The sequence below is a fragment of the Sphingopyxis sp. genome (assembly GCF_035998905.1).
In the GTDB taxonomy this organism is placed as follows: Bacteria; Pseudomonadota; Alphaproteobacteria; order Sphingomonadales; family Sphingomonadaceae; genus Sphingopyxis.
The window spans coordinates 1-55,186 of the sequence record NZ_DASYHG010000024.1 but is presented as its reverse complement, the minus strand read 5'-3'; the positions used below and the strand labels follow the sequence as shown (position 1 = coordinate 55,186).

General features: G+C 65.2%; 55 protein-coding genes and 2 tRNA genes (1 of these 57 cut by a window edge). 31 read left to right on the top strand and 26 right to left on the bottom strand.

The window, feature by feature from the left end:
* The 3 genes from VGN62_RS12775 to VGN62_RS12765 all read right to left on the bottom strand — a co-directional run.
* Positions 1-63: the 5' portion of an MFS transporter gene (locus VGN62_RS12775; protein ID WP_327455013.1), read on the bottom strand. Its footprint begins 1,206 nt before the window's first position; only the first 63 of its 1,269 coding nucleotides appear in the window; it begins with the start codon at positions 61-63; its stop codon lies off the left edge, out of view.
* Positions 64-146: 83 nt separating this feature from the next.
* Positions 147-713 carry a septal ring lytic transglycosylase RlpA family protein gene (locus tag VGN62_RS12770; protein WP_327454410.1) on the bottom strand — a complete coding sequence of 189 codons (567 nt, stop codon included), beginning with the start codon at positions 711-713 and terminating at the stop codon, positions 147-149.
* A 72-nt stretch (positions 714-785) separates the two neighbouring features.
* Positions 786-1,268 (bottom strand): hypothetical protein, encoded by a 483-nt coding sequence (locus VGN62_RS12765; RefSeq protein WP_327454408.1) that lies wholly within the window; start codon positions 1,266-1,268, stop codon positions 786-788.
* Positions 1,269-1,361: 93 nt separating this feature from the next.
* On the opposite strand from VGN62_RS12765, the gene VGN62_RS12760 reads away from it, so the two are divergent.
* The 4 genes from VGN62_RS12760 (at position 1,362) to VGN62_RS12745 (ending at position 6,675) form a co-directional block, all read left to right on the top strand.
* Entirely contained in the window at positions 1,362-2,243 is an 882-nt protein-coding gene (locus VGN62_RS12760) for a Rossmann-like and DUF2520 domain-containing protein (protein ID WP_327454406.1), read from the top strand.
* A 16-nt stretch (positions 2,244-2,259) separates the two neighbouring features.
* Entirely contained in the window at positions 2,260-4,566 is a 2,307-nt protein-coding gene (locus tag VGN62_RS12755; RefSeq protein ID WP_327455011.1) for an ATP-dependent helicase, read from the top strand.
* 73 nt (positions 4,567-4,639) lie between these two features.
* Positions 4,640-5,572, top strand: coding sequence for a DUF4349 domain-containing protein (locus VGN62_RS12750; RefSeq protein WP_327454404.1), 933 nt, complete (start codon positions 4,640-4,642; stop codon positions 5,570-5,572).
* Positions 5,573-5,625: 53 nt separating this feature from the next.
* Positions 5,626-6,675 (top strand): aspartyl/asparaginyl beta-hydroxylase domain-containing protein, encoded by a 1,050-nt coding sequence (locus VGN62_RS12745; RefSeq protein ID WP_327454402.1) that lies wholly within the window; start codon positions 5,626-5,628, stop codon positions 6,673-6,675.
* Positions 6,676-6,791: 116 nt separating this feature from the next.
* Here VGN62_RS12745 and VGN62_RS12740 read toward each other — a convergent pair.
* Positions 6,792-6,867: transfer RNA gene (locus VGN62_RS12740), tRNA-Ala, on the bottom strand.
* A gap of 99 nt (positions 6,868-6,966) precedes the next feature.
* Here VGN62_RS12740 and VGN62_RS12735 point away from each other — a divergent pair.
* A complete protein-coding gene (locus tag VGN62_RS12735) occupies positions 6,967-7,983 on the top strand; it encodes an NADP-dependent oxidoreductase (RefSeq protein WP_327454400.1) in 1,017 nt (338 codons plus the stop codon).
* A 21-nt stretch (positions 7,984-8,004) separates the two neighbouring features.
* Here the strand turns inward: VGN62_RS12735 and VGN62_RS12730 are convergent, their stop codons facing one another.
* Together VGN62_RS12730 and VGN62_RS12725 are read right to left on the bottom strand one after the other, a co-directional pair.
* Positions 8,005-9,396, bottom strand: a complete 1,392-nt coding sequence (locus tag VGN62_RS12730) for a DEAD/DEAH box helicase (RefSeq protein WP_327454398.1) — start codon at positions 9,394-9,396, stop codon at positions 8,005-8,007.
* A 126-nt stretch (positions 9,397-9,522) separates the two neighbouring features.
* Positions 9,523-10,044 carry a hypothetical protein gene (locus VGN62_RS12725; RefSeq protein WP_327454396.1) on the bottom strand — a complete coding sequence of 174 codons (522 nt, stop codon included), beginning with the start codon at positions 10,042-10,044 and terminating at the stop codon, positions 9,523-9,525.
* Positions 10,045-10,232: 188 nt separating this feature from the next.
* On the opposite strand from VGN62_RS12725, the gene VGN62_RS12720 reads away from it, so the two are divergent.
* Both VGN62_RS12720 and VGN62_RS12715 read left to right on the top strand, forming a co-directional pair.
* On the top strand, positions 10,233-11,657 hold the full coding sequence (locus tag VGN62_RS12720; RefSeq protein WP_327454394.1) for an FAD-binding oxidoreductase: 1,425 nt from the start codon (positions 10,233-10,235) through the stop codon (positions 11,655-11,657).
* Positions 11,658-11,764: 107 nt separating this feature from the next.
* Complete coding sequence (locus VGN62_RS12715; protein ID WP_327454392.1) at positions 11,765-12,544, top strand: SapC family protein; 780 nt, start codon at positions 11,765-11,767, stop codon at positions 12,542-12,544.
* A 96-nt stretch (positions 12,545-12,640) separates the two neighbouring features.
* Here VGN62_RS12715 and VGN62_RS12710 read toward each other — a convergent pair whose 3' ends face one another.
* Positions 12,641-12,907 (bottom strand): DUF1674 domain-containing protein, encoded by a 267-nt coding sequence (locus VGN62_RS12710; protein ID WP_327454390.1) that lies wholly within the window; start codon positions 12,905-12,907, stop codon positions 12,641-12,643.
* On the opposite strand from VGN62_RS12710, the gene VGN62_RS12705 reads away from it, so the two are divergent.
* Entirely contained in the window at positions 12,906-14,207 is a 1,302-nt protein-coding gene (locus VGN62_RS12705) for an RsmB/NOP family class I SAM-dependent RNA methyltransferase (RefSeq protein ID WP_327454388.1), read from the top strand. The two genes, VGN62_RS12710 and VGN62_RS12705, sit on opposite strands and share 2 nt — an antisense overlap.
* On the opposite strand, the gene VGN62_RS12700 is transcribed toward VGN62_RS12705, so the two are convergent.
* Positions 14,204-15,925 (bottom strand): DUF885 domain-containing protein, encoded by a 1,722-nt coding sequence (locus VGN62_RS12700; protein WP_327454386.1) that lies wholly within the window; start codon positions 15,923-15,925, stop codon positions 14,204-14,206. The two genes, VGN62_RS12705 and VGN62_RS12700, sit on opposite strands and share 4 nt — an antisense overlap.
* Positions 15,926-16,053: 128 nt before the next feature.
* Between VGN62_RS12700 and VGN62_RS12695 the strand changes: the two genes are divergently transcribed.
* The 4 genes from VGN62_RS12695 (at position 16,054) to VGN62_RS12680 (ending at position 20,240) form a co-directional block, all read left to right on the top strand.
* The gene (locus tag VGN62_RS12695) at positions 16,054-17,367 is read left to right on the top strand and encodes an MFS transporter (RefSeq protein ID WP_327454384.1); all 1,314 of its coding nucleotides are present in this window, start codon (positions 16,054-16,056) and stop codon (positions 17,365-17,367) included.
* 126 nt (positions 17,368-17,493) lie between these two features.
* Positions 17,494-18,162 (top strand): alpha/beta hydrolase, encoded by a 669-nt coding sequence (locus VGN62_RS12690; RefSeq protein ID WP_327454382.1) that lies wholly within the window; start codon positions 17,494-17,496, stop codon positions 18,160-18,162.
* Complete coding sequence (gene cysK / locus VGN62_RS12685) at positions 18,159-19,079, top strand: cysteine synthase A (RefSeq protein ID WP_327454380.1); 921 nt, start codon at positions 18,159-18,161, stop codon at positions 19,077-19,079. Before VGN62_RS12690 ends, cysK begins: the two co-directional genes overlap by 4 nt.
* Before the next feature lie 9 nt (positions 19,080-19,088).
* Positions 19,089-20,240 carry a cell wall hydrolase gene (locus tag VGN62_RS12680; protein WP_327454378.1) on the top strand — a complete coding sequence of 384 codons (1,152 nt, stop codon included), beginning with the start codon at positions 19,089-19,091 and terminating at the stop codon, positions 20,238-20,240.
* Between the two features lie 40 nt (positions 20,241-20,280).
* Here the strand turns inward: VGN62_RS12680 and VGN62_RS12675 are convergent, their stop codons facing one another.
* From VGN62_RS12675 to VGN62_RS12650, 6 genes are all read right to left on the bottom strand, one after another.
* Positions 20,281-21,420, bottom strand: a complete 1,140-nt coding sequence (locus VGN62_RS12675) for a zinc-binding dehydrogenase (protein WP_327454376.1) — start codon at positions 21,418-21,420, stop codon at positions 20,281-20,283.
* A 102-nt stretch (positions 21,421-21,522) separates the two neighbouring features.
* Positions 21,523-21,918: a hypothetical protein gene (locus VGN62_RS12670; protein ID WP_327454374.1), complete on the bottom strand. Its 396-nt coding sequence runs from the start codon at positions 21,916-21,918 to the stop codon at positions 21,523-21,525.
* A 69-nt stretch (positions 21,919-21,987) separates the two neighbouring features.
* Complete coding sequence (locus VGN62_RS12665; RefSeq protein WP_327454372.1) at positions 21,988-22,734, bottom strand: 3'(2'),5'-bisphosphate nucleotidase CysQ; 747 nt, start codon at positions 22,732-22,734, stop codon at positions 21,988-21,990.
* 8 nt (positions 22,735-22,742) lie between these two features.
* Positions 22,743-24,656 (bottom strand): sulfate adenylyltransferase subunit CysN, encoded by a 1,914-nt coding sequence (gene cysN, locus VGN62_RS12660; RefSeq protein ID WP_327454370.1) that lies wholly within the window; start codon positions 24,654-24,656, stop codon positions 22,743-22,745.
* On the bottom strand, positions 24,656-25,561 hold the full coding sequence (gene cysD, locus VGN62_RS12655; protein ID WP_327454368.1) for a sulfate adenylyltransferase subunit CysD: 906 nt from the start codon (positions 25,559-25,561) through the stop codon (positions 24,656-24,658). Before cysD ends, cysN begins: the two co-directional genes overlap by 1 nt.
* An 82-nt stretch (positions 25,562-25,643) precedes the next feature.
* Positions 25,644-26,546, bottom strand: coding sequence for a LysR family transcriptional regulator (locus VGN62_RS12650; RefSeq protein ID WP_327454366.1), 903 nt, complete (start codon positions 26,544-26,546; stop codon positions 25,644-25,646).
* Positions 26,547-26,647: 101 nt separating this feature from the next.
* On the opposite strand from VGN62_RS12650, the gene VGN62_RS12645 reads away from it, so the two are divergent.
* The 5 genes from VGN62_RS12645 to VGN62_RS12625 are packed head-to-tail and all read left to right on the top strand — an operon-like array spanning position 26,648 to position 29,256.
* Positions 26,648-27,817 carry an isovaleryl-CoA dehydrogenase gene (locus tag VGN62_RS12645; RefSeq protein WP_327454364.1) on the top strand — a complete coding sequence of 390 codons (1,170 nt, stop codon included), beginning with the start codon at positions 26,648-26,650 and terminating at the stop codon, positions 27,815-27,817.
* Entirely contained in the window at positions 27,814-28,164 is a 351-nt protein-coding gene (locus VGN62_RS12640) for a hypothetical protein (protein ID WP_327454362.1), read from the top strand. Before VGN62_RS12645 ends, VGN62_RS12640 begins: the two co-directional genes overlap by 4 nt.
* Positions 28,161-28,586, top strand: coding sequence for a VOC family protein (locus VGN62_RS12635; protein ID WP_327454360.1), 426 nt, complete (start codon positions 28,161-28,163; stop codon positions 28,584-28,586). Before VGN62_RS12640 ends, VGN62_RS12635 begins: the two co-directional genes overlap by 4 nt.
* Positions 28,583-28,975 carry a VOC family protein gene (locus VGN62_RS12630; protein WP_327454358.1) on the top strand — a complete coding sequence of 131 codons (393 nt, stop codon included), beginning with the start codon at positions 28,583-28,585 and terminating at the stop codon, positions 28,973-28,975. The genes VGN62_RS12635 and VGN62_RS12630 overlap by 4 nt, the downstream gene beginning before the upstream one ends.
* Positions 28,972-29,256, top strand: coding sequence for a hypothetical protein (locus tag VGN62_RS12625; protein WP_327454356.1), 285 nt, complete (start codon positions 28,972-28,974; stop codon positions 29,254-29,256). Before VGN62_RS12630 ends, VGN62_RS12625 begins: the two co-directional genes overlap by 4 nt.
* A gap of 20 nt (positions 29,257-29,276) precedes the next feature.
* On the opposite strand, the gene VGN62_RS12620 is transcribed toward VGN62_RS12625, so the two are convergent.
* Complete coding sequence (locus VGN62_RS12620) at positions 29,277-31,358, bottom strand: M13 family metallopeptidase (protein WP_327454354.1); 2,082 nt, start codon at positions 31,356-31,358, stop codon at positions 29,277-29,279.
* Between the two features lie 146 nt (positions 31,359-31,504).
* Here VGN62_RS12620 and VGN62_RS12615 point away from each other — a divergent pair, with 146 nt between their 5' ends.
* The 6 genes from VGN62_RS12615 to VGN62_RS12590 are packed head-to-tail and all read left to right on the top strand — an operon-like array spanning position 31,505 to position 36,893.
* Complete coding sequence (locus VGN62_RS12615) at positions 31,505-33,103, top strand: carboxyl transferase domain-containing protein (RefSeq protein ID WP_327454352.1); 1,599 nt, start codon at positions 31,505-31,507, stop codon at positions 33,101-33,103.
* Positions 33,104-33,105: 2 nt separating this feature from the next.
* A complete protein-coding gene (locus VGN62_RS12610) occupies positions 33,106-33,450 on the top strand; it encodes a DUF3088 domain-containing protein (protein WP_327454350.1) in 345 nt (114 codons plus the stop codon).
* Complete coding sequence (locus VGN62_RS12605; RefSeq protein ID WP_327454348.1) at positions 33,447-33,752, top strand: hypothetical protein; 306 nt, start codon at positions 33,447-33,449, stop codon at positions 33,750-33,752. Before VGN62_RS12610 ends, VGN62_RS12605 begins: the two co-directional genes overlap by 4 nt.
* Positions 33,749-35,590, top strand: a complete 1,842-nt coding sequence (locus VGN62_RS12600) for an acetyl/propionyl/methylcrotonyl-CoA carboxylase subunit alpha (RefSeq protein WP_327454346.1) — start codon at positions 33,749-33,751, stop codon at positions 35,588-35,590. The genes VGN62_RS12605 and VGN62_RS12600 overlap by 4 nt, the downstream gene beginning before the upstream one ends.
* The gene (locus VGN62_RS12595; RefSeq protein WP_327454344.1) at positions 35,590-36,042 is read left to right on the top strand and encodes a MaoC family dehydratase; all 453 of its coding nucleotides are present in this window, start codon (positions 35,590-35,592) and stop codon (positions 36,040-36,042) included. The genes VGN62_RS12600 and VGN62_RS12595 overlap by 1 nt, the downstream gene beginning before the upstream one ends.
* On the top strand, positions 36,042-36,893 hold the full coding sequence (locus tag VGN62_RS12590; RefSeq protein ID WP_327454342.1) for a CoA ester lyase: 852 nt from the start codon (positions 36,042-36,044) through the stop codon (positions 36,891-36,893). The genes VGN62_RS12595 and VGN62_RS12590 overlap by 1 nt, the downstream gene beginning before the upstream one ends.
* Positions 36,894-36,896: 3 nt before the next feature.
* Here VGN62_RS12590 and VGN62_RS12585 read toward each other — a convergent pair whose 3' ends face one another.
* From VGN62_RS12585 to hisI, 5 genes are all read right to left on the bottom strand, one after another.
* Positions 36,897-38,396, bottom strand: coding sequence for a phospholipase D-like domain-containing protein (locus VGN62_RS12585; protein ID WP_327454340.1), 1,500 nt, complete (start codon positions 38,394-38,396; stop codon positions 36,897-36,899).
* Positions 38,397-38,441: 45 nt separating this feature from the next.
* Entirely contained in the window at positions 38,442-40,244 is a 1,803-nt protein-coding gene (locus VGN62_RS12580) for an acyl-CoA dehydrogenase C-terminal domain-containing protein (protein WP_327454338.1), read from the bottom strand.
* 51 nt (positions 40,245-40,295) lie between these two features.
* Positions 40,296-40,727, bottom strand: coding sequence for a MerR family transcriptional regulator (locus VGN62_RS12575; RefSeq protein WP_037515136.1), 432 nt, complete (start codon positions 40,725-40,727; stop codon positions 40,296-40,298).
* 66 nt (positions 40,728-40,793) lie between these two features.
* Positions 40,794-41,333: a hypothetical protein gene (locus VGN62_RS12570; RefSeq protein WP_327454336.1), complete on the bottom strand. Its 540-nt coding sequence runs from the start codon at positions 41,331-41,333 to the stop codon at positions 40,794-40,796.
* Positions 41,320-41,700 (bottom strand): phosphoribosyl-AMP cyclohydrolase, encoded by a 381-nt coding sequence (gene hisI / locus VGN62_RS12565; RefSeq protein ID WP_327454334.1) that lies wholly within the window; start codon positions 41,698-41,700, stop codon positions 41,320-41,322. Before hisI ends, VGN62_RS12570 begins: the two co-directional genes overlap by 14 nt.
* A gap of 143 nt (positions 41,701-41,843) precedes the next feature.
* Between hisI and purF the strand changes: the two genes are divergently transcribed.
* From purF to VGN62_RS12550, 3 genes are read left to right on the top strand one after another with little or no spacing between them, the layout of a single operon-like run.
* Complete coding sequence (purF, locus tag VGN62_RS12560; RefSeq protein WP_037515132.1) at positions 41,844-43,301, top strand: amidophosphoribosyltransferase; 1,458 nt, start codon at positions 41,844-41,846, stop codon at positions 43,299-43,301.
* A gap of 4 nt (positions 43,302-43,305) precedes the next feature.
* Positions 43,306-44,040: an SDR family NAD(P)-dependent oxidoreductase gene (locus tag VGN62_RS12555; RefSeq protein ID WP_327454331.1), complete on the top strand. Its 735-nt coding sequence runs from the start codon at positions 43,306-43,308 to the stop codon at positions 44,038-44,040.
* Positions 44,041-44,100: 60 nt separating this feature from the next.
* Positions 44,101-44,487 carry a hypothetical protein gene (locus tag VGN62_RS12550; RefSeq protein ID WP_327454329.1) on the top strand — a complete coding sequence of 129 codons (387 nt, stop codon included), beginning with the start codon at positions 44,101-44,103 and terminating at the stop codon, positions 44,485-44,487.
* 39 nt (positions 44,488-44,526) lie between these two features.
* On the opposite strand, the gene VGN62_RS12545 is transcribed toward VGN62_RS12550, so the two are convergent.
* The 5 genes from VGN62_RS12545 to VGN62_RS12525 form a co-directional block, all read right to left on the bottom strand.
* Positions 44,527-45,702 carry a serine hydrolase domain-containing protein gene (locus tag VGN62_RS12545; protein ID WP_327454327.1) on the bottom strand — a complete coding sequence of 392 codons (1,176 nt, stop codon included), beginning with the start codon at positions 45,700-45,702 and terminating at the stop codon, positions 44,527-44,529.
* Positions 45,703-45,721: 19 nt separating this feature from the next.
* On the bottom strand, positions 45,722-47,002 hold the full coding sequence (locus VGN62_RS12540) for a cyclopropane-fatty-acyl-phospholipid synthase family protein (protein ID WP_327454325.1): 1,281 nt from the start codon (positions 47,000-47,002) through the stop codon (positions 45,722-45,724).
* A gap of 76 nt (positions 47,003-47,078) precedes the next feature.
* Positions 47,079-48,032, bottom strand: coding sequence for a metal-dependent hydrolase (locus tag VGN62_RS12535; protein WP_327454323.1), 954 nt, complete (start codon positions 48,030-48,032; stop codon positions 47,079-47,081).
* A 12-nt stretch (positions 48,033-48,044) separates the two neighbouring features.
* The gene (locus VGN62_RS12530; protein ID WP_327454321.1) at positions 48,045-49,082 is read right to left on the bottom strand and encodes a 2-oxoacid:ferredoxin oxidoreductase subunit beta; all 1,038 of its coding nucleotides are present in this window, start codon (positions 49,080-49,082) and stop codon (positions 48,045-48,047) included.
* Complete coding sequence (locus tag VGN62_RS12525) at positions 49,079-50,941, bottom strand: 2-oxoacid:acceptor oxidoreductase subunit alpha (RefSeq protein WP_327454319.1); 1,863 nt, start codon at positions 50,939-50,941, stop codon at positions 49,079-49,081. Before VGN62_RS12525 ends, VGN62_RS12530 begins: the two co-directional genes overlap by 4 nt.
* A gap of 185 nt (positions 50,942-51,126) precedes the next feature.
* On the opposite strand from VGN62_RS12525, the gene VGN62_RS12520 reads away from it, so the two are divergent.
* Positions 51,127-52,074 carry an alpha/beta hydrolase gene (locus tag VGN62_RS12520; RefSeq protein ID WP_327454317.1) on the top strand — a complete coding sequence of 316 codons (948 nt, stop codon included), beginning with the start codon at positions 51,127-51,129 and terminating at the stop codon, positions 52,072-52,074.
* On the top strand, positions 52,071-52,547 hold the full coding sequence (locus VGN62_RS12515) for an RNA pyrophosphohydrolase (RefSeq protein WP_327454315.1): 477 nt from the start codon (positions 52,071-52,073) through the stop codon (positions 52,545-52,547). Before VGN62_RS12520 ends, VGN62_RS12515 begins: the two co-directional genes overlap by 4 nt.
* On the opposite strand, the gene VGN62_RS12510 is transcribed toward VGN62_RS12515, so the two are convergent.
* Complete coding sequence (locus tag VGN62_RS12510; protein WP_327454313.1) at positions 52,508-53,197, bottom strand: uracil-DNA glycosylase; 690 nt, start codon at positions 53,195-53,197, stop codon at positions 52,508-52,510. The genes VGN62_RS12515 and VGN62_RS12510 overlap by 40 nt on opposite strands.
* Before the next feature lie 23 nt (positions 53,198-53,220).
* Here VGN62_RS12510 and folK point away from each other — a divergent pair, with 23 nt between their 5' ends.
* The 3 genes from folK (at position 53,221) to VGN62_RS12495 (ending at position 55,185) form a co-directional block, all read left to right on the top strand.
* A complete protein-coding gene (gene folK, locus VGN62_RS12505; RefSeq protein ID WP_327454311.1) occupies positions 53,221-53,742 on the top strand; it encodes a 2-amino-4-hydroxy-6-hydroxymethyldihydropteridine diphosphokinase in 522 nt (173 codons plus the stop codon).
* A gap of 42 nt (positions 53,743-53,784) precedes the next feature.
* A tRNA-Lys gene (locus VGN62_RS12500) sits at positions 53,785-53,860 on the top strand.
* Positions 53,861-54,276: 416 nt separating this feature from the next.
* The gene (locus VGN62_RS12495) at positions 54,277-55,185 is read left to right on the top strand and encodes a site-specific integrase (RefSeq protein WP_327454309.1); all 909 of its coding nucleotides are present in this window, start codon (positions 54,277-54,279) and stop codon (positions 55,183-55,185) included.
* Position 55,186: the final 1 nt, after the last annotated feature.

Here is a 55,186-nt window from a genome sequence, read left to right as displayed (position 1 = left end):
TTCGACCGCGGTGCCGACGAGGCTTGCGGTCAGGATGCGCCGATGCTGCCGATAGGGTGCCAGATCCACGGGCGATGCCCCTCCCTGTTTATAACGGCGCCGCTTTGGACGCTCTACCGCGCCCTATCAAGCGGAATGCGCGCAGCTTAGCGCCCCTGCGCCGGCAGCTGCGCGCGCAGCCGCTGCAATTCGCGTTCGGGGACCAGTTCAAGCGAGGCTGCGGGCTTGCCCTTGCGAAGCCGCTCGCGGTCCTTTTCCGAGGGTTCGACGCGGCGCACGCGCACCGCGGCATGGCCCTGTGCCTTCATGCCCAGCTCTTCCGCCGCGCCGCGCGACAGGTCGATGACGCGCCCGCGCGCGAACGGCCCGCGGTCGTTGACGCGGACGATGATCCGCCGCCCGGTGTCGAGCGCGGTCACCTCGACATAGGTCGGGAGCGGCAATGTCGTGTGCGCGGCGGTGATCCAGCCGGGACGGAACTGCTCGCCGTTCGCGGTGCGGTTCCCCGACTCGCTGCCGTACCAGCTCGCATAGCCGATCGCCTCATAGGCGGGCGCCGCCGCGGGCACATAGGTCGTGCCGCGAACCGTATAGGCGGGACCGATACGGACCGGCGTATCGGCGACGGGGCGATATTTGGCGCCGGCGCAGGCGGAGAGCGCGAGGAGCGCGAACGCCGTGCCTGCCAGTCGAGTGATCCGGGAATTCAGCATGGCTCGACCGTAGATGGAGGGAATGGCGAGATAAAGTCTGGATGACGGTTATGCGGCGGGCAGCGGCCCCGCCTACCGAATGAGGTGAAGGGCGATTTTGGCGTCCAAAAGCGAAGTTGCGATCGTTGCGCCTGTAACGTCTGCTTTCTCGTTTAGTGCGTTATCCACCGCATTGAGATCGGCGCTGCTAAAAGCAATCAGTTTGTAAACCTCGTGATCCATCACGCCTCTGCTGCGGTGATCACGAGCGACTTTCAGGCCTTGAACATATTCGGGTTGCCGCATCAGTTTCGCATTCAAAAAAGCTCCATCGGGCCCGCTCACGGTTACGTTAGGATCGAAATCGACTATCCCCAATTCTTCCAAGATCGGTCGGCTGAAGGCTATCGGCAGAAATGCCAGCAACCTTCGTGCTTGCCCCTCATCAAATCCGTTCCGCCTCAAGGCAGCTACCTGTCCGTCTTCACCGGTATCCCAAGTCGCAGCAATGACCTCGGCTGCGAGCACAATTTGCGCTTCCGGGATGGGTCTCGTTTTTCGCCAAGGTAGTTTCATCGGGCGAATCTACCCGGCAGTCCAAAGGTCTGCAACCAGTCGGAAAGCCGACGCTCCGTTGGCAAATCATCGCCTCCGCGCTACGCCGCGCCCATGACCGGTCTTCGTCTCCATCAATCCGGCGTCGTCGGCGCGGGCCGCGTTGCGCAGGCGCTTGCGCTGGCCCTCGCGCCGCATTCGACCCTGCCCCCGATAATGTGGGGTCGCTCCCCTGAACGAACCGCTGCCGCGGCGACACGGATCGGCGCCATCGCGGCGCCCGCGATCGGACAGCTCATGACTCAATGCGACGTCATCGCGATCGCCGTCTCCGACGATGCTCTCGCCGGCGTCGTCAGCGAGATGGCCGCTATATCGTCCGCAAGCCGCGGCAGCTTGATCTTCCACGTCAGCGGACGCAGCGGCGCGGCGATCCTCGATCCGCTGCGCAGCGCCGGTGCGCTGACCGCGGCGATCCACCCCGCGATGACCTTTACCGGCGACCCCGCGGGCGAGGTGCAGCGCATGGCAGGCGCGCGCTTTGCGATCACCGGTTCGACCGCCGATGCGACCGAAAGCGCGAAACAGTTCGTCGCGCTCCTCGGCGGCATCGCCGTCGAAATCGCGGAGGACCGGCGGGCGCTTTATCACGCGGCGCTCTGTCACGCGTCGAACCATCTGGTGACGCTGATCGCCGGGGCGTCGCACGCGCTGGAGGATGCCGGGGTTGACGATCCGGCGGCGCTGCTCGCTCCGCTCGTCCGCGCGGCGCTCGAAAACAGCCTTGCGTTCGGCTTTGCGGGATTGTCGGGGCCGCTGCTGCGCGGCGATGCGCGCACGGTCGGCGACCACCTCGCCACGCTGACGGCGCACAGCCCGGCCCTCCTGCCCGCCTATCGCGCGATGGCGCTTGCCACGCTCGACGAGTTGAAACGCGCCGGAAACTTGCCTTCGGATCGCCTCACCGCACTGGACAGCCTGCTCGCTGTTCCCTAATCGTTCGCGCGTGAACATGCCCCCCGTCTCGACGCCCGACCTGACCCGCCCCGACCCTTCGGACCCGCCCTATCTGCAAGGACTGAACGGCCCCCAGCGGCAGGCGGTGCTGACGACCGAAGGCCCGGTGCTGATGCTCGCGGGCGCGGGCACGGGCAAAACCGCAGCGCTGACGGCGCGGCTCGCGCACATCATCGCGACGCGGCGCGCCTGGCCGTCCGAAATCCTCGCGGTCACTTTCACCAACAAGGCGGCGCGCGAGATGCGCGAGCGTATCGGGCGGATGATCGGCGACGCGGTCGAAGGGATGCCCTGGCTCGGCACCTTTCACAGCATCGCGGCGAAGATGCTGCGGCGACACGCCGAACTGGTGGGCCTCCAGAGCAATTTCACCATCCTCGACACCGACGACCAGCTTCGCGTCCTGAAACAGCTCATCCAGGCCGAAGGGCTCGACGAGAAGCGCTGGCCCGCGCGCCAACTCGCGGGGCTGATCGACAAGTGGAAGAACCGCGGGCTGACCCCCGCCGATCTCGATGCCGCCGACAAGGAATCCTACGCCGACGGCAAGGGGCAGCATTTCTACGCGCTCTATCAGGCGCGGCTGAAGACATTGAACGCCTGCGACTTCGGCGACCTGCTGCTCCACATGCTCGTGATCCTGAAAACGCACCGCGACGTGCTCGAACAATATCAGGCGCGCTTCAAATATGTCCTCGTCGACGAATATCAGGACACCAACGCCAGCCAGTATCTGTGGCTGCGGCTGCTCGCACAGGCGCGCAAGAATATCTGCTGCGTCGGAGACGATGACCAGTCGATCTATTCGTGGCGCGGCGCCGAAGTCGCGAACATCCTGCGCTTCGAAAAGGACTTCCCCGGCGCGACGGTGATCCGCCTCGAACAGAATTACCGTTCGACGCCGCAGATCCTCGCCGCCGCCTCGGCCTTGATCGCGCAGAACAGCGACCGCCTCGGCAAGACGCTATGGACCGAGCTTGACCCCGGCGACAAGCTGCGGGTCGTCGGTGTATGGGACGGGCCGGAGGAAGCGCGGCGCATCGGCGAAGAGCTGGAGACGCTCCAGCGCCGCAAGGTCAGCCTCGACCGCGCCGCGATCCTTGTCCGCGCGCAATTCCAGACGCGCGAGTTCGAAGACCGCTTCATCGCGATCGGCATGCCGTACCGCATCGTCGGCGGTTTCCGTTTCTACGAGCGCGCCGAAATCCGCGATGCCCTCGCCTACCTCCGTCTCGTCCAGTCGGCGGCCGACGATCTCGCGTTCGAGCGGATCGTCAACGTCCCTAAGCGAGGACTCGGCGACAAGGCGCTCCAGCGCATCCACCAATATGCGCGTGCCGAGCAATTACCGCTGCTCAATGCCGCATCGCGGATCACCGAGACCGACGAGCTGACCCCGCAGGCGCGCCGCCAGCTCGCCAATTTCGTCGCGCAGATGCGCGGCTGGCAGGCGAAGGCGAACGAGCTGTCGCACCCCGAACTGACCCAGCTGATCCTCGACGAGTCGGGCTATACCGCGATGCTCCAAGCCGATCGCAGCGCCGAGGCCGCGGGGCGGCTCGAAAACCTGTCCGAACTGGTCCGCGCGATGGAGGAATATGAATCGCTCGAAGCCTTCCTCGAGCATGTCAGCCTCGTCATGGACCGCGACAATGACGACCAGACCGAGACGGTCACGATCATGACGATCCACGCCGCGAAAGGCCTCGAGTTCGACCATGTCTTCCTCGCGGGATGGGAGGACGGCGTCTTCCCGTCGCAGCGATCGATGGACGAAGGCGGTATCGCGAGCCTCGAGGAGGAACGCCGCCTCGCCTATGTCGCGATCACCCGCGCCCGGCAGCGCGCGAGCATCTATCACGCGGCGAACCGCCGCATCTATGGCCAGTGGATGAGCAGCATCCCCAGCCGCTTCATCGCCGAAATCCCGCCCGAACATGTCGACAGCGAAAACAGCTTCGGCGGCGGGCAGAGCCTGTGGCGCGCGAACTGGTCGGCGCAGGGCGATCCCTTTGCGCATGTTGCCGAGCGCCAGCCGGCGCGCACGATGACGCGCGGCCCCGCATGGCAGCGCGCAGTCGCCGGATCGTCGACCATCACGCGCGCGCCGGCGCCCAGCGAGAAAGGCCCCGCCGCATCGGTCGGCGCCAAGGCGCGCGCCGACCTCGCCATCGGGATGCGCGTGTTTCACGAGAAGTTCGGTTATGGCGAAATCATGGATATCGACGGCAACAAGCTCGAAGTCGAGTTCGAACAGGCCGGATCGAAACGCGTCCTCGACAGCTTTATCAAGCTCGCCTGAAACAGATTGTCTACTCTTTCAATTATGATATGACATCACATGCGACCATGAGTCGCATGTTGGGAGAGACTTCATGAAAACCAAGCTCTTAGCGGGCGCGATGGCGCTCGCCCTGATCGGCTGTTCGGAAAAAAACTCGGAATCGCTAAAAGAAGCCCCCGCCTATGACATGGTGCCAGTCGACGCCGCGCCCCAGTCAATTCCAGCTCCAGCGGACGCTCTCCCGCCCGCAGTGCGCAGTCCCAATATCGGCGTCACATCGGCCCCGGGCGTCGCGTTCAACTATGCCTATGCCTTCCGGCTCGACGACAACCGTATTGCAAAGGTGCAAGAGGAACATGCCGCCGCGTGCGAAGCGCTCGGCACCAACCGCTGCCGCATCGCAGGGATGACCTATCGCCTCGTGCGCGAAAACGAAGTCGAGGCGCAGCTCCTCTTCAAGCTCGACCCGGCGATCGCGCGCAAATTCGGCCGCGATGCGCTCTCCAGCGTCGAAAAGGCCGAAGGTGTGCTCGCGGCGACACGGATCAGCGGCGAAGATGTCGGCACGCAAATCAGTGACTCGCAGCGCCGCAGCGCCGACCTCAATGCCGAAATCACGCGCCTCGAAACCCGGCTCAAACAGGGCGGCCTCGGCGATCGCGAACGCGCCGAGCTGCAACAGCAGATCGCGGCGATGCGACGCCAACTCGACGGCGAACGCGATACGCGCAGGACGGGCGAAGCGATGCTCGCCACGACGCCGATGCAATTCGACTATGTCGGCACCGGCGGGTTGCCCGGGATCGGCTATGGCAATCCGTTCAGCGACGCGTTGAACATGCTCGTCCACAGCGGCAGCGTGATGCTGTCGTTCATCCTCGTTGTCGGGGCGGCGATCCTGCCGTGGGCCGCGCTCCTCGCACTGCTGATGGCCATCTGGCGCACCCCGCCGGTGCGCGGGATGCGGACATGGCTCCGCGGCGCGGCGAAGCCTGCCGAGGCGTCGCCGCCGGCCGAAGCCTGAGGCATTTTGGGGCGTCGCTTGCAAAGGTCCGGCGCCCCGTTATGGCTGGAATCATGACGGGGCAGACGACATGGCTGGATCAGGCACGCGACGCCCATCGCCGCGGCGATTTCGCGGCGGAAACCGCCGTGCTCGAAGCCGCGATCCGCGCCGACCGGGGCAATATCGCGGCGCTGCTCGCGATGGCCGAACTCAAGCGCGGCCTCTCCGACGATCGCGCCGCAGGCAGTTTCTATCGCCTCGCGCTCGGCACCGCGGCGCAGGCGCGCAGCGTCCCGCCCGCGCTGCACCCCGGCCTCCAGCGCGCCGAACAATTTATCGCCGCAACCGAGCGCGCTTTTGCCGACCACCTGCTCGGCCAGTTGCGCGGCGCCGGGATCGATGCCGCCAGCGCGACCCCGCGCGTGGCCGAAGCTCTCCGCGTGCTTGCCGGCGAACAGCCGCTCTATCTCCAGCTACCGAGCATGTTCTATTTCCCCGGGCTCGCGCAGCGCCCCTTCTTCGAGCGCGCCGATTTCGAATGGGTCGAGGCCGTCGAGGCGGCGACCGACGCGATCCGTGCCGAACTGCTGGCGCTTGCAGGCAATGCGGCCGACCGGTTCGGCCCGTATGTGACCTCCAGTCCCGACCGTCCGCCGCCCAATAATCCGCTGCTCGACAAGCCCGACTGGGGCGCGGCCTGGCTGTGGAAAGACGGCGTCATCGCCGACGGGATGGACGCGCTCTGTCCCGCGACCCTCGCCGCGCTCGAACTGGCGCCGCAGCCCGTTATCCCGGGCCGCGCACCGATCGCGCTCTTTTCGCGCCTCACCCCCGGCACGCATATCCAGCCGCACCACGGCCTGCTCAACACGCGGCTTATCTGTCACCTGCCGCTGATCGTGCCCGACGGCTGCGGCCTGCGCGTCGGCGCCGAAACGCGAAGCTGGCGCGAGGGCGAGATGCTGATCTTCGACGACAGTTTCGAACATGAGGCATGGAACCGCGGCGCTAGCGACCGCACGATCCTGCTGTTCGAAATCTGGCGCCCCGATATCGATGTCGACGAGCGTACGCAATTGACGCGCATCTTCGCGGCAATCGACACTTATGCCGGGCAATAAAGCTTATCGCGACTGCCGCGTTTACCGGGTTTGTGAAGGGACGGCGCAGACCCGGCGACTATTGATTGCGAACCATGCGGCGCGCAGTTTTCAGGGGTTTGCGGGTGGAGGGTCGCTGGTGGAGCCGAGGGGAATCGAACCCCTGACCTCTGCAGTGCGATTGCAGCGCTCTCCCATCTGAGCTACGGCCCCGCGACCGGCGGGGTCTTAACGACACTGTTTGGCAGTGGCAACGGCTTTTCTGACCTTTGTTGCCGTCGCCGGGCGAAATTGAGGAATGGGGGGATTCCGATGGCCAAGGCATGGCATTTGACCAGTCGTCCGCACGGGCTGCCGACGATGGATAATTTCGCGCTGCGCGAACTGCCCGAAGCACCGCTCGACAAGGACCAGTTGCGCATCCGCAACCTGTGGCTGTCGGTCGATCCCTATATGCGCGGCCGCATGAACGATGCGAAAAGCTATGCAGCGAGCTTCCAGATCGATCAGCCAATGACCGGCGGCGCGATCGGCGAGGTGCTCGAAAGCACCATGGACGGGTTCGCCCCCGGCGACCTGATCCTTCATATGGGCGGCTGGCGCGACGGCGGTATCATCGGGCTCGACATGATGCCCAACAAGCTGCCCGCCGAAGCCCTCGCCGCCGGGATGACCCCGCAGACCTTCCTCCACAATATGGGGCTGACCGGCGGCACCGCGTGGATCGGGCTGCTCCGCGTCGCCAGTGCAAGGCCCGGCGATACGGTGTTCGTTTCCGCGGCGGCGGGTGCGGTCGGATCGGCGGTGGTGCAGATTGCCAAGGCGCGCGAAATGACCGTCATCGGCTCGGCGGGCGGCGCCGAAAAATGCGCTTGGGTCCACGACCTCGGCGCCGATGCCGTGATCGATTACAAGGCGGAGCCGGTGCTGCCGCAACTCGCCGCCGCGCTCGAAAGCCTCGGCAAATCGGGTATCGACGTCTATTTCGACAACGTCGGCGGCGAACATCTCGACGCGGCCTTTGCGACCGCCAACGATTTCGCACGCTTCGCGATCTGCGGCATGATCGACGTCTACAACGACAGCAAGGCGCAGGAGATGAAATATCTCGTCCGCACGATCCCGGCACGGATCCGCATGGAAGGCTTTATCTACACCGACCAGTTCATCGAGTGCATGGAGGAATTCTATGCCGACATGGGCGGGTTGATCGCGAGCGGCGCGGTGACGATGCGCGAAACCGTGCACGACGGGCTGGCGTCGGCGCCCGGCGCCTTCCTCGGCCTGTTTTCCGGCGGCAATATCGGAAAGATGCTGGTCAGGCTCTGACCAGCATCGGCTCGCTGCGCGTCAGCTGCCGAAGCCCACCGAAAGAAACCCCGGCATCGGGCCGTTCCAGCCGTCGTCGGGGCCGTCGAGATCGTCGTGCTTCGGCCGGCGATCTTCACGCGCCGGCTTGCGATCATCGCGCGGGGGCTTGGCCGGCCGTGCTTCGGCTGCAGCGGGCGCCGGGCGCGCAGGCGCCTTTTCGGGCTTCGATCCGCTCTTGCCGCGTCCGCCACGCGCCGAACGACCGCGCCGCGGCTCGGCATCATCGGCGTCGCGCTCGCCCGTATCGGCGGCCGGCGCGGCGCCGCCATGGACCGGAATCTTGTAGCCGGTCAGCTTCTGGATATTGTCGACCGCCTCGTCGTCGGAGGGCGTCACCAGCGTGAAAGCGCGGCCCTTCGCGCCCGCACGCCCGGTGCGGCCGATGCGATGGACATAATCGTCGGGATGCCAAGGCGCGTCGAAATTGAAGACGTGGCTGACGCCCTTCACGTCGAGGCCGCGCGCCGCGACGTCCGACGCGACGAGGATATTGATCGTCCCGGCCTTGAAGCGGTCGAGTTCGGCGATGCGGCTCGACTGGTCCATGTCGCCATGGATCTCGCCCGCCTTATAACCGTGGCGCTGAAGCGATTTCGCGAGTTCGCGCACGGTCGTCTTGCGGTTGCAGAAGATGATCGCGGTGCCGATGTCCTCGGCCTCGATCAGGTCGCGCAGCGTGTCGCGCTTGCCGCGTTCGGAGGTCTTGACCAGGAACTGCTCGATATTCTCGTTGCGGCTCGCCGGGCGCGCCACTTCGATCGTCTTCGGGTTCGACAGGAACTTGTCGGCCAGCTTCTTGATCGGCGGCGGCATCGTTGCCGAGAACAGCAGGGTCTGCCGATTCGCCGGCAGCTTGGTGCAGATATTCTCGATGTCGGGGATGAAGCCCATGTCGAGCATCCGGTCCGCCTCGTCGATCACGAGGAGGTTGCAGCCGGTGAGCAGGATCTTGCCGCGTTCGAACAGGTCCATCAGGCGGCCGGGGGTCGCGATGAGCACGTCGACGCCCTTTTCGAGCGCCTTGACCTGATCGCCCATCTGCACGCCGCCGATCAGCAGCGCCATCGACAGCTTGTGATACTTGCCATATTTTTCAAAGTTTTCAGCGACCTGCGCAGCGAGTTCGCGCGTCGGCTCAAGGATGAGCGAACGCGGCATCAGCGCGCGGGCGCGGCCGTGAGCGAGGATGTCGATCATCGGCAACACGAAGGACGCGGTCTTTCCCGTGCCCGTCTGGGCGATGCCGATCATGTCGCGCATCATCAGCACCGAGGGGATGGCGCCGGCCTGGATCGGGGTCGCTTCGCTGTAGCCCGACTCGTCGATCGCGCGCAAAAGTTCGTCGGAAAGGCCGAGATCGGCAAATTTCATGAGGCAATATGTCCGGAAAAAGAGTGGCGCCCTGCCTCCCACGCAGGCGGACGTTGCCGCGGCCATTGGGGAAAGGGCGGCGAAAAGTCAAGGAAAGTCCGCGAAAAACGCGACAGGGTCAGGCGCCTAATCGTCCTCGCGAACGGGGACCATCAACCGGAACTTGTCGATCTCGCATTTCGCGCCGGTCCGCGCGTGGATCTGGTCGCGATCCTCGCACAGTCGCCCGTCCTTGCTGCCCTGCATGTAGAAGCCGGCGTAGAAGTCGAGCGCGCGGCACCCGCGGTTGAGCTGCGCACGCAAACGCTGCTTCTGCCGCGTGATGATGTCGATGCTGTCGCGCTGGACCGCCTGCATCCCCAATATGTTGCGCATCGCGACGCATTTCGGGGCCTTTTTCTCTTTCCAGACGATCGGCAGTTCGGTTGCGCGCCGCGACGGCGAGGGTCCGGCGGCGAAATTGTTGAGCTGCGAGCGCTGGGCCGGGACGCGGATAATCAGCTGCTGCTCGATCACCACCTGCCAGAAGGACGAGGCCTGGTCGGGCGTCTGCGCGCCGACCGCGACCAATGGCTCGGGCGCGGCGACAGGCACCGCTGCATCGGCCGCCGGCGCGGCCATGATCCACAGGAACGCCGCAGTCAGCACAGCCGTGCTATCGCTCCTTCGGCGTCCTGACAGAAGAAAATGCTCACCCTTGGCTCCCGCGTCCATCCCGCTGGACGAAAGGATACTATTCGTCCATCGCCCCTTTTAACAAGGATGATTGAACATCAAATGAACTGCTGTCGCCCTTCGCCCCGCCCGGACGAGGGATATTTCCGGAGTGGAACGACGTGACGCGCCCGCCAACCGCATCGCTGCTCGATGCCCTTGCCAATTTGCTCGGGCCGAAAGGCTATAGCGCCGACGCCGAAACGATGGCGCCATGGCTGACCGACTGGCGCGGCAAATATCACGGGCGCGCCGCCGCGATGCTGTCCCCCGCCACGACCGAAGAGGTCGCCGCCGCCGTGCGCCTGTGCCACGACGCCGGTGTTGCGCTGGTTCCTCAAGGCGGCAACAGCGGCATGGTCGGCGGCGCAACGCCCGACGCGAGCGGCAACCAGTTGCTGCTGAGCCTGCGGCGCATGAACCACATCCGCCATATCGACGAAGCGGCGCGGCTCGCCGTCGTCGAGGCTGGCGTGGTGCTCCAGAATTTTCACGAGGCTGCCCTCGCCCACGACCTGCGCTTTCCGTTGACGCTCGGCGGCAAGGGGTCGGCGACGATCGGCGGGCTGGTGTCGACCAACGCCGGCGGGACGCAGGTGCTGCGCCATGGAACGATGCGCGCGCTCGTCGCCGGGATAGAGGCGGTCCTCCCCGACGGGAGCATCTTCGACGGGCTTGCCCCGCTCAAGAAGGATAATCGCGGCTATGACCTCAGGCACCTATTGTGCGGCGCCGAAGGGACGTTGGGGATCGTTACCGCGGCGTGCCTGCACCTTGTCCCCGCGGCGGCCGCGCGGCGCACCGCCTGGATCGGGATCGATTCGCCCGAAACCGCGCTGCTGCTGCTGCGCCGCCTCGACGCCGCGATCGGACGCGAGCTCGAGGGATTCGAACTCATCCCGCAAGATTGCCTCGACGCCGTGCTGCGTCATATCCCGCAAACGCGCGCACCGCTCGCCGCCGCGCAGCCCTGGTATGTCCTGGCCGAACTCGCCGGCGAAATCGACCAGGCGCTGGGCGACGCGCTGGAGCAACAGCTCGCTGCCGCGTTCGAGGCCGGGCTGATACGCGATGTCGTGATCGCCAAGAGCGACCGCGAAAGCGAGGATTTCTGGCGCCTGCGCGATTCCATTTCCGAGGCCGAACGGGCCGAGGGCCCTGCGCTCCAGCACGATATCAGCGTACCGATCGACTTGATGCCCGCATTTATTGCCGAAAACCCGCAGCGGCTGGACAGCGCCTTTCCCGGCGCGCGCGCGCTGTCTTTCGGGCACCTCGGCGACGGCAACGTCCATCACCATGTCCAGCCGCCCGCAGGGAGCGACGGCGCCGCGTGGATCACCGAACAGGGTGCGGCGGTCAGCCGGCTCGTTTATTCACACGTGCTCGAACTCGGCGGCTCGATTTCGGCCGAACATGGGATCGGACAGATGAAGCGCGACGTTCTCGCGGAACTCGACAGCCCGGCGCGGCTGGCGGCACTCCACGGGGTCAAGGCGGGGCTCGATCCTGCCGGCATCCTCAACCCCGGCAAGCTCATCGCCTGAAAACACCATTCACCGCGCACCAACGCCCCCTTGCGCCGCGCCGCGCGGGTCAATAAGGCGCTGTATCCTTTTTCGTCCCATCAGCGGGACCCTACCGGAGTTCAACCATGGCCACTGCGCCCGCACCTGCCAACCTGCCGCTGTTTTACAAGGACCTCGTCCCGCTTTCGAGCGTCGACCATGCGGACTTCCACGCCCGCCCGCTCGACAATGCGGAATTCCTGGTCGGCCAGCACGCAATCCCGCTGACGTCGGACGAATTCGTGTCGGCCTGCCGCTTTTTCCCGATCGTGTTTTCGGCAGGCGACAATCCGGTTCCGCTGGCACTGATGGGCCTCAACGAAGGCATCAACACCTTCGTCGACGATGAAGGCAAGCTGCTCAACCCGGTCTACGTCCCGGCTTATGTCCGTCGTTACCCCTTCCTGCTCGCGCGCCTTCAGCCCGATTCGGAAGATCTGTCGCTGTGTTTCGACCCGACCTCGGGCGCGCTCGGCAAGTTCGACGAGGGCGATGCGCTGTTCGTCGACGGCCAGCCGTCGGAGCAGGTGCAGGCTGTGCTCGAATTCTGCAAGAATTTCGAAGAAGCCGGCCAGCGCACCGGCCTGTTCATGGACGAACTGAAGAAGGCCGACCTGCTGATGGACGGCGAAGTCGCGATCCAGCAGGAAGGCAATGACAAGCCCTATGTCTATCGCGGGTTCCAGATGGTCGACGAAAACAAGTTGCGCGAACTGCGCGGCGACGTGCTGCGCAAGCTGATGCAGAACGGCATTCTCGGCCTGATCTTCGCGCACCTCTTCTCGCTGCAGCTGATGCGCGAAGTGTTCGCCGAGCAGGTCAAGAGCGGCAAGATGCCGCTCAACACCGAACTGCCGGCCGCCTGAGCCAGTTAGTACGGGCCGCCCCGCATCGCGCGGGCGGCCCGGCTTGGTCGTCGATCGACCAATATCGGAGCGCGATGGCGCCCCTGCCCGCCGTCGTCAGAAATCGACCGCGATCCCTTTCAATTCCCAGTCGCCATAGCGCACGGGATTGCGCCCGCCGGGCTGATCCTCGGCCTTGTCCTCGTGGATCGGTGCCGGCGACGGGAGCGCGCTGCTGGTCCAGCCCGTCGGAGCCTTCACATGGGCAGGGCGCTTTACAGCGCGCGGCGTTCCGCCGATGGTCGCGTTCTGGCTGCTGTCGGTCATGATGCGCCACATATAGGATTTTTCATGCGTCACGCCAACCACGCCGTTGCCCGTCATGGCTGATCGCCGTCCGCCCCGTCGCCGGCGATCCCCCGGCGGCGCCGATCCCGCGGGAACGGCAGCGCGCCGCGCCGCGCTGCGGCTGGTCGATGCGATTCTACGCCGCGGCGATCCGCTCGATGTGGCGATGCACGCCGCCGCGCAGGGCCTGGGCGGCGCCGATCGGGCGTTCGCCGTCGCGATCGCGTCGGAAACGCTGCGCTGGATGGTCGATATCGATGCGCTGATCGATGGCGCGACGTCGCAAATCCTGCCCGACGACGTCAAGTCGCGCGCCGTTCTGCGGATCGCGCTCGCCCAGTTGCTCGTGCTCAAAAGCCCCGGTCATGCCGTCGTGTCGACCGCCCTGCCGCTCGTCGACGGCGGCCCGCGGCGGCTGGTCCACGCGATCCTGTCGCGCGCGCAGCAGGAAGAATGGAAGCTCCCCGACCGCGCCACGCTTCCCCTCGCCACCGCCGAACGCTGGGCCGAGCCATGGGATCTGAAGATGGTCGAGGCAGCCGAGGCAATCTGGAGCGCGCCGCCGCCGATCGACCTCAGTTTCGCGCACGAACCCGGCGCCGAAGAATGGCCCGACGCGGTGTCCTTAGCACCGCGTCATCGCCGCCTGCCGCGCGGGCAGGCGGTCGAGACGATGCCCGGCTATAGCGAAGGCGGCTGGTGGGTTCAGGACCTCGCGGCCAGCCTGCCCGCGCGCCTGCTCGGCGCGGGCGAAGGCCGCACCGTGCTCGACCTGTGCGCGGCGCCGGGCGGCAAGACAATGCAGCTCGCGGCGGCCGGATGGAACGTCGTTGCGGTCGATTCCAGCGCGAAACGGCTCGAACGGCTGCGCGCCAATATCGAACGCACGGGCCTTTCGGCCGAGGTCGTGCAGGGCGATATCCGCTCGTGGGCGCCCGCGGGCCTGGCCGACGCCGTGCTGCTCGACGCGCCCTGTTCGGCGACCGGCATCTTTCGCCGCCATCCCGACGTGCTGCATCGGATCGAACCCCGGCAGATTGCCGAGATGGCGGCGTTGCAGGCCGAACTGCTGGAACGTGCCGCGGGCTGGGTCAAACCGGGCGGGACGCTGGTCTATGCGACCTGCTCGCTCGAGCGCGCCGAGGGCGAGGACCAGCTGTCCACCTTTCTCGATCGCCACAAGGGCTGGTCGATCGACCCGGCACGCGCGGACGAACTGCCCGCGGCGATCGCCGCCGACGGGCAAGGTTTCGTCCGCACCCTGCCCGCCATGCTCGCCGACGAAGGAGGCCTCGACGGCTTTTTCGTTGCGCGGCTGCGCGCGCCTTCGGCCTAGAAGACCGCCTTCGGCGCGGCTTCCTTCATCATCGCTGCGCGCACCATCGGGATCGGCGGGCCGCCATACGACAGGAATTCGTCGTGGAACGCCTTCCACTTCGTCCGGTCGCCCTTCGTCCAGTCGTCGCGCAGCTTGCGGATCATCAGCTTGCCCATCGTATAGTTGAGATAGGCGGGGTCGTAGGTGCCACGCGCCGCCTGTTGCCGCGCATTGCCTTCGTCCTGATAGCATTGTTCCTTGAACAGCTTTTCGCTGTCGGCGACGGTCATGCCCTTGGTGTGCAGGCCGATGGCCGAGAGGTAACGGCAGTCGCGCAGCAGCGCGTTCGACAGCTGGCCGATATGCGTCTCAGGATCGCCCTCGCCGAGCCCCGCGTCCCACATCATTTCCTCGGTATAATGCGCCCAGCCCTCGGCAAAGGCATAGCCGACGAAGAGCTTGCCGAAAATGCTTTCGGCGCGGTTCGCGTGGAGGAAGTTGAGGAAGTGACCCGGCCACACCTCGTGCACCGAGGTGAACATCAGGTCCTTGCGGCCGGGCACAAAATCGGCCTGCGTCTGCTTGTCCCACGCGGGATCGGGCGGCGAGATATAATAGACCGACGGGAGGCCTTTCTCATAGGGTCCGGGGATGTCGATATAGGCGCTGTTCTGGCGGTTATACGGCGGCGATTCCTCGACCTGCGCCTGTTCGGTGCCGGGGATCGTCACGATGTCCTTTTCGATCAGGAAGGCGCGCAGCGTCGGGAGCTGGCGGCGCGCCTCGGCGACCGGGCCGTCGGCGGGCTTGTCGGCGTTCATCTTCTTCATGCAGTCGGCGATCGTCATGCCCGCAGCGTAAGTAGCGCACGCCGCCTTCAGCGCGTCCTGATTGCGCTTGAGGTCGGCCTGCCCGATGCGCTCAAGCTCGTCGAGCGGGGTATCGACGCCTTCGTTGGTCAGGATCATCTTCGCGAACTTGTCGGCACCGAGCGCATAGCCGTCGGGCGTGCCCGGCTGCGATCCGACATATTTCGCAAGATCGGTCATCGCCGCGCCCGCCTTCGCGGCGGCTTCGTCGAATTGCTTCTGCAGCGCCTCGTCCTTGACCGACGCAAAGGCCGCCTTGGCGTCGCCCTTGTAATAGTCGGCGAAGCCCCCGAAGCCCGCGGTGCCATATTTGACGAAGGTCGCGGGCAGCGGCAGCTTCAGGTTGGCCTTGATCTGTGCAGCGGCGGCAGGAACCTTTTCGGCATAGGCGATGAACGCCTTCATCCGTGTCGTCGCGTCGGCATAGGGCCGCGCAATATAGACATTGGGGTCGAGCGCGCCGGTGTAGAAGGACGGGTTCTTCTGCGCGAAATCGGTATCGCGGAGGAAGAAGAGCTGCCCCTGCGCGACGTGCACAAGATAGTCGCGCTCGAACTTCTCGGCGTCGGTCATTTCGCCGTCGAAGGCCTTGGCATCCGCAATCGCCTTTTCAAGATAGGCGGCCTGTTTTTCGAGCCCCTCGGGCGACCAGTCGGGCAATTGCCCGTCGAACTCATGCTTGCCCTGATAGACCGCGAAGTTCGGGTTGAGCGGGAAATATCCTGCGAGGAACTGGTCGCGAAACTCGGTCCAGTTCTTCGCGCCCGGTGCGGTCGCCGACTTGTTGTCCGACGCGTTGCAGGCGGTAAGAACCAGCAGCGTCGCAGCCATCGCCGCGCCGCCGAAGCGGGCCAATTTGCTCTTCATTCGATAATCTCCCTGACTCCTGTGGCGGCACTTCTGCCAGCCCCTGCGGCCGATGACATCCGATAATCGACGAACGGCAAAGCCGTGCCATCTGGACAGCGACAAAAAGCGGACTACGGCGGTGGTCGATGGCGACGATCCCTCCTCCCGAAGGCGAAGAACCGGTGATGCCGGCTGCAACGCCCAAAGCCCCCTCCCCGCTCAGTTTTCCGGATTTCCGCTATTTCTGGCTCGCGCGCTTCACCGCGGTGATGGCGACGATCGCGATGGTCGTCGTCATCGGGTACCAGCTCTATGACACCGCGCGCACCGACTATGGCATGTCGATCAAGGAAGCGTCGTTCCAGCTCGGGCTGCTTGGCCTGTTCCAGTTCGTTCCGCTCGCCATCCTGACCCCGGTCGCGGGATGGGCGGCCGACCGGTTCGAGCGCCGCAGCGTCGCGATCTTCTCGAACCTGATCGACTTGCTGATTGCGGCAACGCTCGGCTGGTTCACTTGGACCGACGGACTGACGCTGCCGCTGCTCTTCGGACTCGCCGCCATGCACGGCGTCGCGCGCGTCTTTTCGGGTCCGGCGATGAGCGCGATTGCGCCCAACATCGTCCCGCCCGCGGTGCTGCCGCGCGCGATCGCGATGAGCAGCATCGCCTGGCGGTCGGCGTCGGTGATCGGCCCGGCGGCGGGCGGCCTCATCTATGCCGCGCATCCGGGGGCCGTTTACGTCTTCTCCGCACTCCTCCTTGCCATTTCGGCCTTCACGCTCAGCCGGGTGCGTCAGGTCCTGCCGCCGCCCGCCGAGGTTCGCCGCCATCCGCTCCGCGAAATGGCCGACGGGCTGCGTTTCGTGTGGATCGAGCGCTTCCTGCTCGGGACGATCACGCTCGACCTGTTCGCGGTGCTGCTCGCCGGCGCGACCGCGATGTTCCCGGTCTTCGCGCGCGACATATTGCACGCGGGAGCCGAAGGCGCGGGGTTGATGCGCGCCGCCGTCGCCTTTGGATCGGTCGGCGTCGCCGTCGGCCTCGCCATCCGCCCGATCGAGCGCAATGTCGGCGTGAAGATGCTCTGGGCGGTCGCGGCGTTCGGCGCCGGGACGGTCGTCTTCGGCCTCTCGACCAATCTCCTGCTCTCGCTCGCCGTACTCGTGCTGATGGGCGCTGCGGACATGTTCTCGGTCTTCGTGCGCGGGACGCTGATCCAGCTCAACACCCCCGACCATATGCGCGGGCGCGTCAGCGCGGCGTCGGGCCTCGCCATTTCGGCGTCGAACGAGCTTGGCGAGATGCGCGCGGGTGCGATGGCCGCGGCGCTCGGCCCGGTCAGTGCGGTGGTCGTCGGCGGCGCCGCCGCGGTCGGCGTGACCGCGCTCTGGGCATGGATTTTCCCCGAACTGCGCCGCGCGCGCACGTTCGAGCCGCAATTCAAAAAGACTGCTGAATAGCTCTGAGCGGTTCACCGCATTGCGCACTCTTTCCATCCGAAGTCTATTGTCAATTTATTTAGTTGAGTTATTAAGGCCTCACCCGTCACCGCGGTTTCCCTCTCTCCCCACGATGGAGCGACCGCCATGCAAGAATCGAATATCCGCCATAAGATCCTGACCATTCCGGGGCTTTACAACAGTGGCCCGACCCATTGGCAAAGCCTGTGGGAACGCCGCTTCGCCGATTGCGAACGAATCGAACTCGGCAGCTGGGACGAACCGCTGAAGGACCAATGGGTCGAACGGATCGCCGCCGCGATCCACGCCGAACACGAGCCCGTCCTCGTCGCCGCGCACAGCCTTGGCTGCCACGCCTTTGCGCACTGGTTCGCCGCCGCCAGCAGCGTCGCGCGCGATCGCATCGCCGGCGCGCTGCTCGTCGCGCCGCCCGACCTGACGCAGCTCCGCCGCGACAAGCGCGTCGAAAGCTTTACCGATTCGCCCGCACTTTCGTCGCAGACGCCGATGATCGTCGTCGCGAGCGATGACGATCCCTATGCCAAGACGTCGCACGTCTGGCGCCTGTCGCGGCACTGGGACGCGCGTTTCGTGAACGCCGGACCCTTCGGGCACATCAACGCCGACTCGGGGGTCGGGGACTGGCCTTATGGACAGTATCTGCTGGCCTCGTTACAACCCGCGCCGACGCTGGCGCAGGCGGATGAGGCACGCTGGCTCCGCGCCGGCGACTGGCCCAATCGCGTCCGCCGCGACCCGCGATTCGAGTTCAAAGAGAGAGCGCACCGATCATGAAAGCCAATTCGATCCTCGAGACCATCGGCAACACCCCGCACATTCGCGTGGCGAAGCTGTTCCCCGACGCCGAAGTCTGGGTGAAGTCGGAACGAAGCAATCCCGGCGGGTCGATCAAGGATCGAATCGGCCTTGCGATGATCGAGGCGGCCGAAAAGGACGGCAGCCTGAAAGCGGGTGGCACCATCGTCGAGCCGACGTCGGGAAATACCGGCATCGGCCTCGCGATGGCGGCCGCGGTCAAGGGCTACAAGCTCATCCTCGTCATGCCCGAAAGCATGTCGGTCGAGCGCCGCCGGCTGATGCTCGCCTATGGCGCGACCTTCGACCTGACGCCGCGCGAAAAGGGCATGAAGGGCGCGATCGAGCGCGCGATCGAGCTGGTCGAAACAACCCCGGGCGCGTGGATGCCGCAGCAGTTCGAAAATGAAGCGAACATCGATGTCCATGTCCGCACGACCGGCCCCGAAATCCTCGCCGATTTCAAGGACAGCCCGATCGACGTGCTGATCACCGGCGTCGGCACCGGCGGCCATATCACCGGGACCGCGCAATTCCTGAAGCAGCATTGGCCGAACCTGAAGGTCTATGCCGTCGAGCCCGAAGCCTCGCCAGTCATTTCGGGCGGCCAGCCCGCGCCGCACCCGATCCAGGGCATCGGCGCCGGCTTCATCCCGCGCAACCTCCACACCGACCTGCTCGACGGGGTGATCAAGGTCGATGCCGGCGCCGCGAAGGATTTCGCGCGCCGCGCCGCAACCGAGGAAGGCATGCTCGTCGGCATCTCGTCGGGGGCGACGCTCGCCGCGATCGCGCAGAAGCTCGCCGAACTGCCGCCGGGCAGCCGCGTGCTCGGTTTCAACTATGACACGGGCGAACGTTATCTGTCGGTTCCCGATTTCCTTCCGGAAATCTGAGTTCACCCCATGCGCCCCGAGGGCGAACAGGGCACGTTGCCGCTGAGGCGCGACTGGACAGGCTGGCTGTTTGTCCTGTTCGCCATCGCGGCGATCATAGCCGTCCTCTACGCGAGCGGCCCGACGAACAGCGGGACCCGCCACGCGCACGCCCGCCCCGTCGCGCCGCCCGCCGATGTCGTGCCCGAAGTCGCGCCGATGGAACTCGCGCCCGTTACCGAAGCCGACGCGCGCGCGCAGAACGCCGAGGTCGCGCTGATCACCAAGGGTTTCGTCGCGGCGCGGCCGTTCGTTTATGCGGGCGGCGGCGACGCGAAGGCCCGCGCACGCGATTGCCTCGCCGCCGCGATGATCTATGAGGCCGGCGACGACGCCAAGGGGCAGCAGGCGGTCGGCCAGGTCGTGATCAACCGCGCACGGCATCCGGCTTTTCCCAAATCGATCTGCGGCGTGGTGTTTCAGGGGTCCGAGCGCACAACGGGGTGCCAGTTCACTTTCACCTGCGACGGCGCCCTGGGCCGCCGCTATTCAGACGCGGCGTGGCAGCGGGCGCGGAACAATGCCGACCTGATGCTGTCGGGGAGCACCTATCCGCCGGTCGGGCTCGCAACCCATTATCACACCGACTGGGTGCGCCCTTATTGGAGCGACAGTCTCGAGAAGATCGCGATCGTCGATACGCATCTCTTCTTCCGCTGGCCGGGCTATTGGGGCACGCCGGGCGCGTTCCGCGGCGCGGTGTCGGGCAGCGACGGGCCGGTCGCGAAGCTCGCCGCGATATCGCCGCTGCACGCGATCGCGCTGGGCCTGCCAGTCGAGGGCGCGCCAGTCGACGCCAATGCGGCGGTCGGCGAAGCGCGCGTCGTTGCAGGCGCGGGTGAGAGCGCGGGCCGCGACACCATCTACACCCAGCTCGACCGCAAGGCCGCGCCCGAAAGCTTCGTCACGACGGCGCTCCGGCTCTGCGGCGACAAGCCCTATTGCAAGTTCATGGGCTGGACGAACCCGACACTCAAACCCGACAGTGACGCGATGAGCGACACCCAGCGCGCCGCGATGAGCTTTTCCTACCTCCGCGACGACAAGGCAGGCTTCGAAAAGGCGCTGTGGAATTGCAGCGAGTACAAGCGCGACGATGCGCGCCAGTGCATGAAGCGTTGAACCGATTGTCGCCCCCGCATTCACGGGGGCGACGTTATCTTCAACCGTGCGGTTTGATCAGATATTTCTCGCCGGTGCGCTTGGCGTTGTACGCCTGCGCCGTGTCGACGTTCAGCGCCTCGGTCAGCGAGATTTCGTGGCTGTAGTGACTCTTGAAGGTCGTCGTGAGTTCGTCGACGACGCGCTTGCGCATCCGGCCCACGGTCTCCATGCCCGCCTTCGCCATGAAGGGCGTCAGCAGGAAGCCGCCGAGCGCCCAGGTCAGCCCGAAGCTGCGCGCCGAAAAGGTCGTCGGCGACAGGTCGAGCGCGCCGTAGATATAGACCTGCTTGAACGTGTCCGAACCGTAGCGGCTGTAGGTCGTCATGCGCTTGACCGCAGCGGCCTCCATCGCGGTGAGTATCTGTCCGGCGAGCTTGCCGCCGCCGGTCGCATCGAAACCGATCGTCGCGCCCGTTTCAACGATAGCATCGACCAGCCGTTCCATAAAATCGTCGGCGCTGCTGTTGACGATATATTTCGCGCCGATGCCTTTGAGGATTTCGACCTGCGCGTCGCTGCGCACGATGTTGACGAGCGGGATGCCGTCCTTCGCGCAAATCTTGACGAGCATCTGGCCGAGGTTCGACGCGGCGGCGGTGTGGACGATCGCGCTGTGGTTCTCCATCCGCATCGTTTCGGTGAACGCGAGGCTGGTGAGCGGGTTGACGAAGCAGGAGGCGCCGTCGGCGGGATCGGTCCCGTCGGGGAGCGGCATCACCATCTGCACGGGCAGGCAGCGATATTCGGCGTACATCTCGCCGCCGAGCAGCGCGACGGTCTTGCCGAGCAACGCCTGCGCCTCGGGCGTGTCGCCTGCCGCGACGACGGTGCCGCAGCCTTCGTTGCCGATCGCGAGCGCGTCGCCGATACGCCCCGCCATCGCGCGCATTCCGGCGGGCGGAACGTCGGCGGTGATCACGGGCAGGCCGTCGCGCGTCGACGCGCGCGCGGTCGACATGTCGGCGCCGCCGAACAGCAGGCCGAGATCCGACGGGTTGATCGGCGCGGCGAGCACCTTCACCAGCACTTCATGCGGCTTCGGCGCCGGCATCGGGCGGCGTTCCAGCGACACTTCGAGCTGCCCTTCGGGCTTCACGAGCGTCAGCATGGTGAGGTTGGTTTCAGGCAGGTCGGTCATCGCGCTTCTCCCGTGTTCGGTTTCTTGATGCAACCGAAATAGGGTGTGTCGCACCGGCTGGCAACCGGCGTCAGGTCCGGCGACGCTGCCATTTCAGTCCGGTTACCGACTGCGGTCGACACAGACCCTGCGGTAAAGATGCTGGTCCGACGCCATTGTTCCCAACTCTTCCCAAGGCGAGCTATGGTCCGGGTCCGACACATCGGTGGCGATGGGCTGGTTTTTGTCGTCGAACAGCTGCGGGCCGACCATGCGCGCGCTCCGTGTGCCGCAGTTTACCTGAACGACGCCCTTCATGGCGACGGCATTGCCCGGCGCACCTTCAGCCTCGGTCATTTCGAGTGAAAAGCCGATTTGCCGTACCTCGTCATCCACCTGGCGATAGGTGTCGGCATAAAGAATATATGTCACGCCGCCGTCGGTGAAGCGATCGGGGTCGGTTGCCGCCGGTGCGAGCGCGATGGAAAGCGGCAGAAGCCACGATGACAGGTCGATCATGCTTCCTCATGGCCCCTGGCGAGCGGCCAGCCAAGACCGAAATGTGCGGCCCGCTCCGAATAGGGTGCCCTATCCCACTGGCGAATATTGTGCGGCGAGGCGAAGCACCTCTTCGGCCAGCTCCATCCGGCAGATCAGCAGATCGGGCAAATAGGTATCGGCGTTGTTGTAGCGGATCGGCGATCCGTCGACGCGGCTGACGTGCAGGCCGGCTGCCTGCGCCACCGCGACGGGTGCGCAATTGTCCCACTCATACTGGCCGCCGGTGTGGAGGTAGATGTCCGCCTTGCCGCGCACGACCGCCATGGCCTTGGCGCCCGCCGACCCCATCGCGAGCAGGTCGGCGCCGATGCGTTCGGCGACGAAGACCGCTTCGGCGGCAGGGCGCGTACGGCTGACGAGCATCTTAAGCGGCTGGTTCGCAGGCTGGAGCGGCAGGGGGGCGCCCGATGTCAGCGTAAGGCCGAGCCCCGGCAGCGCGACGGCCCCGACCGTCGCGACGCCATCGACGGCGAGCGCCATATGGACCGCCCAATCGTCGCGGCCCTCGCCATATTCGCGCGTGCCGTCGAGCGGGTCGACGATCCAGACGCGGCTCTGGCCGCAGCGCGCCTCATTGTCCTTTTCTTCTTCGGACAGGAGCGCATCGTGGGGCCGTGCGGCGCGGATTTCGCGGCACAGCAGCGCGTTCGCCTGCTCGTCGCCCGCCTTCCCCAGCGCCTTGCCTTCCAGCTCGCCCCGCGCGCGCAGGTCGAGCAGGATCGCGCCTGCTGCGGTCGCCAGCCGTTCGGCGAGATGTTCGTCGCTTTCCCCCACGCGTATCCCTATCCCAACAAGCGATCGATGATCAGGTCCGCCGCCTCTTCGGGGGTCATCGCGGTGGTGTCGATGCGAATTTCGGGAGTCTCCGGCGCCTCATAAGGGCTGTCGATCCCGGTAAAATTCTTGAGCTGGCCCGCGCGCGCCTTTTTGTAGAGGCCCTTGACGTCGCGGCGCTCGGCCTCGGCCAGCGGCGTGTCGATGAACACCTCGATAAACTCGCCTTCGGGCAACATGCTGCGCACCATTTCGCGTTCGGCGCGGAAGGGCGAGATGAAGGCAGTGATGACGATCAGGCCGGCGTCCGACATCAGCTTCGCGACCTCGCCGACGCGGCGGATATTCTCGATCCGGTCAGCCTCGGTGAACCCGAGGTCGCGGTTCAGGCCGTGGCGGACGTTGTCGCCGTCGAGCAGGAAGCTGTGCCGGTTCATCCGGTGCAGCTTCTTTTCGACGAGATTCGCGATCGTAGACTTGCCCGATCCCGACAGACCGGTGAACCACAGCAGCGCGGGGCGCTGGTTCTTGAGGTTCGCGCGCATGTCGCGGTCGATGTCGGTCGCCTGCCAATGGACATTCTGCGCGCGGCGAAGGCTGAAGTGCAGCATCCCCGCGGCGACGGTCGCGTTGGTCAGCTTGTCGATGAGGATGAAACCGCCGAGCGTGCGGTTGTCGCCATAGGCCTCAAAGGTGATCGGCTTGTCGGTCGACAGTTCGACGACGCCGATGCCGTTGAGTTCGAGCGTTTTCGCCGCAAGATGATCGAGCGTGTTGACGTTGATCTCGTACTTCGGCGGCTGGATTGTCGCCGAGACGCTCTGCGTCGCAAGCTTGAGCCAATAGGCGCGGCCCGCGATCATCGCCTCGTCGGCCATCCAGACGAGCGTCGCCTCGAACTGGTCGGCGGCTTCGGGCGGCGCATCGGCGGCGGCGATCACGTCACCGCGCGAGCAGTCGACCTCGTCGGCGAGCGTGAGCGTGACCGACTGACCCGCGACGGCTTCGTCGAGGTCGCCGTCGAGCGTGACGATGCGGTCGACCGTCGTCGTCTTGCCGCTCGGAAGGATGCGCACGGCGTCGCCGGGCTTGACGGTGCCGCTCGCTAGCTGGCCCGAGAAGCCGCGGAAATCGAGGTTCGGGCGGTTGACCCATTGCACCGGCAGGCGGAACGGCTTCGCTTCGTCAGCGGCCGAGCCAATCTCGACATTTTCGAGATGCTCGATCAGCGCGGGTCCCTTGAACCACGGGGTGTTGTCCGACAGCGCGGTGATATTGTCGCCCTTGAACCCCGAAATCGGGATAGCGGTGAAGTTGGTGATGCCGATCTCGCTCGCGAAGGCGCGATACGCCAGCGTGATACGGTCGAACACCGCCTTGTCATAGCCGACAAGGTCCATCTTGTTCACCGCGAGCACGATATGCTTGATGCCGATCAGGTGCGCGAGGAAGCTGTGCCGGCGCGTCTGGGTGAGCACGCCCTTGCGCGCGTCGATCAGGATCACAGCAAGGTCGGCGGTCGAGGCGCCGGTGACCATATTGCGCGTATATTGTTCGTGCCCCGGCGTATCGGCGACGATGAACTTGCGCTTTTCGGTCGTGAAGAAGCGATAGGCGACGTCGATCGTGATCCCCTGCTCGCGCTCGGCGGCAAGGCCGTCGACGAGCAAGGCAAAGTCGATCTCCTGCCCCTGCGTGCCGACGCGCTTGCTGTCGGCTTCGAGCGCGGCGAGCTGGTCCTCGAAGATCATCTTCGAATCATAGAGCAGCCGCCCGATCAGCGTCGATTTGCCGTCGTCGACCGAGCCGCAGGTGATGAAGCGCAGCAGCGATTTCTGCTGATGCTGTTCAAGATAGGCGTCGATGTCCTCGGCGATCAGCGCGTCGGTGACGTAAACAGGAGATTCCGGGGCTTTTGGCATCAGAAATACCCCTCCTGCTTCTTCTTCTCCATCGACGCGTCGCCGCCATCTTTGTCGATGATGCGGCCCTGCCGTTCGCTGGTCGTGGTCAGCAGCATTTCCTGAATGACCTCGGACAGCGTGCTGGCTTCGCTCTCGACCGCACCCGTGAGCGGATAGCAGCCGAGGGTGCGGAAGCGCACCGAGCGTTCGACCGGCGTCTCGCCGGGCAGCAGCGGAAAGCGGTCATCGTCGACCATCAGCAGCAGCCCGTCGCGCTCCACGGTCGGGCGCGGCGCGGCGAAATAGAGCGGCACGATCGGGATGTTCTCGCGCGCGATATATTGCCAGATATCGAGCTCGGTCCAGTTCGAGATCGGGAAGACGCGGATGCTCTCGCCCTTCGCCTTCCGGGCGTTGTAAAGGTTCCAGAGTTCGGGACGCTGCTTCTTCGGATCCCAGCCGTGCGACGCGGTGCGGAAGGAAAAGATGCGCTCCTTCGCGCGGCTCTTTTCCTCGTCGCGCCGCGCGCCGCCGAAGGCGACGTCGAAACCGTGGAGGTCGAGCGCCTGCTTCAGCCCCTCGGTCTTCCACATGTCGGTATGAAGCGGACCATGGTCGAACGGATTGATCCCGCGCTCCTTCGCCTCGGGATTCTGATAGACGATCAGTTCCATGCCGCTTTCGGCCGCCATGCGGTCGCGCAGTTCGTACATCGCCCGGAATTTCCACGTCGTGTCGACGTGCAGCAGCGGGAACGGCGGCGGCGAGGGGTAGAAGGCCTTGCGCGCGAGATGCAGCATCACCGCGCTGTCCTTGCCCACGCTGTACAGCATGACAGGCTTGACCGCGTCGGCCATCACTTCGCGCATGATATGGATGCTCTCGGCCTCGAGCCGGTCGAGATGGGTCAGCGTATCGGTCATGCCCCGCCCTTGCCGTCGCGGAAGGCGACGCGCAAACAGTATGGCCTTTTGCCCATGCAAGCCAGACTTGTGGAGCGCCGGATCATGCAGCGATATCGACCTTCACCTGCCGCCACTCGGCTGCGATCGCGGCGATCGTTTCGAGTGCGTGGGCAAGCCGCGTCTCGACTTCGGGCAAGTCGCTCCACGCCGGGTCGGCGATTAGGCCGAGTTCGCGGCGAAAATCATAGCCCGTGACCTTGAGCGGCACGATACCCTCGATCGCGAGCGAGACGGGCGCGGTCGTGATCCCGACCCCCGCGGCGACCATGCGGAGGCAGCGCTCGTCGCTCTCGCTGCGCAACGCAAAACGCGGGCGGACGCCGTGACGCGTGAAGAAACGGCTCGTCGCATCGAGAAATTCGCACGAGCGGCGCGCGATCATCGTTTCGGCGGCGAGCTCCTCGGGTCCGACCTCGATGCGCCCGGCGAGCGGATGATCCGATGCGATGAACATCGCGAGCGGCTCTTCGTAGAGTGGCATCACATGATCGCCGCGCTCGCCTGTCCGCAACGGGACGAGAGCCATGTTGAGGCGGCCGCTGCCGAGCGCGGCGCGTAGCTCAGAGTCGCTGTTTTCGACGAGTTCGATCGCGAAGCCGGGTCGCAGCGCCGCGGCGATCGCCTGCAACAGTTCCGCAGACGCCGAGCGGATCACACCCAGTTTGAGCTCGGCAGCCTGACGATCATCCGCGCGCCCGAAGCTGTCGGCGGCGCGAAAGCCGCGTTCGAGGTCGCGCGCGATCGGCAGGAAACGCCCGCCCGCCTCGGTCAGCCGGATCTGGCGGCGGTTGCGAATGAACAACGGCGTGCCGACCAGCTTCTCGAGTTCGGCGATCCCCGTCGAGAGCGCCGGCTGGGTGACGCGGATTCGCAATGCCGCCTGCGTAAAGCTGCCAGCATCGACGACGGCGAGGAACTGGCGGATGTGCGCGCGCTTTATCATAAATTCTTCTTATGCAAAACTTCACCCCGTTTCAATTTCCATATGATGGAGTTTTGATGCACACTCGCGCCCTGTCCCGCCCCTCGATCGATAGGTAATCCATGCGCGCCACCCCCGATTTCGATTTCGCGCTCGGCGAAACCGCCGACATGATCCGCGATACCACCGCCCGCTTCGCCGACGAACAGATCGCGCCGCTCGCCGCCAAGGCCGATGCCGACGACTGGTTCCCGCGCGATGAATTGTGGACGCAGATGGGCGAGCTCGGGCTGCATGGTATCACCGTCGAGGAAGAATTCGGCGGCCTCGGACTCGGCTATCTCGAACATGTCATCGCGGTCGAGGAAGTCAGCCGTGCGTCGGCCGCGATCGGCCTCTCCTACGGCGCGCATTCCAACCTTTGCGTCAACCAGATCCGCCGCTGGGGCAATGCCGAACAGAAGGCGAAATACCTCCCCAAGCTGATCAGCGGCGAGCATGTCGGCAGCCTCGCGATGTCCGAAGCCGGCGCGGGCAGCGACGTCGTGTCGATGAAGCTGAAGGCCGACCGGGTCCAGGGCGGCTATGTCCTCAACGGCACCAAATTCTGGATCACCAACGCGACCTGCGCCGACACGCTCGTCGTCTATGCGAAGACGAGCCCCGAGGCGGGATCGCGCGGCATTACAGCGTTCCTGATCGAAAAGGATATGCCGGGGTTCGCCATCGGGCAGAAGATCGACAAGGTAGGTATGCGCGGTTCGCCGACCGCCGAGCTCGTCTTCACCGATTGCGAAGTGTCCGAAGAACAGGTGATGGGGCCCGAAAATGGCGGCGTCGGCGTGCTGATGTCGGGGCTCGATTATGAACGCGTCGTGCTCGCCGGCCTCCAGCTCGGCATCATGCAGGCGTGCCTCGACACGGTCATTCCCTATGTCCGCGAGCGCAAGCAGTTCGGCAAGCCGATCGGGTCGTTCCAGCTGATGCAGGCGAAGGTGGCCGACATGTATGTCATGCTCCAGTCGGCGCGCTCGTATGTCTACAACGTCGCCAAGGCGTGCGACGCGGGGCAGACAACGCGCTTCGACGCCGCGGGCTGCATCCTGCTCGCGAGCGAGAATGCGGTGAAGGTCGCGGGCGAAGCCATCCAGGCGCTGGGCGGCGCGGGCTACACCAAGGACTGGCCGGTCGAGCGTTACTGGCGCGACGCCAAGCTGCTCGACATCGGCGCGGGCACCAACGAGATCCGCCGCATGCTGATCGGCCGCGAACTGATCGGCGCCGGCGCGTGATCTGGCTCTGGCTGTCGGCCGCCTTCATGGTGACGACGGCCGGGGTTCATTCGATCATGGGGTATCGGCGGCTGATCGTGCCGTTGCTGCGCACGCGCGAAGGTCCGCTCGCCGACCCTATCGCGCGGCGGATCGTCGATTTTGCGTGGCACGCAACGTCAGTGCTGATGATGATTTCAGCCGCCGCAGTCGCGTGGCCCGGCACGCCCCAAGGACTGCTGGTCGTCATTGGCAGCGGATGGCTCGCCGCCGGGCTGTTCGACGCCGCCTATACGAAGGGCCGCCATATCGCATGGCCTGCGCTCTGCGGCGCGGGCATCCTTGCGCTGATCGGAGCGTTGGCATGAGCGTGCGCGGGCTTGTCCATCATATCGACCTGACGGTCAGCGACATCGTCGCATCGCGCGCTTTCTATGACAGCGTGCTGGGTTTCCTCGGCTATCGCCGTTCGGCCGATCATGACAATGGCAGCGATTGGGACCGCGTCGGCGAGCCCTTTCATTCGATCGGTATTTTGAAGGCACGCGGCGACGGCGCCGAACGAACGCACGACCGATATTCGCCGGGCCTCCATCATCTCGCGTGGACAAGCGACAGCCGCGAAGATGTCGACCGACTGCATGCGCTGTTGCGGGAGATCGGCGCTACGACCCTCGACGCGCCGGCCGATTATCCACGCTACGGCCCCGATTACTACGCGGTCTTCTTTGCCGATCCCGACGGGCTGAAGCTCGAATATGTGCATGGCGCGACGGCGAGCGAGCGATGAGCGGATTTCGCGTCACCGGGTTCGACCATATAGTGCTGTGCGTCCGCGACGTCGCAGCCACGCGCGCCTTCTACGAACGCGTGCTCGGCATGGCGTCGCGTGCGGAGCGGCCAGGCAAATATTCGCTGCAATTCGGCGCGAACAAGATCAGCCTGCAGGACGCCGCGACGAGCCCGACCATCGCGCGCAACACGGTGCCGGGCAGCGGCAATTTCTGCCTGCTCAGTGACACGCCCGTCGCCGAGTGGCGCGCGCACCTCGCTGCACATGGTGTCGAAATCATCGACGCCGGCCGTCGCGACGGCGCGGCCGGCACGATCGACTCGCTCTATTTCAACGACCCCGACGGCAATCTGGTCGAGGTCAGCAACATCGTTGAGCCGCGATGAGCGATACCTTGCTCGACGCCCTGCAATATTATGGCGCCGCGGCGGCGACGCTCGCGGCATTGCTCGTCTCGCTCAACCTTGGCGAACGGTGGAACGGCTGGGCGTTCGTGATCTTCGTGACGAGCAGCCTCGCCCTGATCGCATGGGGCTTCCTCCAGCCCGACAGCGAAGGCATCGGCTGGCAGAATGTCGCGCTGCTCTGCATCAATCTGGTCGGCGTCTACAGCCATCTGATCCGGAAAAAGCCCAGCAAACAAACGGACAAGGGCGAGGCGCAATGACGCCCCGCCTGCCCCTCACATCAGCCCCAGACGCGGACGCGCTTGTCGGGCGCGAGGTAGAGCTTGTCGCCTTCCTTGACGTCGAACGCCTTGTACCAGGCGTCGAGGTTGCGGACGGTGAGCGCGCGGTACATGCCCGGCGCATGGCCGTCGGTCGCGACGCGTGCGCGCAGCGCCTCGGCGCGCATCTTGGTCGCCCAGGTCTGTGCAAAGGCGATGAAGAAGCGCTGGTCGCCCGTGAAGCCGTCGATCACCGGCGCTTCCTTCCCGCCGAGCGAGGCTCGGTACGCGTCATAGGCCGCCTGCAGCCCCGCAACATCGGCGATATTCTCGCCCAGCGTCAGCTTGCCGTTGACCGCAAGGTCGGGGAACGGCTTGTAGGTGTCGAACTGCGCCGCGAGCGCGTCGCCTGCGGCGTTGAACTTCGCAAGGTCCGCCGCGGTCCACCAGTTGCGCAGCGCGCCGGTGGAATCGAAGGCCGCGCCATTATTGTCGAAGCTGTGGCTGATCTCATGGCCGATGACCGCACCGATCGCGCCATAGTTGAACGCGGGGTCGGCCTTCGCGTTGAAGAAGGGCGGCTGGAGGATCGCGGCGGGGAAGTTCAGCGCGTTCTGGACCGGCAAGTTTACGGCGTTGACGGTCTGCGGGACCATCCACCATTCGCCCTTGTCCATCGGCTTGCCGATCTTGGCGAGCTGGTGCGCATATTCCGCCTTCTGCCCCGCGACCTCGTTCGCATAGGCGTCCGCACCGACGGTATAGCTGCCATAGTCGCGCCAGCTTTCGGGATAGCCGACGCCGACCACGATCGTCTCGACCTTCTTGATCGCTTCCTTCTTGGTTTCGGGCGCCATCCAGTCGATCGTCTCGACGCGCTTTGCGAAAGCGGTCTTGATGCCCTTCACCATGTCGCCGACTTCGGCCTTTGCCGAGGCGGGGAAATACTTCGCGGCATAGACGCGGCCGACCGCGTCACCGAGATCAGTGTTCAACGCGTCGAGCGCGCGCTTGTCGCGGCTGCGCTGCTGCGGCGTGCCCGCAAGGGTCGTCCCGTAAAAGGCGAAATGCGCGCCGTCGATCGCGCTCGGCAGCACGTCGGTATGGCTGTTGATCTGGTGGAACGCCAGCCAGTCCTTCCACGCATCGAGCGGCTCCGACGCGACAAGCGCCGACAGGCCGGTGATCGCGTTCGCATGATAGGCGCCGAACTTGGCTGCACCGCCGAGCCCGGCGCCCGCAAAATACGCATCCCAATCGATGCCCGGCGCCTTCTTCGCGAAATCACCCTTCGTCCAGACGCCGGCCGATTTGGTGAAATCCTCGCTCTGTTCGCGGTTTGCGTGCGCCTTGGCAATCTTGACCTCGAGGTCGTAGATGCGCTTCGCCTTCGCGGCGGCATCGGCCTGCCCCGCGGCGGTCAGCAGCTTCGCTATATAGGCCTGATAGTCGGTGCGGATCTTCGCCATCTTGGCGTCGGACGACAGATAATATTCGCGCTCGGGAAGGCCGAGGCCACCCTGAAGCATATAGGGGATCACTTCGCCGGGGGTCGCGAGTCCCTGCGTCACGAAGATGCCGAAGAGATTCTCGGTCTCGAAATCGGTCGCGTTCAGGGGGTCGACGTCGGCGCGCGTCTGCTCGCCAAGCACCTTCGACAGCGCGGCCTTGTCAGTGATCGCCGCGAAGCGTGCGAGGTCGCCTTCGACGGGCTTCATGCCCGCAGCGTCGATCGCCTTGGTGTCGGTGTACGCCTTGTAAAAGGCGGCAATGCGGCCCTCGTCGCTGTTCGGTTCGCCGCCCTTCGCGACGATCGCGTCGACCAGCTCGCGCGTGCGCTTCTCAGTTTCGAGGAAGGCGACGTAAAAGGCGCCGATCGACGAGCGGTCGGCAGGGATTTCGGTCGCCTTGTCCCAATTGCCGTTGGCATAGGCATAGAAGTCGTCGCCGGGCTTCACGCCCGTGTTCATCGCGGCCTTGCTGATGCCAATGTCGGTGCCGACGGTGTAGGTCGCCTCGGCCTTTTCGCCCTTCGAACAGGCGACGGGTCCCGCAAGAACCGCAGCGGTGGACAAGAGGACGGCGATGACAGTTTTTTTCATGGAAATGACCTCATTTTGTCACGGATAGGCAGGCGGCCGACGCGTGGGAAAATCCGGTTTCAATACCAACCATTTTCGGCCTGCTGCGCTTTTCAATCGACGAGCGGCGGGTTAGTTCCGAACCGAATTCAGGGAGAGACGATACAGTGAGCGCACCGGTTCTTGGCACCAGCATCAATGCGGACAGCGACGAATATCGCACGCGCAGCGCGCATAACCGCGCGCTGACCGAGGCGCTGCGGACGGCGGTTGCCGAAGCCGCGCTCGGCGGCAACGAGAAATCGCGCGAGCGGCACACGAGCCGCGGCAAATTGCTGCCGCGCGAGCGCGTCGAGCGGCTGCTCGATCCGGGCGCGCCTTTCCTCGAAATCGGCCAACTCGCGGCGAACGACCTCTATGAGGGTGAAGTTCCCGGCGCGGGCCTCATTTGCGGCATCGGGCAGGTGTCGGGCCGCCAGTGCATGATCGTGTGCAACGATGCGACGGTGAAGGGCGGCACCTACTACCCGATGACCGTCAAGAAGCATCTGCGCGCGCAGGAGATTGCCGAGGCAAACCGCCTGCCCTGCATCTATCTGGTCGACAGCGGCGGCGCGAACCTGCCGCATCAGGACCAGGTGTTTCCCGACCGCGACCATTTCGGGCGCATCTTCTTCAACCAGGCGAATATGTCGGCGAAGCGCATCCCGCAGATCGCGTGCGTGGTGGGCAGCTGCACCGCGGGCGGCGCCTATGTCCCCGCGATGTCGGACGAGACGGTGATCGTGCGCAATCAGGGCACGATCTTCCTCGCCGGTCCCCCGCTGGTGAAGGCCGCGACGGGCGAAGAGATCAGCGCCGAGGATCTCGGCGGCGGCGACCTCCACGCGAAGAAGTCGGGCGTCGTCGATCACCTCGCCGAAAATGACGAACATGCGCTGACGATCGTCCGCGACATCGTCAGCCACCTCGGCGAGGACAAGGGTTTCGAGGTACCGATGAAGGCCCCGCGCCCGCCCAAATATGCCGCCGAGGAAATCTATGGCGTCGTCCCCGACGATGTCCGCGCGCCCTATGACGTGCACGAGGTGATCGCGCGCATCGTCGACGGCAGCGAGTTCCACGAGTTCAAGGCGAACTATGGCGCAACGCTCGTTTGCGGCTTCGCGCATATCTGGGGCATCCCGGTCGCGATCCTCGCGAACAATGGCGTGCTGTTCAGCGAAAGCGCGGTCAAGGGCGCGCATTTCATCGAACTGGCGCAGCAACGCCGCATCCCCCTGCTCTTCCTCCAGAATATTTCGGGTTTCATGGTTGGCGGCAAATATGAGGCCGAGGGGATCGCCAAGCATGGCGCAAAGCTGGTCACCGCAGTCGCCACGGCGACGGTGCCGAAGATCTCCGTGCTGATCGGCGGCAGCTTCGGCGCGGGCAATTACGGCATGTGCGGCCGCGCCTATTCGCCGCGGTTCTTGTTCAGCTGGCCGAACAGCCGGATCAGCGTGATGGGCGGCGAGCAAGCCGCGTCGGTTCTGGCAACCGTCCACCGCGACGCCGATAAATGGACGCCCGAAGAGGCTGAGGCATTCAAGGCACCGATCCGCCAGAAATATGAGGACGAAGGCAATCCCTATCACGCGACCGCGCGCCTGTGGGACGATGGCATCATCGACCCCGCACAGACGCGCGACGTGCTGGGCCTCGCCTTTGCTGCAACGCTGAACGCTCCGGTCGAAGACCGCGGGTTCGGCGTGTTCAGGATGTGACCATGCGCGACCGGCTCTTCCTTCTCGATCCGCTGTTCGACGATCCCGCCCTGCCCGGACGGAATTTCTATTGCCGCGACTGCATCACGGTTGACGGGTTGCTCGCAAGTTTTCCCGAACAGGCGGCGACGCTCGAGGTGATCCGCATAGCCTATCCGCGCCCGCGCAACGCCGTGATCGCAGCGATCGGCGAGGCGAATCAGAATCTGCCGGTGCTGGTGCTCGCCGACAACGCACCCCATGAACTCGCTGACGGTGAGCATCAAGGCACGCGCTTCGTGGGCGATTTCAAGCGGCTGCTCCACGCGCTGCACCTCCGCCACGGCTTTCCGGAGGCGCATCCATGATCGCACGGCGCTGGCACGGGATCGTCCCGAAGGACAAGGCTGACGCCTATTTCAGGCTGATGCTCGACGTCGCGATTCCCGATTACCGGTCGGTCGCGGGCAATCGCGGGGCGTGGTGCTTCCAGCGCGCCGAGGGCGATGTCGTCCATTTCGAGATGCTGACCTTCTGGGACAGTCTCGACGCGGTCGAAGGCTTCGCGGGCACGCCGGTCGATGCGGCCAGATATTATGATTTCGACGATGACTTCCTGATCGAAAAGGAAGCGCATGTCCTGCATTTCGAAGTGAACGGAACCCAATGATCACCTCCCTGCTTATCGCCAATCGCGGCGAAATCGCCTGCCGCATCATCCGCACCGCGCGCGAGATGGGCATCCGCACCGTCGCGGTCTATTCGGACGCCGATGCGAAGGCGCTGCATGTGCGCGAGGCCGACGAGGCCGTGCATATCGGGCCGTCGCCGGCGCGCGAATCCTATCTGATCGGCGAGAAGATCATCGCCGCAGCCAGGTCGACCGGCGCCGAGGCGATCCATCCCGGCTATGGCTTCCTCTCCGAGAATGCCGAGTTCGCGCAGGCGGTGGCCGATGCCGGGCTCGTCTGGGTCGGGCCGAAGCCCTCGTCGATCACCGCAATGGGCCTCAAAGACGCCGCCAAGAAGCTGATGGCCGACGCCGGGGTGCCGGTGACACCCGGCTATATGGGCGAAAATCAGGACCCCGCCTATCTCGCCGAACAGGCGACCGAAATCGGCTATCCCGTGCTGATCAAGGCGGTCGCAGGCGGCGGCGGCAAAGGGATGCGCAAGGTCGACGCCGCAGCCGACTTTGCCGACGCGCTCGCCTCGTGCCAGCGCGAGGCGGCAGCGTCGTTCGGCAACGACCATGTGCTGATCGAGAAATATATCCTGACCCCGCGCCATATCGAGGTGCAGGTGTTCGGCGACACCCACGGCAATGTCGTCCATCTGTTCGAGCGCGACTGCTCGCTCCAGCGCCGCCACCAGAAGGTGATCGAGGAAGCCCCCGCCCCCGGCATGGACGAAGCGACCCGCGCCGAACTCTGCGCCGCCGCGGTGCGCGCAGCAAAGGCGGTCGACTATGTCGGCGCGGGCACGATCGAATTCATCGCCGACGCATCGGAGGGCCTCCGCGCCGACCGCATCTGGTTCATGGAAATGAACACGCGCCTACAGGTCGAGCATCCCGTCACCGAGGAAATCACCGGCGTCGATCTGGTCGAATGGCAGCTTCGCGTCGCGTCGGGCGAGCCGATCCCGCTGTCGCAGGACGAACTTTCGATCAACGGCTGGGCGATGGAAGCGCGGCTGTACGCCGAAGACCCCGCAAAGGGTTTCTTGCCGAGCATCGGCACGCTCGAACTCTTCCAGCTTCCCGAACATATCGGCCGCGTCGACACCGGCGTGTACGAGGGCGCCGAGGTCTCGCCCTTCTACGACCCGATGATCGCCAAGGTCATCGCGTGGGGCGAGGACCGCGAGGAAGCGCGTGAACTCTTGTCAGAGATGCTCGAGGACAGCGCGATCTGGCCGGTGAAGACCAACTCGGCGTTCCTGATCAATGCGCTCGACCATCCCGATTTCGTCGCGGGCACCGTCGACACCGGCCTGATCGGCCGCGACGGCGATGCAATGACCGAGGAGCCCGTGCCCACCGCACAGGCGCTCACCAATGCCGCGATGGCGATGGTTCCACGCTCGTTGCAATCGGGCTTCCGCCTCAACGCCCCCGATGTGCGCACCGCGCCCTTCCTGCTCGACGGCAAGCGCGTCGAAGTCGAACTGCACGGCCCCGGCGCCGAAGAACCCGCGCCTGCGATGCTCGTCGCCGAGGCTGGGTCGGTGTGGCAGCTCGCGCCCTGGCGTGCCGCTGGAAGCACGGGCGGCGCTGCGGGCGACGGCGCGATCCTGTCGCCGATGCCCGGCAAGGTCATCGCGGTCGATGTCGCCGCGGGTGACAGGGTGACCAAGGGGCAGAAATTGCTCACGCTCGAAGCGATGAAGATGGAGCACAGCCTGACCGCGCCGTTCGACGGCGTCGTCGCCGAACTCAATGCCGTCGCGGGCGGACAGGTGCAGGTCGAAGCCCTGCTGGCAAAGATCGAGAAGGAAGACGCATAATGGCGGGCAAATATTTCGACGAATGGGCGATCGGCGACACGCTGACCCACGACATCCGCCGCACCGTGACCGAGACCGACAATCTGCTGTTCACGACGATGACGCACAATCCGCAGCCGCTCCACCTCGATATCGAAGCCGCAAAGGCGTCGGAATTCGGCCAGATCCTCGTCAACGGCACCTTCACCTTCAGCCTGATGGTCGGGCTGTCGGTCGGCGACACGACGCTCGGCACGCTCGTCGCGAACCTTGGTTACGACAAGCTGGTCATGCCGAAGCCGGTCTTTATCGGCGACACGCTTCGTGCCGAATCCGAGGTCGTTGGCCTCAAGGAGTCCAAATCGCGACCGAATGCGGGTATCGTGACCTTCCTCCACCGCGCCATCAACCAGCGGGGCGAGATCGTCTGCCAGTGCGAACGTTCCGCCCTCATCAAGAAGAAAGCCGCCTGATGCGCCTCCGCTCCTTGCTCTTCGTTCCCGGCGACCGGCCCGAGCGCTTCGCCAAGGCGGCGGCGTCGGGTGCCGACGCGATCATCCTCGACCTCGAAGATTCGGTGTCGCCGGCAAACAAGGAAACGGCGCGCGCCGCGATAGCCAACTATCTGGCGGGGACGCGCGAAGTCGTGACGCTGGTGCGCGTCAACCCGCTCGACGGCCATCTGACCGCCGCCGACGTCGCCGCGATCGCCGCTGCACGCCCCGATGCGATCATGCTTCCGAAGGCCGAGGGTGCGCCGAGCATCGCACAGCTCGACACGATCCTGCGCAGCGAATCCGCACGCGATGCCTCGCTGCCGCCGATCCTGCCGATCGCGACGGAGACCCCTGCAGCGATCTTCACGCTCGGCAGCTATCGCGAAGTGAAGGATCGCCTGCTCGGGCTGACCTGGGGCGCCGAAGACCTGCCCGCCGCAATCGGCGCGACGACAAGCCGCGAGAGCGACGGCAGCTATACCTCGCCCTATGAAGTCGCACGCGCGATGACCCTGTTCGCGGCGCACGCGGCGGCGGCGGCGGCGATCGACACCGTCTTCCCCGCGATCAAGGACGAAGCCGGCCTCGCCGCCTATGCCGCCCGCGCGCGGCGCGACGGCTTTACCGGGATGATGGCGATCCACCCGTCGCAGGTCGAACCGATCAACGCCGCCTTCACCCCCAGCCCCGACGAGGTGTCGCGCGCGCAGGCCATCGTCGATGCCTTCGCCGCCAATCCCGGCGTCGGGGTGCTACAGGTCGACGGCAAGATGGTCGATGCGCCGCACCTCAAGCAGGCGAAGCATATTCTCGCGCTGTCCGACTAGAATCTAGGCCTTCCGCCGCCGGAAGGGCCGGTGCCGCTTCATCCAGTCGCGGCCGCGGTGCCAGCTCTTCTTCAGTCCGCGCTCGGTCAGGCTTTCGAACATCGCGTCCGGGCTGGTGGGGTCGAGCAGCTCATTCTCGGCGATGAACTCGTCCATCGGCCCCGGCGGCACGAGGTCGAGCAGCTCGAGCGAGCGCCCCTTGCCGCGCAGCGTCTCGATCGTTTCGATCAGCGACCCCGTGCGTTCGAACATCGCCGCAACCTCGTCTTCCGCCGCATCAAGATGCTCGGCGATCAGCGATGTGCGAAGCCGTGCGATGGCGGGTTCGGCGCCCGCGTTCGGCGCAAGCGCGATGTCGATCGTCACGTCGCATTCGCTGTCGAGTCCCATCGAGCGGTTGTTCAGATTGGCCGACCCGACCCGGATCAGCCGGTCGTCGACGATCGCTGTCTTCGCATGGACATAAATGGGCTCGCCGCGCTTCGTGCGCGGGTAATAGACCTTCAGCCGGTCGCCGTGCTTTGCCTTGGCGATTTCGCGCACGAGCTGCACGCGCGCCGCGTCCATCGCCATCTGTTCGAGCCAGCCATCGGCGGTCTTGGGCATCACCATCACGAATTCGGGAGGATCGTCGCCGTTCAGCCGTTCGGCGATCGCCGCGGCGATCTTTCCGCAAGTGAAATACTGGTTCTCGAAATAGATGAAGCGCCCGGCCGCCGCGATCATGTCGAGATAAAGCTGCTCGATCTCGCGGATCGCGTCGAAGCCATCATATTCGGCACGCGTGCGCGAGATGGCGACATCGACATCCTCGAAATCGGGGTCGAGACCATCGGGCCAGCTTTCGCCCTCGCCTCGTAGGTCGCGCAGCGGTTTTTTGGTCGCGCGCTGCCAGCGTTCGTTGCCAAGGTCGGCGAGCGCGTTGCCGACGGGACCCGCGAGGATCATCGTCGAATCATGCCATGGCATATAGGCTTTGCCGTCGGGCGCGGTGCGATGCGGGTCGCCGTCCTTGTGATCGCGCGTATCCCAACGGCGCGCGCCGACGTCGATGCCGCCGCACACGGCGAGATGATCGTCGAACACCGCGACCTTCTGGTGGTGGCTGCAGCCCACAGGATGTGCGCTGTCGAGCCGGAAGCTGATCGAGCGTGTCAGTTTCCAGCGCGCGACCATCGACAGGATGCGCGGCATCGCGAATTGTTTCAGCCCGCCAAAATTCCAGCGCAAAATGTCGATGTCGCGATCGGGTTTTTCATGCGCGAGGCGCAGCAGATAGTCGCCGAGCGGTTCGCCCTTGCCATTCTTGTCGGGCTTCAGTGCGATCCGCGGATCGAAATCCCAGCCGATGAGCAGGATGCGCTGTTTCGCGTCGGCCATCAGCCGTTCGAGCAGCGCGAAATAGTCTGCCGCATCGACGATCATCCGCGCCTTGTCGGCGCGTTCGATCCGCCAGCAGTTGCGGCCTTCGACGACTATCGGTTTCAAGTCCCCTTCGCTCATCGCCGCCTCCACGCATGGCGACGGCGATGGTTGCAAAGGAGCATATCAGGCGGCGGCGAATTGTTCGGGCGTCAGCGCCATCATCGCATCGCTGCCCGCCTCGATCTTGCGGCGGAGCGATCCCGCGTCGGGAAGGAAGCGTTCGGCGAAATAGCGCGCCGTGACGAGCTTGGCTTCGAGGAACGCCGTGTTGCCGCGGCCTTCGGCGAGCGCCTTCTGCGCCGCTTCGGCCATCCTCAACCACATCGAACCGAGCGCAACGATACCGAGGATATGCATATAATGATGCGCCCCGGCGCCGACATTGTTCGGGTTCGCCATGCCATTCTGCATGAACCACATCGTCGCAGCCTTGAGTTCGCCGTTGGCCTTTTCTAGGCGCGTCGCGAAATCGGCGAGCGTTTCATTGCCCTTGGCGTTGCCGCATTCCTCGTCGACGATCGCGAAGAAGGCCTGGATGGCGCGCCCGCCATTCTGCGCGAGCTTGCGGCCGACAAGGTCCATCGCCTGCACGCCGTTGGCGCCTTCATAGATCATCGTGATGCGGGCATCGCGGACATATTGCGACATGCCCTGTTCTTCGATGTAGCCATGGCCGCCGAATACCTGCTGCGCATTGGTCGCGACCTCATAGCCCTTGTCGGTGCCATAGCCCTTGATCACGGGGGTGAGCAGGCTGACGAGATCGTCGGCGCGCTGGCGCTCCTCCTCGCTCTCGGCAACATGCGCGAGGTCGACCTGCAGCGCCCCCCAGGTGCAGAGCGCGCGCAGCCCCTCAACGGTCGCCTTTCCGTCCATCAGCATGCGGCGGACGTCGGGGTGCACGAACAGCGGGTCGGCCTTTTCCTGCGGATCCTTGGGGCCGGTGAGTGCGCGGCCCTGACGGCGATCCTGCGCGTACTGGACGGCGTTCTGGTAGGCGACATCGGCCTGGCCGAGCCCCTGGATGCCGACGCCGAGGCGCGCGGCGTTCATCATCACGAACATCGCGGCAAGGCCCTTATTCTCCTCGCCGACCATCCAGCCCTTCGCGCCGTCATAGTTCATGACGCAGGTCGAATTGGCGTGGATGCCCATCTTGTGCTCGATCGACCCGCACGAGAGCGTGTTGCGCTCGCCGAGCGATCCGTCGTCGCTGACGATGAACTTGGGTACGATGAACAGCGAGATGCCCTTGACGCTGTCGGGCGCGTCGGGGGTCTTCGCCAGGACGAGGTGGATGATGTTGTCGGTGAGGTCATGCTCGCCCGACGAGATGAAGATTTTCGTGCCGGTGACCGCATAGCTGCCGTCGCCATTCGGCACCGCGCGCGTGCGGATGAGGCCGAGGTCGGTGCCGCAGTGCGGTTCGGTGAGGTTCATCGTCCCGCCCCAGTCGCCCGCGATCATCCGGGGGACATAGGTCGCCTTCTGCTCGTCCGATCCCTTGACGAGAATCGCGGCGGTCGCGCCCTGCGTGAGCCCGGGATACATGGCGAACGCCTGGTTGGCGGCGTTGCGATATTCCTCGACCGGGAAACCGATGACGTGCGGCAAGCCCTGCCCGCCAAATTCCTCGGGCGCGGTGAGCAGGCCCCAGCCGGCTTCGGAATAGGCTTTATAGGCTTCCTTGAACCCTTTCGGCGTCGTCACGCTGCCGTCGTCGTGGCGCGTGCAGCCTTCGAGGTCGCCCGACTGGTTGATCGGGAACAGCACTTCCTCGCAGAACTTCCCCGCCTCGGTCAGCACCGCCTCGACCATGTCGGGGGTCGCGTTCGCAAAACCGGGCAGGTTTGCGTAGCGCTCGATCCCGAGCACATCATTGAGGAGGAACAGCGTGTCTTGCACGGGTGCGCGATAGACGGGCATGGGGTATCCTTCTGAAAAGCAGGTTAGCAGTGAACTTGCCTGGGGAGAGGCTCAGTCGACCTTTTGGCCGGCGTCGACTTTTTTCACCGTATCGATGAAACGTGACAGCTCATCTACAGCGCTGTCAATATCGTCGCGCTGGCGTTGCAGCAAACCGATGCGCTGCTCGCATTTTTCGATCGTCACCTGGCGTTGCAGCTTGCGGCCGTCACCGACGTCGTAAAGGTCGATCATCTCGCGAATGTCGGCGAGGCTGAAGCCCGTGCGCTTGGCGCGGAGGATCCACGCCAGCCGCGCCCGGTCGCGTTTCGAATAGATGCGCGACAATCCCTTGCGCGACGGGCTGATCAGCCCTTCATCCTCATAGAAACGCAGTGCGCGCGCGGTGACCCCGAACTCGGTCGACAAGTCGGTGATGCTGAATTGCTCGCGCCCCAGATGGTCGGGCGTATCGATATGGGCGTGGCCATATTGTTCGGTCATGCCGATGAAACTAGTTTCCGTTGACGTGAACGTCAAGCCCGGCAGATAGCGCCATTTCGGGGCGGTTCAGCCCCCGCAAGGACGCTGCATATTGCCCTGTCGATCCGCCATTCGCAAGCCCCCAGCATCGGTCGCCGACCAGCTCGCGCGCGGCAGGCGCAGCCCCGAAAGCGAAGCGCGGTCGGGGCACAGCCGGGCGCATTGCGGCGGCAGGCTTCCGGGAAGGCGCAGCTCGTCTTCTTCCTCGTGGACGAGCGCGTCGCAGCCGTCGACCCCCGCAAAGCGCATCCGCCAGCCATCGCCTTCGCGCACCATCGTCCCGGTCGCGGTGCAGGACAGCGTCGGACCAAAGGCGGCGGTGACGGCAAAGCGCCACTTCCCGGCCCCCTCGGGAACGACGCACATCGCATCGCGGCCCAGATCGTGCGTCCGCTCGAAAACCCCGACGGGCGTCGCGGCTTCGGATCGCACGACGCCGCGCTGGCGCGCAGTCACTTCGAGCGGATTGTCCGCATCGACGCCCTTGCCGTTTTCGCTCGGCGCAGGCCGGTTGCATCCGCCGAGCGCCAGCGCCGCCAATAGGAGCGCGACGCTAGCCCTGCGCATCGTCCGCCAGGAAGGTCAGGCTGCCGTCGGCCTCGACGCGACGGTAGAAGCAGGAACGGCGCCCGGTGTGGCACGCGGGGCCCGCGGGCTTCACGCGCAGCAGCAGCGCGTCCTGGTCGCAATCGACGCGCATCTCGACCATCGTCAGCCCGTTGCCCGACGTCTCTCCCTTGCGCCACAAGGCGCCGCGTGACCGCGACCAGAAATGCGCCTGCCCCGTTTCGCGGGTCCGCGCGATCGCTTCGTCATTCATATGCGCGACCATCAGCAGCACATGAGTCTCCGCATCGGTGACGATCGCCGTCACCAGTCCGGCGGCGTCGAAACGCGGAAGAAATCGGTCGGCCGTGTCGCGCTGATCATCCATAAACCGCGCTTTAGAGCAGGATAGCAGCGGCTGTCACCCCGTCCGTGGCGGCGAGTATGACAAATGCGTGATTAGGGGGGCGACATTTGCGATTGCCGTCCCTATATGCGCCCCAGTCACAGCCCCCCTGCCCCTGGAACGACATGCTGACGACCCACCCTTTTGACGACGACAAGCTCCGCGAGGAGTGCGGCGTATTTGGTATTCATGGCGCCGATAGCGCCGCTGCGGTTGTCGCGCTGGGGCTTCACGCCCTGCAGCACCGCGGACAGGAAGCCGCAGGCATCACCGCCTTCGACGGCAAGGAATTCCACACCCACCGCGCGATGGGCCACGTCGCGGGCAATTTCGACCGCGACGACATCATGCGCCAGCTGCAAGGCGGATCGTCGGTCGGCCATGTCCGTTACTCGACGACGGGCGAAACCGCGCTGCGCAACGTCCAGCCGCTGTTCGCCGACCTCGCCACCGGCGGTTTTGCCGTCGCGCATAACGGCAACATCTCGAACGCCGCCGCGCTGCGCAAGGTGCTCGTCCGCCGCGGTTCGATCTTCCAGTCGACCAGCGACACCGAGGTCATCATCCACCTCGTCGCGACGTCGAACTATCGCTCGCTGCTCGACCGGTTCATCGACGCGCTGAAACAGGTCGAGGGCGCCTATTCGCTGATCTGCCTGACCGCCGAGGGCATGATCGGCTGCCGCGACCCGCTCGGCATCCGCCCGCTCGTGATCGGCAAGCTCGGCGATGCACATATCCTCGCATCCGAAACGGTGGCGCTCGACGTCGTCGGCGCCGAATTCGTGCGCTCGGTCGAGCCCGGCGAACTCGTCACGATCCGCGACGGCCAGCTCACCTCGCACCGCCCCTTCGCCGACCATCCGGCGCGGCCGTGCATCTTTGAATATGTCTATTTCTCGCGCCCCGATTCGATCGTCGACGGGACGAGTGTCTATTCGGTGCGCAAGGCGATCGGCGCCGAACTCGCACGCGAAAATCCGGTCGAAGCCGACCTCGTCATCCCCGTCCCCGATTCGGGTACGCCGGCGGCGATCGGCTATGCGCAGGAATCGGGCATCCCGTTCGAACTCGGCATCATCCGCTCGCACTATGTCGGGCGCACCTTCATCCAGCCGGGCGACAAGGTCCGCCACCTCGGCGTCAAGCTGAAGCACAACGCCAACCGCGCGCTGATCGCCGGCAAGCGCATCGTGCTGATCGACGATTCGATCGTGCGCGGCACCACCAGCCTGAAGATCGTGCAGATGATGCGCGATGCCGGCGCGACCGAAGTGCATATGCGCATCGCGAGCCCGCCGACGCAGCATAGCTGCTTCTATGGCGTCGACACGCCCGAACGCGCCAAATTGCTCGCCGCACAGATGAGCGTCGGCCAGATGGCGAATTTCATCAACGCCGACAGCCTGTCCTTCATTTCGATCGACGGCCTGTATCGCGCGCTGGGCGAAGCGAAGCGCAGCGACGACGCGCCGAAATATTGCGACGCCTGCTTTACCGGCGACTATCCGACCACGCTGACCGATTTCGACGAGCATGGGCTGGAAGATCAATTTTCGCTGCTTGCCGAACGGGTTGTCTGACACAATGACTACAGAGTCTAAAGAACTGGCGGGCCAGGTCGCGCTCGTCACCGGGGCGAGCCGCGGCATCGGCGAAGCGATCGCCGAATCGCTCGCCGCGCGCGGCGCGCATGTCGTGATCACCGCGCGTACAGCGGGCGGGCTCGAGGAACTCGAAGACCGCATCCACGAAGCCGGCGGCAGCGCGACGATCGCTCCGCTCGACCTGACCGACGGCGACAGCATCGCCCGCCTCGCCAGTGCGATTGCCGAACGCTGGCAGCAGCTCGACATGCTCGTGCTCAACGCCGCGATGCTCGGCACGCTGACCCCCGTTGCCGCGATCGACGGCAAGGAATTCAACAAGCTGCTGACGCTGAACCTGATCGCGCAGCAGGCACTGATCGCCAATTTCGACCCGCTGCTCCGCCGCGCGGCGAACGGCCGCCTGATCGCGTTGTCGAGCGGTGTCGCGCGCGAGCCGCGCGCCTATTGGGGCGCCTATGCCGCGTCGAAGGCGGCGTTCGAAACGCTCGTCACCAGCTATGGCGCCGAAATGCGCAATATTTCGACCGTGCGTACCGCGATCCTCGACCCCGGCGGCACGCGGACGCAGATGCGCGCGCGCGCCTATCCGGGCGAAGATCCGCAGAGCATCAAGGACCCCGCCGCGGTGGGCGAATTCGTCGCCGGGCTGATGGTCGAGGGCTTCGACAGCACTGCGTTCCACGCGCTGCCCAAGGTCATGGAAAAAGCTTAACGCCATCTTCGTTTTCCTGCGCTAAGACGCTCGCATAAGAGGGTTTGCAAGGGCGCGGGAATGACCAGGAATATTTTGCGTACGGCGATCGCCGTGGTGATCGGTATCGTCGTTGCGTTCGGGCTGATCTGGATCGCCCAATATGCCGGCAGCGAAATTTCGCCCGACGTCTATGACCCCGCCAGCGGCGAAGTGCTGATCCCGGTCGGCTCGACGATCGCGCTGGTCGTCGGCTGGTTCATTGGCAGTTTCGGTGGCGGCTGGCTGGCGATGCGGATTTCCGCCGGTACCGGCGCCGGCTGGATCGTAGCCGGCGCGGTGATCGGCGCGGCGCTTTACCGTGCCGTCACGCTCGCCGATACCTGGTGGATCATGGCGCTGGGCGCCATCGTCCCGCTTGCCGCGGTCTGGCTGGCCCAGCGCGCGGCAAGCGTCGTTACCGAATAAGAACTCGCCGCCCCCGCGAAACCGGAGGCGACGGCCGCTTTATTTTGCGGCTTCCTTGTCCACCGCGGCCTGCACGCTCTTGTAGAAGGCCTCGCGCGCCGCGCCGACGCCTTCGGGATCGGTTGCGGTCGGCCAGTTGCCGTTCGACGCGATCACCAGCTTGCGCTTGGGATCGATGAAGATCCCTTGCCCGAAGATGCCCTGCGCGGCGAAGCTGCCATCGTCGTTGGTCCACCACTGATAGCCATAGCCGCGACCCGGCAGGTCGATCCCCGCCTGCTTTGTGGTTGCCGAAGCGAGCCAGTCGTCGGGCAGCACCTTCTTGCCACCCGCAACCCCGCCATTCAGGATGAACTGGCCGAAACGCGCATAATCCTTGAGGCTGGCCGACATGCAGCAGCCGCTGATCTCATGCCCCGTCGCACCGAGCATCCACACCGCGTCCTGCTCCATGCCGAAGGGTTTCCAGACCTTTTCGGACAGATATTGCGACAGCGTCTTGCCCGTCGCGCTCGACACGAGCACGCCGATCAGATTGGTCTCGCCGGTCTTGTACACCCACTTCGACCCCGCGGGTGCTTCGCGCGGCAAGGTCTTCATATAGCTGACCGTTATGTCCTCGCCGGCGACGGGCTTCTGCAGGTTGAACAGCGCCACGTCGGACTTGGGGTCGGTATAGTCCTCGTTCCATTTGACGCCCGAGGTCATGGTGAGCAGCTGCTTCACCGAGACGTCGTCATAGGCCGAGCCCTTGAGACCGGGGATATAGACGGTCACCTTGTCGTCGAGGCTCTTGATATAGCCGTCCTTCACCGCCGCGCCGACGAGCGTCGAGGTGAAGCTCTTGGCGACCGAGAAGCTCGTCCAGCGGCCCGCGGCACCATAGCCGAGCGCATATTTTTCGAGCCGCACCTTGCCGTCCTGCACGATGATCAGCCCCGCATTGCGCTGCTTCGCCATATAGGCGTCGACATCGGCGCCGAGGTCGATCGGCTTGCCCTGCGGCAACGGATAGACCGGTCCGCCCGCCTTCACAGTGTTGACGACGACCTTGGGAACCGTTTCCATCGTGCGGAAGGCGGCGTCGCGTTGATCCTGGGTCCAGAACAGCACATTCAGATCCTTTGGCAGTTTGTCGGTCGTTTGCGTCGGTGCGGGCGCAGTGCACCCCGCCGCCGCGGTGCACAGCAGCACCGCTGCCAAAAATCTTCGCATATGCTTTCTCTCCCTGTTTTCAGGCTGTCTTTTCGAGCGTGACCTGCGCGACGTCGATACCGCCGCCGCGAAAGCCCCCCTCGCAATATTGCAGATAATAGCGCCAGAGCCGGACAAATCGTTCGTCGAACCCGGCCGGAAGCTGGTCGGCCGCGACTGCCGCGTCGAAACGTTCGCGCCACTGGCGCAGCGTTTCGGCATAGTCGCCGCCGAACCGCCGGACGTCGCGCCAGGCGAGCCCGCGCGCCTCGGCCAGCGCGCGAAAGCGGCTTTCCGAAATCAAGCAGCCGCCGGGGAAGATATAGGCCTGGATGAAGTCGCTGCTTGCGGCGTAGCGTTCGAACAGGGCGTCGTTGATCAATATATACTGGATCGCCGCCTTGCCACCGGGGCGGAGCAGCCGCGCGATCGCGTCGAGATAGGCGGGCCAATAGGCTTCGCCCACCGCCTCGACCATCTCGACGCTGGCGATCGCGTCATACGGCCCCTGCGCGTCGCGATAGTCGCAGATTTCGATGCGCGAGCGCCCCGAGAGATCGACCGCGTTCAGCCGCGCATCGGCGACATCGGCCTGCGCGGGCGAGAGCGTAATGCCGGTGTAGAGCACGTCGTGGCGCTCGACCGCGCGTTCGGCGAGCGCGCCCCAACCGCAGCCGATTTCGAGCAGCCGGCTTCCCGAGCGCAGGTCGAGCCGGTCGAGGATCGCATCGACCTTCGCCGTCTGCGCTTCCTCTAGCGACTGGCCGGGGTCGGTGAACAATGCGCTCGAATAGTTCATGCTCGGGTCGAGCCACAAGCGATAGAAATCATTGCCCAAATCATAATGGGCATGGACATTGCGCCGGGCACCGCGGCGATCGTTGCGGTGCAATGCATGGATCGCCTTGTTGAGCCAGCGCCACGGGCCGCGCGCGCGTCCGACATTGCCCAGCGCCTCGCCGTTACGCATGAACAGGTCGAACAGCGGCACCGGGTCGGGTGACGACCATTCGCGCGCTTCCCACGCGCGATACCATCCCACCGAGCCCGAGAGCGCCAGCCGGGCGAGCGCGGTCCAGCTGTGGAGATGCACGACCGCCACCGGGCCCTTGCCGCGCCCGCCGAGCAGCCGCACGCTGCCGTCGGGTAAATGCCCCTCGATCGTGCCGAGCATCAGCCCCGCATCGATGCGGTCGAGGATCCGGTGAAAAAAGCCCGCCGGGGCCAGCGCCATCAGCCTCGCCAGCCCCCCGCCCGTGCGATAGGCACGGTCGGCGCGGAGCAGTTCCTTGCCGCGGCGCGGGCTGACATGCGTGTTCATAGGCACCTTCCTGCCCCAAACGCATCGCGCTGACAATCGGTTGAAACGCGCGACACCATGACGTCACGCGCGCCGGTCATTCGGGGTGACTCGCGGTGTCCGGCGCGGTCAGGTGGACCTCGAAACGATCCTGCGCGAGCGGATGCATGAAGCGCTGGTCGCGCAGCCGGATCGCGTCGCCATCGCCTTGTGCGACGGGCATACGCGACCAGAACAGAAAGGCGCGCGTCGCAGGATCGGCCCTGACCCAGGTCGCGAGACGCGGATCGTCCATGCCCGTCGGCGCACCGGTCAGGTCGACGTCGCCGCCCACGCCCGGAACGAAGCTTGCGGTGCCGTATCGATCGGCGGTCCGCCAGAAGACATCGCGTTTCCAGAAGGCCAGCGGCGGCGGGCTCGCGACGACGAGCGCGTTCGCCCGGCCATTGGCCTCCAGCGCGGCGGCAACGCTGCGCTCGGCGGCGCCGGTGATGACGCCGTTGGCGAAGATATAGGCGCACACCGTCGTGAAGCCGATCCATGCCGACCGCCGCCAATTGGCCGCGCCGCGGCGTTCACCGCGCAGCGACAGCCACACCGACACCGCGAGCGCGATCCATATCCACAGGTCGATGATGAAGATGCTGTCGCCATAGAACCAGCGATGGCTGAACGGTTCGAGCAGGCGGATGCCGTAATTGTTGAGCCAGTCGAGCGCCGGATGGCTGAAACAGCCGATATAGGCGAGCGCGAGCAGCCAGCGCTTGTCGATCGGCAGGCGCCCTGCGGGCCGTTTGCCGCGCCGTTCCTGCCAACGATCGAACGCGATCATCAGCGCCCAAAGCAGGATCGGCAGCAGGATCAGCGCGATCGGCCCGTGGGTGATCCCGCGCCGCATCGCGAGCGATTCGATCCCGTAGATCGCGCAGCCCGCGTCGATATCGGGCAGGTTCGCCGCGATGATCAGCGTCGGCATCGCCAGGCCGGTCTTTTTCTTGAGCCCCATTTGCCCAAGAAGCGCGCCGACGAGGCTATGCGTCAGATTATCCATGACGGCGGAAGGTCAGAGTTCGGGGCCGCCTTCGGTCACCGTCCAGGTCTGCCCCTTCTTGAGCAGGCCCTGCAGATCGGCCTTCTTGCCTTCGGACGCCGCCTTGTTCTGGCGGACCACATCGGCCTCGAAAGTCGGGCGCGGGTCGTCGTAGAGCACGCCGAGCGCCATCGGGAATTCGCCGAAGCGCATTTCGACGAGCATGTGCGCGACGCTGCGGTTGGTCACGTCATGGACGATCACTCCCGCCGCCTGCCAATCGCCATCGACGACATCGACGGTCTTGAGATGCAGCGCCTCGGCATCGAGCGCGATGCCCTTCGTGCCCTTGGCATAGAGCATCGGTTCGCCCTGCTTGAGCCAGAGCTGGCGATCTTCCGCTCCCTTCGGCGCCGCAAAATCCTCGAACACATCTTTATTATAGACGATACAGTTCTGGAAAATCTCGATAAATGCCGCGCCCTTGTGCGCGTGCGCTGCCTTCAGCACGTTCGGCAGTTCCTTCGACACGTCGAAACCGCGCGCGACGAAACGCGCGCCGGCGCCGAGCGCGAAGGCCGCGGGCTGTGCCGGGCGATCGACCGAACCATAGGGGGTCGACGGGCTCGTCGTGCCGACGCGGCTGGTCGGAGAATATTGCCCCTTTGTAAGGCCATAGATCTCGTTGTTGAACAGCATGATCTGGCAATCGAGGTTGCGGCGAATGAGGTGCATCGTGTGATTGCCGCCGATCGACAGCCCGTCGCCGTCGCCGGTGACGATCCACACGTCGAGGTTCGGATTGGCGAGCTTCAGCCCCGTCGCGAACGCCGGCGCGCGGCCGTGGATCGTGTGGAAGCCATAGGTTTCCATGTAGTAGGGGAAGCGCGACGAACAGCCGATGCCGCTGATGAACACGGTATTCTCGGGCGCGGTGCCGATTTCGGGCATCGTGCGCTGCACCGCCTTCAGGATCGCATAGTCGCCGCAGCCGGGGCACCAGCGGACTTCCTGATCGGTTTCCCAATCCTTGAGCGTCGTCGGGCGCGCGATGGTCGTCATCTCGTTCATGCGAGCGCTCCTTCGATCGCTTCTTCGATTTCGGCGATGGTGAAGGGCTGGCCCGACACCTTGTTCACCGGTTTCGCGTCGACCAGATACTGGTCGCGCAGCACGGTCTTCAATTGCCCCGTGTTCATTTCGGGCACGATCACCTTGTCATAGCTCTTGAGCAGCTCGCCGAGATTGGCGGGCAGCGGCCAGATATGGCGGATGTGCACATGGCTGACGTCCGCCCCTTCGGCGCGCTTGCGGCGCACCGCCTGATGGATCGGGCCGAAGGTCGACCCCCAGCCGACGACGGCAAGTTTGCCGCCCTCGGCTCCAAGTTCGACGACCTGATCGGGGACCGTGATGCCGTCGATCTTGTCCTTGCGGATATCGGTCATCGCCTGATGGTTGGCCGGCGCATAATTGATGTGGCCGGTATCGATTTCCTTCTCGATCCCGCCGATACGGTGGAGCAGGCCCGGCGTGCCGGGCTTGACCCAAGGACGCTTAAGCTTTTCGTCGCGGCCATAAGGCTTGAAGCCGCCCTCGGGCACCTCGGTGAGGAACTCGACCGGGAAGGCCTCGTAAGTCGTGAGGTCGGGGACCGCCCACGGCTCGGCGGCGTTCGCGATATAGCCGTCGGTGAGCAGCATCACCGGGGTCATATATTGCACCGCGATACGCACCGCCTCGATCGCGCATTCGAACGCGTCGCCGGGCGAGCGCGCGGCGATGACCGGCATCGGCGCATCGCCGTTGCGGCCATAGACCGCCTGATAGAGGTCCGACTGCTCGGTCTTGGTCGGGAGGCCCGTCGAGGGGCCGCCGCGCTGCGAATTGACGATGACGAGCGGCAGCTCGGTCATGATCGCGAGACCCATCGCCTCGCCCTTCAGCGCGATGCCGGGACCCGACGAGCTGGTGACGCCGAGCGAGCCCGCATAGCTCGCACCGATCGCCGAACAGATGGCAGCGATCTCGTCCTCGGCCTGGAAGGTCGTGACGTCATATTCCTTGAGCCGCGACAGATGATGAAGGATCGCCGATGCGGGGGTGATCGGATAGCCGCCGAAGAACATCGGCAGCTTTGCAAGCTGCGCGCCCGCGACGAGGCCGAGCGCGATACCTTCGGCGCCCGTCAGCGTGCGGTAGAGGCCGGGCGCCACAGGTGCCGGATCGACATGATGCTGCTTGAGCGGGCCCGCAAGCTCGGCGGTCTCGCCATAGGCATGGCCCGCGTTGAGCGCCGCGACGTTCGCCGCCGCAAGGTTCGGGTCCTTGGCGAACTTCGCGTTGAGCCAGTCGATCAGCGGCTGGCGGTCGCGGTCGAACATCCAGAGCGAAAGCCCCAGCGTCCACATATTCTTGCAGCGCAACGCTTCCTTGTTGCCGAGCCCGAACGGCTTCACGGCGTCCATGGTGAGCTGGCTGATATTGAGCTTGAGGAGCTGCCATTTGGCGAGGCTGCCGTCCTCGAGCGGGTTCGCGTCATATTTCGCCTTGGCGAGGTTACGGTCGTTGAATTCGCCCTCGTCGGCGATGATCAGCCCGCCCTGCTTCAATTGCGGCACATTGGTCTTGAGCGCCGCGGGGTTCATCGCGACGAGCACGTCGGGCGCGTCGCCCGCGGTGTCGATCGCCGACGATCCGAAATTGATCTGGAAGGCAGACACGCCGAACAGCGTGCCCTGCGGCGCGCGGATTTCGGCAGGAAAGTCGGGGAAGGTCGCAAAGTCGTTGCCCGCGAGCGCCGACGACAGGGTAAACTGACCGCCGGTGAGCTGCATACCGTCGCCGCTGTCACCGGCAAATCGAACCACCACTGCATCCGAAAGAGGGGACTGCCGTTCGTCGGCCTGGTCCACTGCCGCTGTCGCCATTTTGTGTATCTGCCTTTGAATCTTGCGAACCTGTGACATCGGCCTAGGCCCGTGCGCGCCAAGCCGCAATTGAGAAAAAATTGTGCGCTGCAAAGGGCAAGCGACAGGTCGGTTTCGATTTGCGATTGAATTTGCCCCGCCGATGCCGAATAGCATGGCGAAAATATCGATCAGGGAGAGACTGGATGACCGACGGCACCACCCATCAAGCGCGCCCCGATGTGGCGGCGTTTCTCGCCTTCCTCAACGCGCAGGAAGGCCCGAAGATGGAGGAGATGCCGCCCGAAGGCGCGCGCGAGATGTTCCGCGTGATGGGCCAGCTCGCGGACGTCCCGCGCGGCGAGATCACGAAGGTCGAGGACCGGACGATTCCCGGACCCGCGGGCGAAATCGCGATCCGCCTCTATGACAATCGCCCCGACCGCGAGCCGGGGCCGGTGATGGTCTTCTACCACGGCGGCGGCTGGGTCATCGGCGATCTCGACACGCACGACGCCTATTGCGCGCAGGCCGCGCGCCTGCTCGACATGCCGGTCGTCGCGGTCGACTATCGCCTCGCCCCCGAACACCCCTTCCCCGCCGCGCCGATCGATTGCGAAGCGGCGACGCGCTGGGTCGCCGACAACATCCCCTGCACGGGCCTTGTCCTCTCCGGAGAAAGCGCCGGCGGCAATCTGACAATCGTCACCGCGCTGACGCTCCGCGACAATCCCGCGTCGAAACCCGTGATCGCGATCCACCCCATCTATCCCGCGGTCACGACGCACGACGACTGGCAAAGCTATCGCGATTTCGGCGAAGGCCATCTGTTGACGCAGGGCAGCATGACCTGGTTCGGCAATCATTATGCCGCCGACCCCGCCGACTATCGCGCCTCGCCGCTCGATTTCCCGGCCGAGGGGCTGCCGCCGACGCTGCTGATCACCGCGGGGCTCGATCCGCTGCGCGATCAGGGCCGCGCCTATGCCGCCAAGCTGATCGAAGCGGGCGTCCCGACCACCTATCGCGAGGCAAAGGCCACAATCCACGGCTATATCAACCTCGCGCAGGGCATCCCGAGCGCACAGGAAGATATCCGCGGGGCATTGACCGTATTGAAGGCGATCGTCGCCGAAGCTAACGGGGCGGCATGATCGACCATAGCAAACTTCCCTACCGCCCCTGCGCGGGTGTCATGCTCGCCAACCGCGACGGCCGCGTCTTCGTCGGCCAGCGGCTCGATACGACGAGCGAAGCCTGGCAGATGCCGCAGGGCGGGATCGACGACGGCGAGGATGCCGAAGAAGCGGCGATCCGCGAACTCGGCGAGGAAACCGGCGTCCATGGCGGGCTGGTCGAGATCATCGCGCGCAGCCGCGAGGAATATTTCTACGACCTGCCCGACCATCTGATCGGCAAGATGTGGGGCGGCAAATATCGCGGCCAGCGCCAGCACTGGTTCCTGATGCGCTTCATGGGCGCCGACAGCGACGTCGACATCCATACGAAGCATCAGGAATTCCGCGCGTGGAAATGGGCGGAGCTGAACGAAATCGAGAAGCTGATCGTCCCGTTCAAGCGCGCGCTCTATCGCGGGCTGGTCGAGGAATTCGGCCCGCTCGTCTGATCCTTGAGCGCCAGCGCGGTGCGAAACACATCGCGGAACATGTCGGCCGTTAGCCGTCCGGTGTTCGTGTTGTAGCGCGAGCAGTGATAGCTATCGACGAGGCGCCGTCCATCGGGCAGCGTATGAACCACGCCGTGGGCGAAAGGATGCGCAGCCAGCCTCTCGCCAAAGGCGCGTAACGCCGCGTCATGCGCGATCCGGCCGAGCGCGATGATGACGCGCACCTTTGGCAACGCGGCCATCTGCGCCTCGAAGAAGGACCGGCAATTCGCGATTTCGGCGGGAATGGGCTTGTTTTGCGGCGGCAGGCATTTGACGCTGTTGACGATGATCGCACCTTCGAGCGTCAGCCCGTCGTCGATCCGCGCATCGTAGCGGCCCCTGCTCAGCCCGAATTCGGCGAGCGTCGCGAACAGCAAGTCGCCCGCATAGTCGCCGGTAAATGGCCGCCCCGTCCGGTTCGCCCCATGTTTTCCGGGCGCCAGCCCCGCGAAGGCCAGCCAGCCGCCGCGATCGCCGAACGCATAGACCGGCGCGTTCCACCAGTCGGGGTGCTCTGCCCGGCATTCACGCCGCAACGCGACGAGCCGCGGGCATCGCGGACAATCGCGCGGCGGCTCGGTGCCGGGCAACGGGCTGTCAATTTCCACGCGTCTGCGATAGGCGCGAGGGCATGAGCAACGCAACGCCGCTTCCCCTCTATGCCATCGGCCTCGGATCGAATCGGCGCCACGCGCGCTTCGGCGATCCGCGCGCGGTGCTGCTGGCGGCGCTCGCTGCACTCGAAAGCGACGATATCGAGCCGGTCGATGCGAGCCCGATCATCGCGAGCGATCCCATCGGCCCGTCGCGCCGGCGCTATGCCAACGCCGTCGCGCTCGTCGCGTCGGCGCTCAGCCCGCCCGACATGCTCGACCGGTTGCAGGATATCGAAGCGCGCTTCGGCCGCCGTACCGGCCAGCGCTGGAGCGCGCGGACGCTCGACCTCGACATCCTGCTCTGGTCGGGCGGGGCGTGGTCCGACGGCGCGCTGACGATCCCGCATCCGGCGATCGAACAGCGCGCCTTCGTGCTCGGTCCGCTCCGCGCAATCGTCCCCGACTGGCCGCATCCGCTGACCGGCCGCAGCGTCCGTCAGCTTGCCGCACGCCTGACGCGTCCGAAGCCGGTTGACCGGGGCGCATCGGCGCACTAGGGCGACGGCTCACTTTCGCGCGCCGCTTCGCCGGCGCCGGATGGGCCCTTAGCTCAGTCGGTAGAGCAACTGACTTTTAATCAGTAGGTCGCTGGTTCGAACCCAGCAGGGCTCACCAGTATCTGTCAGACACGTTTTCTGGCCAAAAATTGAACCCAGAGGCTAAAATTGGTCACTGGGCTTTTCTGATCATGGCTTCAGACACGCTATAAACTCCCAAAGCAGCACAAATTTGGCATAAATTTTTGCCGTTATGAAATTTTATGCCAACCTTATAAGTTCGAATTCAGCTAGGGGTGACGGCACGTGTCTGACACATCGCTAAGCCGATCTGCTCCACGCCTATCTGTGACAATCCGGTATTGCACTCGATCAACCTGAACCCCGCGATTGACCGGAATTGGCCGGTGCACGAACCGCTGTCGCGGATTGGCGCTAGCCTCGATGTAAAGCGGCCCAGCGATCGCCGCGGCTGATTGAACGCGGGCTGCCGCAGGCAGACCCTTTCGGCTCCTTTACCTGAGGAGTCGAACGATGAACGAGCTTATCCAGATTGGCCCGATCAGCCCGCTGCGCCAGCGCCTGATCGACGACATGACCATGCGCCGCTTCTCGAAGGAGACGCAGCGTAACTATCTTCGCGACGTCGGACGGTTCGCGACCTGGCTCGGGCGCTCGCCGCACACCGCAAGCGCCGAGGATATCCGGCAGTTCCAGATCGAGCAGCAACAGGAAGGCGTCCCGGCGCCGACCATGAACAGCATCGTCGGCGCGCTGAGGTTCTTCTTCACGCATACCCTCGACCGCCCCGACCTCGCGCGTAAGCTGGTCCGCACCAAGCAGGTTCGCAAGATCCCGGTCGTTCTGACCATGGCCGAGGTAAAGCGCCTGCTCGATGCGACCCGTTCCCTCAAGCACCAGGCGGCGCTGTCGGTCGCCTATGGCGCGGGGCTGCGCGTCGCCGAGGTGTCGGCGCTAAAAGTCACCGATATCGACAGCAAGCGGATGCTGCTGCGGATCGAGCGCGGCAAAGGCGGCCGCTACCGCAACGCCATGCTGCCCGAAGGCCTGCTCCTGCTGCTGCGCGACTGGTGGCGCGCCGGACGGCAACAGGGCATCCTCCTTCCCGATGGCTGGCTCTTCCCCGGACAGAGCGCCGCGGCGCCGATCAGCACGCGCCAGCTCTACCGTGTCGTCGTCGAAGCCGCGGAGGCCGCCGATATCGACAAGCGCGTCGGACCGCATACGCTGCGCCACAGCTTCGCCACTCACCTGCTCGAGGACGGTGTCGATATCCGCGTCATCCAGGCATTGCTCGGCCATGCCAAGCTCAACACCACCGCCTTCTACACCCAGGTTGCCACCAGGACCGTTCGGTCGATCGTCAGTCCGCTCGACAGGCTCGCGCTCGCATCGCCGAGCGAGGAGGCACCCGACGGCTGAG

What these genes read in the sequence shown, in the direction of transcription:
- VGN62_RS12770 (WP_327454410.1), bottom strand. Translation starts at nt 713, where the DNA reads ATGCTGAATTCCCGGATCACTCGACTGGCAGGCACGGCGTTCGCGCTC.
- VGN62_RS12765 (WP_327454408.1), bottom strand. Translation starts at nt 1,268, where the DNA reads ATGAAACTACCTTGGCGAAAAACGAGACCCATCCCGGAAGCGCAAATT.
- VGN62_RS12760 (WP_327454406.1), top strand. Translation starts at nt 1,362, where the DNA reads ATGACCGGTCTTCGTCTCCATCAATCCGGCGTCGTCGGCGCGGGCCGC.
- VGN62_RS12755 (WP_327455011.1), top strand. Translation starts at nt 2,260, where the DNA reads ATGCCCCCCGTCTCGACGCCCGACCTGACCCGCCCCGACCCTTCGGAC.
- VGN62_RS12750 (WP_327454404.1), top strand. Translation starts at nt 4,640, where the DNA reads ATGAAAACCAAGCTCTTAGCGGGCGCGATGGCGCTCGCCCTGATCGGC.
- VGN62_RS12745 (WP_327454402.1), top strand. Translation starts at nt 5,626, where the DNA reads ATGACGGGGCAGACGACATGGCTGGATCAGGCACGCGACGCCCATCGC.
- VGN62_RS12735 (WP_327454400.1), top strand. Translation starts at nt 6,967, where the DNA reads ATGGCCAAGGCATGGCATTTGACCAGTCGTCCGCACGGGCTGCCGACG.
- VGN62_RS12730 (WP_327454398.1), bottom strand. Translation starts at nt 9,396, where the DNA reads ATGAAATTTGCCGATCTCGGCCTTTCCGACGAACTTTTGCGCGCGATC.
- VGN62_RS12715 (WP_327454392.1), top strand. Translation starts at nt 11,765, where the DNA reads ATGGCCACTGCGCCCGCACCTGCCAACCTGCCGCTGTTTTACAAGGAC.
- VGN62_RS12705 (WP_327454388.1), top strand. Translation starts at nt 12,906, where the DNA reads ATGGCTGATCGCCGTCCGCCCCGTCGCCGGCGATCCCCCGGCGGCGCC.
- VGN62_RS12710 (WP_327454390.1), bottom strand. Translation starts at nt 12,907, where the DNA reads ATGACGGGCAACGGCGTGGTTGGCGTGACGCATGAAAAATCCTATATG.
- VGN62_RS12700 (WP_327454386.1), bottom strand. Translation starts at nt 15,925, where the DNA reads ATGAAGAGCAAATTGGCCCGCTTCGGCGGCGCGGCGATGGCTGCGACG.
- VGN62_RS12695 (WP_327454384.1), top strand. Translation starts at nt 16,054, where the DNA reads ATGGCGACGATCCCTCCTCCCGAAGGCGAAGAACCGGTGATGCCGGCT.
- VGN62_RS12690 (WP_327454382.1), top strand. Translation starts at nt 17,494, where the DNA reads ATGCAAGAATCGAATATCCGCCATAAGATCCTGACCATTCCGGGGCTT.
- cysK (WP_327454380.1), top strand. Translation starts at nt 18,159, where the DNA reads ATGAAAGCCAATTCGATCCTCGAGACCATCGGCAACACCCCGCACATT.
- VGN62_RS12680 (WP_327454378.1), top strand. Translation starts at nt 19,089, where the DNA reads ATGCGCCCCGAGGGCGAACAGGGCACGTTGCCGCTGAGGCGCGACTGG.
- VGN62_RS12675 (WP_327454376.1), bottom strand. Translation starts at nt 21,420, where the DNA reads ATGACCGACCTGCCTGAAACCAACCTCACCATGCTGACGCTCGTGAAG.
- VGN62_RS12670 (WP_327454374.1), bottom strand. Translation starts at nt 21,918, where the DNA reads ATGATCGACCTGTCATCGTGGCTTCTGCCGCTTTCCATCGCGCTCGCA.
- cysN (WP_327454370.1), bottom strand. Translation starts at nt 24,656, where the DNA reads ATGCCAAAAGCCCCGGAATCTCCTGTTTACGTCACCGACGCGCTGATC.
- cysD (WP_327454368.1), bottom strand. Translation starts at nt 25,561, where the DNA reads ATGACCGATACGCTGACCCATCTCGACCGGCTCGAGGCCGAGAGCATC.
- VGN62_RS12650 (WP_327454366.1), bottom strand. Translation starts at nt 26,546, where the DNA reads ATGATAAAGCGCGCGCACATCCGCCAGTTCCTCGCCGTCGTCGATGCT.
- VGN62_RS12645 (WP_327454364.1), top strand. Translation starts at nt 26,648, where the DNA reads ATGCGCGCCACCCCCGATTTCGATTTCGCGCTCGGCGAAACCGCCGAC.
- VGN62_RS12635 (WP_327454360.1), top strand. Translation starts at nt 28,161, where the DNA reads ATGAGCGTGCGCGGGCTTGTCCATCATATCGACCTGACGGTCAGCGAC.
- VGN62_RS12630 (WP_327454358.1), top strand. Translation starts at nt 28,583, where the DNA reads ATGAGCGGATTTCGCGTCACCGGGTTCGACCATATAGTGCTGTGCGTC.
- VGN62_RS12625 (WP_327454356.1), top strand. Translation starts at nt 28,972, where the DNA reads ATGAGCGATACCTTGCTCGACGCCCTGCAATATTATGGCGCCGCGGCG.
- VGN62_RS12620 (WP_327454354.1), bottom strand. Translation starts at nt 31,358, where the DNA reads ATGAAAAAAACTGTCATCGCCGTCCTCTTGTCCACCGCTGCGGTTCTT.
- VGN62_RS12610 (WP_327454350.1), top strand. Translation starts at nt 33,106, where the DNA reads ATGCGCGACCGGCTCTTCCTTCTCGATCCGCTGTTCGACGATCCCGCC.
- VGN62_RS12605 (WP_327454348.1), top strand. Translation starts at nt 33,447, where the DNA reads ATGATCGCACGGCGCTGGCACGGGATCGTCCCGAAGGACAAGGCTGAC.
- VGN62_RS12600 (WP_327454346.1), top strand. Translation starts at nt 33,749, where the DNA reads ATGATCACCTCCCTGCTTATCGCCAATCGCGGCGAAATCGCCTGCCGC.
- VGN62_RS12595 (WP_327454344.1), top strand. Translation starts at nt 35,590, where the DNA reads ATGGCGGGCAAATATTTCGACGAATGGGCGATCGGCGACACGCTGACC.
- VGN62_RS12590 (WP_327454342.1), top strand. Translation starts at nt 36,042, where the DNA reads ATGCGCCTCCGCTCCTTGCTCTTCGTTCCCGGCGACCGGCCCGAGCGC.
- VGN62_RS12585 (WP_327454340.1), bottom strand. Translation starts at nt 38,396, where the DNA reads ATGAGCGAAGGGGACTTGAAACCGATAGTCGTCGAAGGCCGCAACTGC.
- VGN62_RS12580 (WP_327454338.1), bottom strand. Translation starts at nt 40,244, where the DNA reads ATGCCCGTCTATCGCGCACCCGTGCAAGACACGCTGTTCCTCCTCAAT.
- VGN62_RS12575 (WP_037515136.1), bottom strand. Translation starts at nt 40,727, where the DNA reads ATGACCGAACAATATGGCCACGCCCATATCGATACGCCCGACCATCTG.
- VGN62_RS12570 (WP_327454336.1), bottom strand. Translation starts at nt 41,333, where the DNA reads ATGCGCAGGGCTAGCGTCGCGCTCCTATTGGCGGCGCTGGCGCTCGGC.
- hisI (WP_327454334.1), bottom strand. Translation starts at nt 41,700, where the DNA reads ATGGATGATCAGCGCGACACGGCCGACCGATTTCTTCCGCGTTTCGAC.
- purF (WP_037515132.1), top strand. Translation starts at nt 41,844, where the DNA reads ATGCTGACGACCCACCCTTTTGACGACGACAAGCTCCGCGAGGAGTGC.
- VGN62_RS12555 (WP_327454331.1), top strand. Translation starts at nt 43,306, where the DNA reads ATGACTACAGAGTCTAAAGAACTGGCGGGCCAGGTCGCGCTCGTCACC.
- VGN62_RS12550 (WP_327454329.1), top strand. Translation starts at nt 44,101, where the DNA reads ATGACCAGGAATATTTTGCGTACGGCGATCGCCGTGGTGATCGGTATC.
- VGN62_RS12545 (WP_327454327.1), bottom strand. Translation starts at nt 45,702, where the DNA reads ATGCGAAGATTTTTGGCAGCGGTGCTGCTGTGCACCGCGGCGGCGGGG.
- VGN62_RS12540 (WP_327454325.1), bottom strand. Translation starts at nt 47,002, where the DNA reads ATGAACACGCATGTCAGCCCGCGCCGCGGCAAGGAACTGCTCCGCGCC.
- VGN62_RS12535 (WP_327454323.1), bottom strand. Translation starts at nt 48,032, where the DNA reads ATGGATAATCTGACGCATAGCCTCGTCGGCGCGCTTCTTGGGCAAATG.
- VGN62_RS12530 (WP_327454321.1), bottom strand. Translation starts at nt 49,082, where the DNA reads ATGAACGAGATGACGACCATCGCGCGCCCGACGACGCTCAAGGATTGG.
- VGN62_RS12525 (WP_327454319.1), bottom strand. Translation starts at nt 50,941, where the DNA reads ATGGCGACAGCGGCAGTGGACCAGGCCGACGAACGGCAGTCCCCTCTT.
- VGN62_RS12520 (WP_327454317.1), top strand. Translation starts at nt 51,127, where the DNA reads ATGACCGACGGCACCACCCATCAAGCGCGCCCCGATGTGGCGGCGTTT.
- VGN62_RS12515 (WP_327454315.1), top strand. Translation starts at nt 52,071, where the DNA reads ATGATCGACCATAGCAAACTTCCCTACCGCCCCTGCGCGGGTGTCATG.
- folK (WP_327454311.1), top strand. Translation starts at nt 53,221, where the DNA reads ATGAGCAACGCAACGCCGCTTCCCCTCTATGCCATCGGCCTCGGATCG.
- VGN62_RS12495 (WP_327454309.1), top strand. Translation starts at nt 54,277, where the DNA reads ATGAACGAGCTTATCCAGATTGGCCCGATCAGCCCGCTGCGCCAGCGC.